The organism is Kribbella sp. NPDC051620 (assembly GCF_044453825.1).
GTDB lineage: Bacteria > Actinomycetota > Actinomycetes > Propionibacteriales > Kribbellaceae > Kribbella.
The window spans coordinates 1,602,170-1,652,800 of sequence record NZ_JBITDB010000001.1 but is presented as its reverse complement, the minus strand read 5'-3'; the positions used below and the strand labels follow the sequence as shown (position 1 = coordinate 1,652,800).

At 68.4% G+C, this 50,631-nt stretch carries 47 protein-coding genes and 1 pseudogene (1 of these 48 running past the window's edge); 25 read left to right on the top strand and 23 right to left on the bottom strand.

Annotated elements, in window-relative coordinates; all coding sequences use genetic code 11:
- Nucleotides 1-365: 365 nt before the first annotated feature.
- Both ACIA12_RS07285 and ACIA12_RS07280 read right to left on the bottom strand, forming a co-directional pair.
- Nucleotides 366-1,049 (bottom strand): class I SAM-dependent methyltransferase, encoded by a 684-nt coding sequence (locus ACIA12_RS07285; RefSeq protein WP_396366004.1) that lies wholly within the window; start codon nt 1,047-1,049, stop codon nt 366-368.
- Nucleotides 1,039-2,586, bottom strand: coding sequence for an ATP-dependent DNA ligase (locus ACIA12_RS07280; RefSeq protein WP_396366003.1), 1,548 nt, complete (start codon nt 2,584-2,586; stop codon nt 1,039-1,041). The genes ACIA12_RS07285 and ACIA12_RS07280 overlap by 11 nt, the downstream gene beginning before the upstream one ends.
- 170 nt (nt 2,587-2,756) lie before the next feature.
- Here ACIA12_RS07280 and ACIA12_RS07275 point away from each other — a divergent pair, with 170 nt between their 5' ends.
- Nucleotides 2,757-3,650 (top strand): hypothetical protein, encoded by an 894-nt coding sequence (locus ACIA12_RS07275; RefSeq protein WP_396366001.1) that lies wholly within the window; start codon nt 2,757-2,759, stop codon nt 3,648-3,650.
- Between the two features lie 3 nt (nt 3,651-3,653).
- On the opposite strand, the gene ACIA12_RS07270 is transcribed toward ACIA12_RS07275, so the two are convergent.
- The 3 genes from ACIA12_RS07270 to ACIA12_RS07260 form a co-directional block, all read right to left on the bottom strand.
- A complete protein-coding gene (locus ACIA12_RS07270) occupies nt 3,654-4,622 on the bottom strand; it encodes a Dyp-type peroxidase (protein WP_396366000.1) in 969 nt (322 codons plus the stop codon).
- A gap of 99 nt (nt 4,623-4,721) precedes the next feature.
- Nucleotides 4,722-6,128 (bottom strand): pyridoxal phosphate-dependent decarboxylase family protein, encoded by a 1,407-nt coding sequence (locus ACIA12_RS07265; RefSeq protein WP_396365998.1) that lies wholly within the window; start codon nt 6,126-6,128, stop codon nt 4,722-4,724.
- Complete coding sequence (locus ACIA12_RS07260) at nt 6,125-7,444, bottom strand: MFS transporter (protein WP_396365997.1); 1,320 nt, start codon at nt 7,442-7,444, stop codon at nt 6,125-6,127. Before ACIA12_RS07260 ends, ACIA12_RS07265 begins: the two co-directional genes overlap by 4 nt.
- Before the next feature lie 834 nt (nt 7,445-8,278).
- Between ACIA12_RS07260 and ACIA12_RS07255 the strand changes: the two genes are divergently transcribed.
- Together ACIA12_RS07255 and ACIA12_RS07250 are read left to right on the top strand one after the other, a co-directional pair.
- Nucleotides 8,279-9,235 carry a type II CAAX prenyl endopeptidase Rce1 family protein gene (locus tag ACIA12_RS07255; protein ID WP_396365995.1) on the top strand — a complete coding sequence of 319 codons (957 nt, stop codon included), beginning with the start codon at nt 8,279-8,281 and terminating at the stop codon, nt 9,233-9,235.
- Between the two features lie 42 nt (nt 9,236-9,277).
- Nucleotides 9,278-9,997 (top strand): HAD family hydrolase, encoded by a 720-nt coding sequence (locus ACIA12_RS07250; RefSeq protein WP_396365993.1) that lies wholly within the window; start codon nt 9,278-9,280, stop codon nt 9,995-9,997.
- Nucleotides 9,998-10,094: 97 nt separating this feature from the next.
- On the opposite strand, the gene ACIA12_RS07245 is transcribed toward ACIA12_RS07250, so the two are convergent.
- From ACIA12_RS07245 to ACIA12_RS07230, 4 genes are all read right to left on the bottom strand, one after another.
- Complete coding sequence (locus ACIA12_RS07245; protein ID WP_343978973.1) at nt 10,095-11,054, bottom strand: sigma-70 family RNA polymerase sigma factor; 960 nt, start codon at nt 11,052-11,054, stop codon at nt 10,095-10,097.
- A 264-nt stretch (nt 11,055-11,318) separates the two neighbouring features.
- Nucleotides 11,319-13,391: a S9 family peptidase gene (locus tag ACIA12_RS07240; protein WP_396365992.1), complete on the bottom strand. Its 2,073-nt coding sequence runs from the start codon at nt 13,389-13,391 to the stop codon at nt 11,319-11,321.
- A gap of 14 nt (nt 13,392-13,405) precedes the next feature.
- Nucleotides 13,406-14,209 (bottom strand): exodeoxyribonuclease III, encoded by an 804-nt coding sequence (gene xth, locus ACIA12_RS07235; RefSeq protein ID WP_396365990.1) that lies wholly within the window; start codon nt 14,207-14,209, stop codon nt 13,406-13,408.
- A 20-nt stretch (nt 14,210-14,229) separates the two neighbouring features.
- Nucleotides 14,230-14,697, bottom strand: coding sequence for a DUF2269 family protein (locus tag ACIA12_RS07230; RefSeq protein ID WP_396365988.1), 468 nt, complete (start codon nt 14,695-14,697; stop codon nt 14,230-14,232).
- A gap of 62 nt (nt 14,698-14,759) precedes the next feature.
- On the opposite strand from ACIA12_RS07230, the gene ACIA12_RS07225 reads away from it, so the two are divergent.
- Complete coding sequence (locus ACIA12_RS07225; protein ID WP_396365987.1) at nt 14,760-15,197, top strand: MarR family winged helix-turn-helix transcriptional regulator; 438 nt, start codon at nt 14,760-14,762, stop codon at nt 15,195-15,197.
- On the opposite strand, the gene ACIA12_RS07220 is transcribed toward ACIA12_RS07225, so the two are convergent.
- Nucleotides 15,187-15,777, bottom strand: coding sequence for a TetR/AcrR family transcriptional regulator (locus ACIA12_RS07220; RefSeq protein ID WP_396365986.1), 591 nt, complete (start codon nt 15,775-15,777; stop codon nt 15,187-15,189). The two genes, ACIA12_RS07225 and ACIA12_RS07220, sit on opposite strands and share 11 nt — an antisense overlap.
- A 70-nt stretch (nt 15,778-15,847) precedes the next feature.
- Between ACIA12_RS07220 and ACIA12_RS07215 the strand changes: the two are divergent.
- From ACIA12_RS07215 to ACIA12_RS07200, 4 genes and pseudogenes are all read left to right on the top strand, one after another.
- Nucleotides 15,848-16,735: pseudogene (locus ACIA12_RS07215) on the top strand (SDR family oxidoreductase); the annotation flags it as partial.
- Nucleotides 16,732-17,886 (top strand): saccharopine dehydrogenase family protein, encoded by a 1,155-nt coding sequence (locus tag ACIA12_RS07210; RefSeq protein ID WP_396365985.1) that lies wholly within the window; start codon nt 16,732-16,734, stop codon nt 17,884-17,886. The pseudogene ACIA12_RS07215 and the gene ACIA12_RS07210, both read left to right, overlap by 4 nt.
- Before the next feature lie 4 nt (nt 17,887-17,890).
- On the top strand, nt 17,891-18,754 hold the full coding sequence (locus ACIA12_RS07205; protein WP_396365983.1) for an alpha/beta fold hydrolase: 864 nt from the start codon (nt 17,891-17,893) through the stop codon (nt 18,752-18,754).
- The gene (locus ACIA12_RS07200) at nt 18,751-19,143 is read left to right on the top strand and encodes a YccF domain-containing protein (protein ID WP_396365981.1); all 393 of its coding nucleotides are present in this window, start codon (nt 18,751-18,753) and stop codon (nt 19,141-19,143) included. Before ACIA12_RS07205 ends, ACIA12_RS07200 begins: the two co-directional genes overlap by 4 nt.
- A 2-nt stretch (nt 19,144-19,145) precedes the next feature.
- On the opposite strand, the gene ACIA12_RS07195 is transcribed toward ACIA12_RS07200, so the two are convergent.
- The gene (locus ACIA12_RS07195; RefSeq protein WP_396365979.1) at nt 19,146-20,381 is read right to left on the bottom strand and encodes an MFS transporter; all 1,236 of its coding nucleotides are present in this window, start codon (nt 20,379-20,381) and stop codon (nt 19,146-19,148) included.
- A gap of 145 nt (nt 20,382-20,526) precedes the next feature.
- Nucleotides 20,527-21,042 carry a hemerythrin domain-containing protein gene (locus ACIA12_RS07190; RefSeq protein ID WP_396365977.1) on the bottom strand — a complete coding sequence of 172 codons (516 nt, stop codon included), beginning with the start codon at nt 21,040-21,042 and terminating at the stop codon, nt 20,527-20,529.
- Between the two features lie 85 nt (nt 21,043-21,127).
- Between ACIA12_RS07190 and ddaH the strand changes: the two genes are divergently transcribed.
- Nucleotides 21,128-21,895, top strand: a complete 768-nt coding sequence (ddaH, locus tag ACIA12_RS07185) for a dimethylargininase (RefSeq protein WP_396365975.1) — start codon at nt 21,128-21,130, stop codon at nt 21,893-21,895.
- Here ddaH and ACIA12_RS07180 read toward each other — a convergent pair.
- Both ACIA12_RS07180 and ACIA12_RS07175 read right to left on the bottom strand, forming a co-directional pair.
- Entirely contained in the window at nt 21,875-22,828 is a 954-nt protein-coding gene (locus tag ACIA12_RS07180; RefSeq protein ID WP_396365974.1) for a tetratricopeptide repeat protein, read from the bottom strand. The genes ddaH and ACIA12_RS07180 overlap by 21 nt on opposite strands.
- On the bottom strand, nt 22,821-24,185 hold the full coding sequence (locus ACIA12_RS07175; RefSeq protein ID WP_396365972.1) for a DNA polymerase IV: 1,365 nt from the start codon (nt 24,183-24,185) through the stop codon (nt 22,821-22,823). Before ACIA12_RS07175 ends, ACIA12_RS07180 begins: the two co-directional genes overlap by 8 nt.
- A gap of 60 nt (nt 24,186-24,245) precedes the next feature.
- Between ACIA12_RS07175 and ACIA12_RS07170 the strand changes: the two genes are divergently transcribed.
- The 7 genes from ACIA12_RS07170 (at nt 24,246) to ACIA12_RS07140 (ending at nt 30,548) form a co-directional block, all read left to right on the top strand.
- Nucleotides 24,246-25,022, top strand: a complete 777-nt coding sequence (locus ACIA12_RS07170; RefSeq protein WP_396365971.1) for an MBL fold metallo-hydrolase — start codon at nt 24,246-24,248, stop codon at nt 25,020-25,022.
- A 28-nt stretch (nt 25,023-25,050) separates the two neighbouring features.
- Nucleotides 25,051-26,529 carry a glutamate--cysteine ligase gene (locus ACIA12_RS07165; protein ID WP_396366035.1) on the top strand — a complete coding sequence of 493 codons (1,479 nt, stop codon included), beginning with the start codon at nt 25,051-25,053 and terminating at the stop codon, nt 26,527-26,529.
- 404 nt (nt 26,530-26,933) lie between these two features.
- Complete coding sequence (locus ACIA12_RS07160; RefSeq protein ID WP_396365969.1) at nt 26,934-27,362, top strand: universal stress protein; 429 nt, start codon at nt 26,934-26,936, stop codon at nt 27,360-27,362.
- Between the two features lies 1 nt (nt 27,363).
- Nucleotides 27,364-27,981 carry an HhH-GPD-type base excision DNA repair protein gene (locus ACIA12_RS07155; protein ID WP_164596287.1) on the top strand — a complete coding sequence of 206 codons (618 nt, stop codon included), beginning with the start codon at nt 27,364-27,366 and terminating at the stop codon, nt 27,979-27,981.
- Nucleotides 27,982-28,234: 253 nt separating this feature from the next.
- Nucleotides 28,235-29,533, top strand: a complete 1,299-nt coding sequence (locus ACIA12_RS07150; protein ID WP_343979027.1) for an RNA polymerase sigma factor — start codon at nt 28,235-28,237, stop codon at nt 29,531-29,533.
- 20 nt (nt 29,534-29,553) lie between these two features.
- Entirely contained in the window at nt 29,554-29,823 is a 270-nt protein-coding gene (locus tag ACIA12_RS07145; RefSeq protein WP_396365965.1) for a DUF6412 domain-containing protein, read from the top strand.
- Nucleotides 29,824-29,870: 47 nt separating this feature from the next.
- Nucleotides 29,871-30,548: a YidC/Oxa1 family membrane protein insertase gene (locus ACIA12_RS07140; protein WP_396365963.1), complete on the top strand. Its 678-nt coding sequence runs from the start codon at nt 29,871-29,873 to the stop codon at nt 30,546-30,548.
- 10 nt (nt 30,549-30,558) lie between these two features.
- Here the strand turns inward: ACIA12_RS07140 and ACIA12_RS07135 are convergent, their stop codons facing one another.
- Entirely contained in the window at nt 30,559-31,794 is a 1,236-nt protein-coding gene (locus ACIA12_RS07135) for a YncE family protein (RefSeq protein ID WP_396365961.1), read from the bottom strand.
- 112 nt (nt 31,795-31,906) lie between these two features.
- On the opposite strand from ACIA12_RS07135, the gene ACIA12_RS07130 reads away from it, so the two are divergent.
- From ACIA12_RS07130 to ppk2, 5 genes are all read left to right on the top strand, one after another.
- Nucleotides 31,907-33,034: a PucR family transcriptional regulator gene (locus tag ACIA12_RS07130; RefSeq protein WP_396365959.1), complete on the top strand. Its 1,128-nt coding sequence runs from the start codon at nt 31,907-31,909 to the stop codon at nt 33,032-33,034.
- Between the two features lie 73 nt (nt 33,035-33,107).
- Nucleotides 33,108-34,448, top strand: coding sequence for an FAD-binding oxidoreductase (locus ACIA12_RS07125; protein WP_396365957.1), 1,341 nt, complete (start codon nt 33,108-33,110; stop codon nt 34,446-34,448).
- A gap of 21 nt (nt 34,449-34,469) precedes the next feature.
- Nucleotides 34,470-35,924 (top strand): hypothetical protein, encoded by a 1,455-nt coding sequence (locus ACIA12_RS07120; RefSeq protein WP_396365955.1) that lies wholly within the window; start codon nt 34,470-34,472, stop codon nt 35,922-35,924.
- A gap of 44 nt (nt 35,925-35,968) precedes the next feature.
- Nucleotides 35,969-36,604, top strand: coding sequence for a class I SAM-dependent methyltransferase (locus tag ACIA12_RS07115; RefSeq protein ID WP_396365954.1), 636 nt, complete (start codon nt 35,969-35,971; stop codon nt 36,602-36,604).
- A gap of 68 nt (nt 36,605-36,672) precedes the next feature.
- Nucleotides 36,673-37,581, top strand: coding sequence for a polyphosphate kinase 2 (gene ppk2, locus ACIA12_RS07110; RefSeq protein WP_396365953.1), 909 nt, complete (start codon nt 36,673-36,675; stop codon nt 37,579-37,581).
- Nucleotides 37,582-37,584: 3 nt separating this feature from the next.
- Here the strand turns inward: ppk2 and ACIA12_RS07105 are convergent, their stop codons facing one another.
- From ACIA12_RS07105 to ACIA12_RS07090, 4 genes are all read right to left on the bottom strand, one after another.
- Nucleotides 37,585-39,066: a sensor histidine kinase gene (locus ACIA12_RS07105; RefSeq protein WP_396365951.1), complete on the bottom strand. Its 1,482-nt coding sequence runs from the start codon at nt 39,064-39,066 to the stop codon at nt 37,585-37,587.
- Complete coding sequence (locus tag ACIA12_RS07100; protein ID WP_363821307.1) at nt 39,066-39,767, bottom strand: response regulator transcription factor; 702 nt, start codon at nt 39,765-39,767, stop codon at nt 39,066-39,068. Before ACIA12_RS07100 ends, ACIA12_RS07105 begins: the two co-directional genes overlap by 1 nt.
- 85 nt (nt 39,768-39,852) lie before the next feature.
- Nucleotides 39,853-40,404: a hypothetical protein gene (locus ACIA12_RS07095; RefSeq protein ID WP_396365949.1), complete on the bottom strand. Its 552-nt coding sequence runs from the start codon at nt 40,402-40,404 to the stop codon at nt 39,853-39,855.
- Between the two features lie 126 nt (nt 40,405-40,530).
- Nucleotides 40,531-41,016, bottom strand: a complete 486-nt coding sequence (locus tag ACIA12_RS07090) for a DUF456 domain-containing protein (protein ID WP_396365948.1) — start codon at nt 41,014-41,016, stop codon at nt 40,531-40,533.
- Between the two features lie 42 nt (nt 41,017-41,058).
- On the opposite strand from ACIA12_RS07090, the gene ACIA12_RS07085 reads away from it, so the two are divergent.
- Nucleotides 41,059-43,041: a glycogen debranching N-terminal domain-containing protein gene (locus tag ACIA12_RS07085; RefSeq protein ID WP_396365946.1), complete on the top strand. Its 1,983-nt coding sequence runs from the start codon at nt 41,059-41,061 to the stop codon at nt 43,039-43,041.
- Here ACIA12_RS07085 and ACIA12_RS07080 read toward each other — a convergent pair.
- Nucleotides 43,038-43,667, bottom strand: coding sequence for a LysE family translocator (locus tag ACIA12_RS07080; protein ID WP_396365944.1), 630 nt, complete (start codon nt 43,665-43,667; stop codon nt 43,038-43,040). The genes ACIA12_RS07085 and ACIA12_RS07080 overlap by 4 nt on opposite strands.
- A gap of 84 nt (nt 43,668-43,751) precedes the next feature.
- Here ACIA12_RS07080 and ACIA12_RS07075 point away from each other — a divergent pair, with 84 nt between their 5' ends.
- Nucleotides 43,752-45,005 carry a PLP-dependent aminotransferase family protein gene (locus tag ACIA12_RS07075; protein WP_396365942.1) on the top strand — a complete coding sequence of 418 codons (1,254 nt, stop codon included), beginning with the start codon at nt 43,752-43,754 and terminating at the stop codon, nt 45,003-45,005.
- A gap of 156 nt (nt 45,006-45,161) precedes the next feature.
- Here the strand turns inward: ACIA12_RS07075 and ACIA12_RS07070 are convergent, their stop codons facing one another.
- Complete coding sequence (locus tag ACIA12_RS07070; protein ID WP_328323792.1) at nt 45,162-45,413, bottom strand: hypothetical protein; 252 nt, start codon at nt 45,411-45,413, stop codon at nt 45,162-45,164.
- A gap of 445 nt (nt 45,414-45,858) precedes the next feature.
- Here ACIA12_RS07070 and ACIA12_RS07065 point away from each other — a divergent pair, with 445 nt between their 5' ends.
- Nucleotides 45,859-47,943, top strand: a complete 2,085-nt coding sequence (locus ACIA12_RS07065; protein ID WP_396365940.1) for a type IIA DNA topoisomerase subunit B — start codon at nt 45,859-45,861, stop codon at nt 47,941-47,943.
- Here the strand turns inward: ACIA12_RS07065 and ACIA12_RS07060 are convergent.
- Both ACIA12_RS07060 and ACIA12_RS07055 read right to left on the bottom strand, forming a co-directional pair.
- Nucleotides 47,940-48,926, bottom strand: a complete 987-nt coding sequence (locus ACIA12_RS07060) for an alpha/beta hydrolase (RefSeq protein WP_396365938.1) — start codon at nt 48,924-48,926, stop codon at nt 47,940-47,942. The genes ACIA12_RS07065 and ACIA12_RS07060 overlap by 4 nt on opposite strands.
- Nucleotides 48,923-49,534, bottom strand: a complete 612-nt coding sequence (locus ACIA12_RS07055) for a TetR/AcrR family transcriptional regulator (RefSeq protein WP_396365936.1) — start codon at nt 49,532-49,534, stop codon at nt 48,923-48,925. The genes ACIA12_RS07060 and ACIA12_RS07055 overlap by 4 nt, the downstream gene beginning before the upstream one ends.
- Before the next feature lie 67 nt (nt 49,535-49,601).
- On the opposite strand from ACIA12_RS07055, the gene ACIA12_RS07050 reads away from it, so the two are divergent.
- On the top strand, nt 49,602-50,631 hold the 5' portion of the coding sequence (locus ACIA12_RS07050; protein ID WP_396365935.1) for an MDR family MFS transporter. 368 nt of this gene lie beyond the right edge of the window; 1,030 of the gene's 1,398 nt are visible here — the first part of the coding sequence; the start codon lies at nt 49,602-49,604; its stop codon lies beyond the right edge, outside the window.

Genomic DNA, 50,631 nt, shown 5'->3' with positions numbered 1-50,631 from the left:
CCCTTGTATTGGGTGGGGCGAGTGCGGGCCCGGCGACGCGATCCACGGTCCCTTGTACTGGGTGGGGCGAGTGCGGGCCCGGCGACGCGATCCACGGTCCCTTGTACTGGGTGGGGCGAGTGCGGGCCCGGCGACGCGATCCACAGTCCCTTGTACTGGGTGGGGCGAGTGGGCGCGGCGATGCGATCCGCGGTCCCTTGTATTGGGTGGGGCGAGGGGGGCCCGGCGATGCGATCCGCGGTCCCTTGTATTGGGTGGGGCGAGGGGGGCCCGGCGATGCGATCCACGGTCGCTTGTGTTGGGTAGGGCGAGTAGCGACCCGGCGGGGCGAGTGTGGAGGTGGGGTAGTTGCGTTGGGCGGGGAACTAGTCGCGGAGGTATTCGGCTCGCCAGCGGTACAGGGCCGGGTCGTTGGGGCTGGGGGTGCGGTCTAGTTGGATCAGGTTTAGGTCGGGGGTGGTGAAGGCGTCGATGGCTGCTCGGGTGAGGGGCCAGGGTGGGCCGTCTACGGAGGAGTCGGGGGTGTTGTCGTCGCGGGCGGCGGCTATGACGACGAGGGTGCCGCCGGGGCGGACGAAGTCGGAGACGTGTGCGGTGGCCTTGGGTTGGAGGGGGATCGGCAGCGCTTGGACGGTGTAGATCTCGACGACCAGGTCGAAGGCGCGGTGCCATTCGGCCGGTGGGTTGAGGAGGTCGGCGACCTGGTATGTCGCCTTAGAGTCGGGGTGGTTGCGCTCGGCCGTCTCGACCGCCGAGGGGGAGATGTCGAAGGCGATGGTGTCGTAGCCCTGGTCGGCGACGAGCTCGGCATCCCAGCCGGTACCAGCGCCGACGACGAGCGCCCGCTGGCCGGCGCCACGCGGCTCAGCCGTCGCGATCCAGTCCGCCAGCAACGGGTGTGCGGCGCCGCGATCCCACGGCAGGACGGCTGTGCCTTCGGACGCAGCGGAGTACAGGCGCTCGAACCAGCCGGTCGGGTCGTCCTGCTCGAGTGCCTCGTGGGCCAGCCGGCGGGTTGCGAGGTCTGGGTCGACGGGTTCACTCGTCATCGGTGGGTCCTTCGGTGGGTTGGTGGATCGCGCGGACAGCTTGCACAGTGTCCACCTGGTCCGGGGTCTTGTCCTCGCGGTAGCGCAGCACCCGCGCGAACCGCAACGCCATCCCGCCCGGATAGCGCGTCGAGGTCTGGACGCCGTCGAACGCGATCTCCACCACGATCTCCGGCCGCAGGTAGACCGTGTAGTCGTCGCGTCGCGTCTCGATCTGCTGGAACTTCTCCGTCTGCCACCGCAGCAGTTCGTCGGTCAGCCCCTTGAACGTCTTGCCCAGCATCACGAACTCGCCGGTCTGCTCGTCGCGCGCGCCCAGATGCAGGTTCGACAACCAGCCGGTACGCCGGCCGTGCCCCCACTCCGCCGCGAGCACGACCAGGTCGAGCGTGTGGGTCTGCTTCACCTTGACCCAGCCGGACCCACGGCGACCCGCCTCGTACGGCACCGACAGCGACTTCACCATCACGCCTTCGTGCCCGCGCTTCACGGCGTCGGCGAAGAACGCCTCACCCGCCTCGGCATCCGCGGTCACGAACCGCGGGATCCGCCGCTCCTCGGGCACCACGTTGCTCAGCCACTCGTGCCGCTCGGTCGAGTCGAGCCCGAGCAGGTCATGGCCGTCGAGGTGCAGGATGTCGAAGAAGTACGGCGTGAGCGGGACCGTCTCGGGCCCGGTCGCCGCGCGCGTCGCAGTACGGGAACCGGTGACCTGGAAGGCTTCCGGCCGACCGTCCGGGCGGAGCGCGATCAGCTCGCCGTCGAGCACGATCTTGTCGGCCTTGAGGTCGAGCACCGCGCTGACCACCTCGGGCACCCGGCTGGTGATGTCGTCGAGGGTGCGGGTGTAGACCACCACGTCGGATCCGTCGCGGTGTACCTGGATCCGGATCCCGTCCAGCTTCCACTCGATCGCGGCCGGCGAACCCGTCTTCGCGAGCGCCTCCGCGATGCTCGTTGCCGACTGGGCCAGCATCGGTTGCACCCCACGCCCGACCTCGAGCCCGAATTGATCGAGCCCGGCCTCACCCTCGGTCAGCACCGCGACCGCCACCGGCGCCGCCGCACCACGCAACATGGTCGCTGCCCGGATCTTCTCCAGCGGGATCCCGGTCGCCTTGCCCACGGCATCAGCCATCACACCGTCCAGCGCACCCTGCCGCAGCTCACCGCTGACCAGCAGTCTCAGGAACCGTTGCTCGTCAGCCGTCGCCCGTCCGAACAACGCGTCGACCGCCTCCCGCCGCCTCGCCTGCGACCCAGCGCCGGCAAACTCCGACAGCTCGGCAAAGGCCTGGTCGACCTCCTCGATCGTCAGCGACGGCTCCGCGGCTGGTGCCGGCGCATCGGCGAGCGTCCGCCAGCCCACACCCGTGCGCCGTTGCCGCAGCTCACCGGACAGGTACGTCACGACGATCTCCGTCTCGACCGCCTCGGTCGCCGTGGTCAGCAGCGTGGCGATCAGATCGGCCTTCGCCCGGCGCGACCTGGTCTGACTCAGCGAGGTCGACGTGGCGACCACATCTGCGAGCAACATGCATCCAGTCTCACCCAGGCCACCGACAATTTCCGGCCACAACTTTCGCCGCGTCGCCTGCATCTACCTCTCTGTACGGGTTGACTGGCGTGTCCAGGTCTAGACCGGTTCAAGCAGGGAGAGCGACCGTGGACGGTAACGGGCAGAGGCGACTTCGGGGCGTCTCAGCTGTGCTGAGCCTGACCCTGCTGGCCGGTCTGGGCGCGACGAGCGCGGCGGGAGCGGCCACGGAGGGGTCGGCCACTCCCGCAGTCGCTTGCAGCCTGAGCCTGGGCTCGAGCGGCTCACTCGGCAAGCATGTTCGGCAGGAGATCAGGGCGACGGTGCCGCCCTCCGTCACGCCGACCTGGACCACCGAGCACGTGTACACGGCGGGCGGGCCGTGGATGAGCAGCCGGTTCCAGTACGCGCCAGGCCCGGCGTCCGGCGGCCACGCCGACGGCTGGGTGGCCGTGGGCGACGGGATGTACCGGAGTCAGTACGACACCGACGAGAACCAGCAACTCGTCGGCCGGCCGGTCTACCGGCGAATCGGCGGTGGCTGGGGCATGTTCCACACGTTCGAGGAATCGCAGTATGTCGACGACTCCTTCGATCGCACCAACGAGTACGCGCTGCGCAACGACGGCACCCTCTTCCGCTGGACCGTCGACGCGAAGGGCGCATGGCACAAGTCCGGGACGGCGCCCGGCTTCTTCGCCGTCAAGGCGATGGCGCTGATCAGCAGGACTCGCACGTACGACACCTTCCTCGCGAACACCCGGGGCGGTGCGCTGTACACGATCCACATCCCGACCAAGCTGCCGTTGAAGCCGGTGGTGAAGGTGGTCCGGAGGTCGACCTGGCAGGGCTTCGACACGCTGATCGCGCAGGGCTGCGGCAAGGGCGTTCTGCTGGTCGGCATCAACCGGGACACCCAAGTGGCCTATCTCTACGCCGTCGGCCACGCCAACGGCACTGCCACGCTGATCCAGAACCGCGGCAAGCTGCCGGGCTCCTTCGGCCCGGCGACGTACTTCCGCTGGGGCTACGTCTCGGACACAGATCAGTTCAGCGGCGAGTGACAGTCACGGCGCCGGTGGGAGGTCGTCGAGGAAGTCGGCGGTCGGGGTGAAGAAGAGCGTGCCGGTGACGGCGGTCGAGAAGTCGAGGATGCGGTCGTAGTTGCCCTCGGGCTCGCCGAGGAACATCCGGCGCAGCATCAGCTCGGTGACGCCGGGATCCTTGGCATAGCCGATGAAGTAGGTGCCGAACTGCTGCTCGCCGATCGAGCCGAACGGCATGTTGTCGCGCAGGATCTGTTGCTCGTTGCCGTCGTCGTCCTCGATCACGTTGAGCGCGATGTGCGCGTTGGTCGGCTTCTTGTCGTCGTGCAGTTCGATGTCCTCGAGTTTGGTCCGGCCGATCACCAGCTCCTGCTGCTCGACGGTCAGCGCGTTCCAGGCCTTCATATCGTGGAGGTACTTCTGCACGATCACGTAGCTGCCGCCGGCGAAGGCCGGGTCCTCGGCGCCGACCAGGACGGCCTCGTCGGCCTCGGAGCCGGTCGGGTTCTCGGTGCCGTCGACGAAGCCGAGCAGGTCGCGCATCTCGAAGTACTTGAACCCGTGTACCTCGTCGACGACCGTCGCCGCGCCGTCGAGCTCTTTCATGATCTGCTGGGCCAGCTCGAAGCACATGTCCAGCTGACCGGCACGGATGTGGAAGAGCAGATCGCCGGGCGTCGACACAGCCTTGTGCTTGCCGCCCTGCAGCTCGATGAACGGATGCAGCTTGGCCGGCCGCGCGCCGGCGAACAGGCGGCCCCACACGTCCGAGCCGATGCTGGTGACGCAGGACAGGTTGCCGGCCGGCACCCGGAAGCCGACCGCACGGGTCAGCCCGGTGACGCGCTCCAGCAGATCACGCGCCTGCTCCTCGCCGCCGGGCTCGATCCGGACCACGAGGAAGATCGCCGATCCGGTCAGCGGGGTCAGCACGGACTGCGGCAGGGCACGGGTCGACGCGGTCGGTCCAGGCGTCGGATCGGTCACCATCGAGCACATCCTCCAAAGGTCAGCAGACGGCAGCCAGCATGCAACAGTCACCGCGGCGGGCGCTCAAGTGGGGTCGCATCGGTCGGTCGGGAGGCACGGTCAGGTGGGGCGCATCAGGCGGTCGAGGTAGGCGATCAGGAGTGCCTCGCGCAGGCGTGGGGGAGCGACGTCGAGGAGGGCGTTCACCGGCGCCATCCGATCCGGCAGGTTCTCGCCCGTTCCCAGGCCGGCCAGCTCCAGCAGCCCGTCGAAGGCGGCATCGTCGAGCAGCGCTGGTTCCAGCGCTCGAGCAGCTTCCGCCAACTCGGGCGCGACCTGCACAGGACCAGCCGCTTGCGCTGCGCCGACCGACTGCTTCAGGGCGGCAAGCAGTTCACCGAGCCTCGGCGCGGTCGCAGCGCTCATCGAGAGATGCAGTGACGCCGGTTGATCGCGGAAGCTGAGCTGCGGCTGCACGAACCACCCGCGCGCGGCCATCTCGTCGGCGATCGTGAACACATCAGCCCGCTCGTCGCTTCTCAGCGCGACCAACGTCGTCTCCGGGCGAGCGAGCACACTCAGCCCATCGATCGCGCCGGCTGCTTCGGCCAGTTGGAGCGTCGCGTCGTACGACGTACGGGCAAGTCGTTGGTAGCCCTCATCGCCGATGTGCTGGACGACGGCCCACGCCGCAGCCAGGGGAGCGCCCGACTTGGTCGACTGGGTCGTCGAGTTGAGCATCGTGTAGCCCGGCCAGTCGGCGTGCGCGAAGTACTGCGGCCGCCGCAGCCCAGCCGTCCGATGCAACAGGATCGACGCGCCCTTCGGCGTGTACGCGTACTTGTGCAGATCGACCGAAATGCTCGTCACCCCCGGTACTACGAAGTCGAACGGCGCGACCTCAACCCCACCCGCCCGCAGATACGGCAACACCCAGCCACCGATACACGCATCCACATGGAACCGAATTCCCCGCGCGCTCGCCGCCGCAGCGATCTCAGGAATCGGATCGACGACCCCATGCGCATAGGACGGCGCACTCGCCACCACGAGCACGGTCGTGTCGTCGCACGCCGCCGCCATCGCCTCGGGATCCGCCTTGTACGTCAGCGGATCGACATCGACGGTGATCGCGCGAACTCCGAAGTAGTGGGCCGCCTTGTGGAACGCGGCGTGCGCAGTCGACGGCAACACCATGGTCGGTTGCGCGATCCCGGGCGCCGCGTCGCGCGCGGTCTGCACGGCGAGCAGGATCGACTCGGTGCCGCCCGACGTGACCGTCCCGACTGCTTCGTCGCCTTTCAGCAGGCGAGCGGCCCACGCGACCAGGTCGTTCTCCAGCGTCCGGAGGCTGGGGAAGACGGTCGGGTCCAGGCCGTTCGTCGCGCCGTACAGGGCGAGTGCCTGTCGGCCGATCTCGTCCGCCTCGGCCAGGCCGGAGTCGTAGACGTACGCGAGCGTGCTCCCGCCGTGCGTCGGCAGATCGCCTTGCTGCAACGCGCGCAGCCGGGCCAGTACGTCGGTCATCGGGCCTCCAGGACTTCTTCGGCGGTCAGCCGGTAGCGCTTCAGGGCAAAGAAGCTGACGGCGATCAGCAAAGCAGGGACCACCGACATTCCGATCACGATCGCCGTCAGCGCCGAACCGGGCTGGATGGCGTCGCGGTTGGTCGAGGAGACGTAGCCGCCGGCGGCCAGCACCAACGCGTACAGACCGGGGCCGAGCGCCAGGCCGAGCGTCTCGCCTGCTGTCCAGATGCCGGTGAAGACGCCGGCTCGGCGGAGACCGCTGCGCGCCGCGTCGACAGCGGCCACGTCGGGCAGCATGGCGAACGGGAACACCTGTACGCCGGTGAAGCCGACCCCGACGATCGCGATGGCGAGATAAACGCACCAGGTGGGGACGTGCTGAGCGGGGATGACGGCGATCGCGCCCAGGCCGAGGACGGCGGAGGCGAGCAGGAAACCGGTCTTCTTGCCGAATTTGTTGCCTATGGCAAGCCAAAGCGGGCTGACCAGGAGCGCCGGGCCGACGACGCAGACGAAGGCGATGGTCGCGGCGCCGGGGTTTCGCAGGACGTACCGGGCGAGGTAGTCGATGCCGGCCAGCATCGAGCCGATCGCCAGCGCCTGCAGGACGAGGGTGGTGAGCAGCCGGCGGAAGTCGGCGGCCTGCGCGACGACGCGGAGTTGCTCGCGCAGGGTGCCGGTGGTTTCGCTGACGGCGCCGGTTGGGGCGCTGCGCGTTCCGTAGTACGCGCCGAAGGTGCCGATGGCGAGGAGGAGGGCGACGGTCAGGCCCATCGCGCGGTAGCCGTCGCGGCCGCCGATCGCGTCGCGGATGGCGGGCGCGCTGCCGCCGCTGATCAGGATCGCGATCGTCAGCACGGCGACGCGCCAGCTCATCAGCCGGGTGCGTTCGGTGTAGTCGTCGGTGATCTCGGCGGGCATCGCGATGTACGGCACCTGGAAGAACGCGTACGCCGTCGCGCAGCCGACGAACGCGAGCAGCACCCAGGACGCGTCGAACACCTTCGAATCCAGATCCGGTACTGCGAACAGCAACGCGAAGCACACCGCCAACGACAGGCCGCCCCGGAGCAGGAACGGGCGACGCGGCCCTCGCGGCGACTGATGCCGGTCGGAGATCCGCCCGGCCACTGGGTTGAGCACCACGTCAAGCGCCTTGGGCAACAAGACGATCGCCCCCGCCACCACGGCTGCGATTCCCAAGGTATCCGTCAGATAAGGCAACAGCAGCAATCCCGGCACCGTCGCGAAGGACCCGGTAGCCACCGACCCCAACGCATACCCGATCCGAACCCGCACCCCCACAACACCCATGCCCCGAAGCATGCCAGCCCGAGCCCTTCGTTACCCCCGATCTCATAGAGTCTCCCCATGGATCCCCACCAGGACCCGCCGCCCGCGGACACCCCCTCGCCCACCACCCCCGACCCTGCATCTGCGGCACACCCGCAAGAGCAGCCCGAGGCATCCACCGGCGAGACAGGTTCCCAGGAGCCGACACCGCAGCAAACGCCCACGCAGCCGCCGGTACAGGACGGTGGTTGGCAGGCACCCGGACTACCACCGCAGGACTCCACGGGATCGCAGGGGCGGGGGCAGGCGCCGGTTCAGCCGGGTGGGTGGCAGCCGCCGGTTGGGTGGTCGCCGCAGCAGCCGCCGCCCTACGGTGCACCGCCGCAGGGCCAGCAGTCTCCGTACCCACCTGCACCGCCTTACCCCGGCGCACCGCAATACCCAGCCCAGCAGCCATACCCGGGTGCACCGCAACAGCCGGACCAGCAGCCATACCCGGGTGCACCGCAGTACCCAGGCCAGCAGTCATACCCGGGTGCACCGCAGCAGCCGGGTCAGCCATCGCAGTACCCCGGTGCATCGCAGTATCCGGGGGCGGCTCAGTATCCGGGGGCGCCGGGTGGGTATCCCGGGCCGGCCGCGGGCGGGACGCAGTACGGGCCAGCACCGGGGAGCCAGCCCTATCCGGGGGCTCCGCCGTACGGAGCTCCAGGGCCGGGGGCCGGGTATCCGCAGCCTGGGCAGCCTTCGCCGTATGGGCAGCCGGGGTATCAGCCGTACCCGCCGCAGCCGTACGGGCAGCCGGGGTACCAGCCGTATGGGCAGCAGCAGTTCGGGGTCAAGTCGCCTCGGGTTGTGTCGGCTCCGGTGGGGACGCCGTTTCACCGGATGGCGCGGACTCCGTTGCACCGGTGGTGGCGGCCGATCCTCGGATCGATCGTCATCGGCCTGCTGGCGATCTTCACGACCATTTTCGTTCTGGTCGTCTGGGACGGCATCTCGCCCAACGACGTGACCGACGAGGACTCCGGTGTCTTCTTCAGCAACCCCACCGAGGACATCGCCTCCAACCTGCTGCTGCTCGGCATCCTCACCCCGCTCGTCCTGCTGATCGTCCGCTGGATCCAGCGTCGTCCGGCGTTCAGCGTCGCCTCGGTGCTGCAGAAGATCCGCTGGCGCTGGCTCGCGTTGTGCTGCCTGCCCGGTCTCGCCTACCTGGTCCTCAACATCGCCCTGGCCAACGCCTTCGACGCGATCTTCCCGAACGCCGACAACGGCCCGGCGGCGGCCGACGACGGTTCTTGGGTCGGTTGGGGGCGTTTCGTCGTACCGGCGCTGGTGATCCTGTTCCTCGTACCGCTCCAGTCAGCGGCCGAGGAGTTCGTGTTCCGTGGCTGGCTGGTCCAGGCGGTCGGCGCCTACGGTCCCGACAACACCGACGGCAACCCCTTCGTCAAAAACCTCAAGCGGCTCTTCCGTTCGCCCTGGCCGGCACTCGTGGTGAGCAGCGTCGCGTTCGTCTTCGGGCACGGCTACACCGGCTGGGCGATGGCCGACATCTTCCTGTTCGCGATGACCGTCGGCTGGCTGACGATCAGGACCGGCGGACTGGAGACCGGTATCGCGCTGCACTCGATCAACAACCTCATAGCGTTCATGATCCCCGCGGCGCTCGGCCAGCTGTCCGACTGGTCCGACCAAGGTGGCGCGCACTGGTCGGTCTTCGTCCTCGACCTCCCGTGCATCGCCCTGTACGCCGCCGGCGTCCTCTGGCTCGCCAAGCGCAACAACATCGCCCGGGTCAGCCAGTAATCCGGGAGCGTTCTGTCGGTCCGCTCTGGCAAGGTGTCCGCCGTGACGAACGCGAAGAGTGAACCGATCGAGGCCGTCCTGTTCGACTGGGGCGGCACCCTCGCCACCTGGCACGACATCGACCTGTACGACGTCTGGCGGTCTGTGGCCGCCTTGATCGACGAGCCCCGCGCCGACGAGCTCGCCAAGCGGCTGCTCGACGCCGAGAACTCGATCTGGCGCCGGTCCCGCGACGAGCACCTCAGCAGCACCCTCGAGGAGGTCTGCCTGCTGGCCGACGTGGCGATGACGCCGTCGGCCCTGGCGGAGTACGAACGGCGCTGGCAACCGCACACCGAGCTGGCGCCGGACGCCGTCGGCACCCTGCGCGCGCTCCGCGACCGCGGACTCAGGATCGGCGTGCTGTCGAACACGATCTGGTCGCGGCAGCGGCACGAGGAGATCTTCGCCCGCGACGGCGTCCTCGAACTGCTCGACGGCGCCGTCTACACGAGCGAGATCCCGTACTCGAAGCCGCACCCCGAGGCGTTCCGGGCCGCCCTGCGCGCTGTGAAGGTGGATGTGCCGTCGACCGCCCTGTACGTCGGCGACCGGCTGTTCGACGACGTCTGGGGCGCGCAGAACGTCGGCATGCGGGCCGCCCACATCCCGCACAGCGCGATCCCCACCGAGCAGATCGGCCACACCGAAGGCGTCCCCGACGCCACCATCCAGAACCTCGCCGACCTCATCCCACTGATCGACACCTGGAACGCCCGCTGACAGCGACCCCACGAGCCAGCCGCCAGACATGAAGAACCCCCGAGCCGCAGTTCAGTGGCGAGCTCGGGGGTTCTCGAGGGGGAGTTGGTGGTGCGGGTCAGGCGGCCAGGGTCGGGTCCGCCAGCAGGCGCAGGCGCCCGAGGGCCTCGCGCTCGATCTGGCGGACGCGCTCGGCGGAGATGCCGTGCACCGCGCCGATGTCGGCGAGCTTGGCCTGGCGGCCGTCGTGCAGTCCGTAGCGGCGACGGATCACGTCCGCCGACCGGGGGTCGAGCTGGTCGACCAGGCTGAACAGTCCGGACCGGTCCGACGCGTCCGCGACCAGCTGGTCCGGCCCCGGCGCGGTCTCGGCCGCGATCAGGTCGCCCAGCGAGGTCTCGCCCTCGTCGTCGATCGGGTTGTCCAGGCTGATGTGGTCCCGGCCGATCCGGATCAGGTCGGTCACCCGCTCCGGGTCCAGGTCCAGCTCTTCGGCGATCTCGGCGATCTCCGGCTCACGCCCGAGCTTGCGCTCCAGCGTCCGCCGGGCCGACCCGATCTGGTTCAGCTGCTCCACCACGTGCACCGGCAGCCGGACCACCCGGGCCTGCTGCGCGATACCGCGGGTGATGGCTTGCCGCACCCACCAGGTCGCGTACGTCGAGAACTTGAATCCCTTGCGGTAGTCGAACTTCTCCACCGCGCGGATCAGGCCCGTGTTGCCTTCCTGGACCAGATCCAGGAGCGGCATCTGGGACCGTCCGTAGCGGCGGGCGATCGAGACCACCAGCCGGAGGTTCGCGGTCACGAACCGCTGCTGCGCGCGCTGGCCCTCTTCGGCCAGCCACTCGAGCTCTTCCTCCGTCGCATATTTGGGCGCTCCGCCCTTCTTGCGTCCAACCCGCCCCTCGGCCAGCAGTTGCTCCGCGAGGAGACCTGCCTCAACCGTTTCAGCGAGCTCGACTTCTTCTTCCGCGGTCAGCAAAGGAGTGCGAGCGATCTCTTCCAGGTAGAGACCGACGCTGTCCTTACCGTCGATACCGTCGTCCGTGGACCGGACACGAGCCATGCGAGCCACCGAAACTCCCTTCGTCGTTACATGGAGAGCAACGCTCGAGTGAGGTTCAAGATTCCACGATGAGTGTGTAAACACCCTGAACGTTCCCTGAGATTTCCCGGCACCTTCCGGTGAAAGTCCGCAATATCAGTCAGGTTTCGGCCCAGTACCCCCGAATGCCCGCTCCAGCAGCTATTCGGGGGACTCGCACGTGTGTCGCACGACACATTCGAACTTATGCGCTCGTGGATTTACAACGCCGGCAGGGGCGCAGGCCTTCCCGGCTCAGGCCAGGCCGAGGGTGTCCAGTTCCCAGGCGAGGGTGAAGGCGACCTCGCGCCAGGCGTCGTAGCGGCCGCTGCGCCCGCCGTGGCCGGCATCCATCTCGGTCTTCAGGAGAACGTCGACGTTGCCACTCGCCGTCGCGCGCAGCTTCGCCACCCACTTGGCCGGCTCGACGAAGAAGACGCGGGTGTCGTTCAGGCTGGTGATCGCCAGGATCCGCGGATACTGCTGCGCCGTCACGTTCTCGTACGGCGCGTACGACTTCATGTACTTGTAGACCTCGGGGTCCTCGAGCGGGTTGCCCCACTCCTCCCACTCGATCACGGTGAGCGGCAGCGACGGGTCGAGGATCGTCGTCAGCGCGTCGACGAACGGCACCTCCGCGACGATGCCACCGAAGGCCTGCGGTGCCAGGTTGGCGATCGCGCCCATCAGCAGCCCGCCGGCCGAACCGCCCTGCGCGACGATCCGCTCGGGCCTGGTCCAGCCGTCCTTGACGAGGTGTTCGGCGGCCGCGATGAAGTCGGTGAAGGTGTTGCGCTTGGTGAGCATCTTGCCGTCGTCGTACCAGTGCCGCCCGAGCTCGCCACCGCCGCGCACGTGAGCGATCGCGAACACCACGCCCCGGTCCAGCAGCGACAGCCGCGGAATCGAGAACCATGGGTCCATCGAGCTCTCGTACGACCCGTAGCCGTAGAGCACGATCGGCGCGTTCCCGTCCTTGGCCACGTCCTTGCGCGCCACCAGCGAGATCGGCACCCGGGTGCCGTCCGATGCAGTCGCCCATTCCCGGTACTGCGTATAGGCGCGCAGGTCGACCCCACCGAGCACCGGCTGCTGCTTGAGCAGCCGCCGCTCACCAGTCGCCACGTCCACGTCGAACGTCGACCCGGGCGTCACCAGTGACGTGTACCCGAACCGGTACCGGGTGTCCTGCCACTCGTCATTGCGCCCGGGCGACACCGTGTAGATCGGCTCGTCGAAGGTCAGCGCCTCCGGTGCCCCGAACGTGCCACCGGTACGCCGCATGATCGCCAGCTCGGTGAGCGCGTCGCGACGGCGGTACAGGATGACGTGGTCGGCGAAGGCGTCGACGCCGAGCAGCCGGCTCGACTCGTCGCCCTCGATCAGGGTGGTCCAGTCGCCGGGGGAGTCGAGCGGAGCGGTGGCCAGCGAGAAGTTGGACGCGTCCGCGTTGTGCACGATCAGCAATTGGTCGCCGGCGTGCTCGACGTCGTACTCGACGCCTTCCCGCCGCGGCGCGACCACGACGGGTTCGCCGGTCGGGTCGGCCGCGTCGAGCAGCCAGGCCTCGCTGGTCAGCTTGCTGCCGAGCGAGATCATGATGGCCTTCTCGTTGCGGGTCAGGTCGACGCCGACCCAGAACCGCTCGTCCGGCTCCTCCATCACGAGCACGTCCTCGGAGGCGCCGAGGGTGTGCCGCCAGACCTGGTGCGGCCGCCACGCGTCGTCGACCTTCGTGTAGAAGATCGTCGAGCCGTCCGTGGACCAGGCCGAGCCGTAGTGCACACCGGGCAGCTCGTCCGGCAGCAACTGGCCGCTGTCGAGGTCCTTGATTCGCATCGTGAAGCGCTCGTCGCCGGTCAGGTCGACCGAGTACGCGAGCAGCCGGCCGTCGGGGGAGACGTCGACCGTGCCGAGCGAGAAGAACTCCGAGTCGCCGGCCAGCTCGTTGCCGTCCAGCAGCACCTCTTCGCCGGGGATCTCGCCGTCGGTCGCGGGCGGCTCGTCGCCGGCCGCCTTGACCCGGCAGCTCAGCGCGTACTGCTTGCCCTCGATCGTGCGGGCGTAGTACCAGAAACCGCCGCTGCGGGCCGGGACGCTCAGGTCGGTCTGCAGGGTGCGGTCCGAGATCTCCGAGAAGATTGCCTCACGCAACGATTCGAGGTGCTCGGTACGGGCCTCGGTGTAGCTGTTCTCGGCCCGCAGGTAGTCCAGCACCTCGTCGTTCGTCTTGTCCCGCAGCCACTCGTAGTCGTCGACGAAAACGTCGCCGTGGTGGGTGCGTTCGATCGGCTTGCGGGCGGCTACTGGCGGCTTCAACTCGGACATGCCCGGAGACTAACTCAGATCTGGTAGCAGGCGACGACCGGTGCGTGATCGCTCCAGCGTTCGGCGTAGGTCGCGGCCCGATGGATTTCACACGACACCGCGGTGGTGGCCAGCGACGGGGAGGCGATCTGGTAGTCGATCCGCCAGCCTGCGTCGTTGTCGAAGGCTTTTCCGCGCCACGACCACCAGGAGTACGGCCCGGGTCCCTCGCCGCCGAACCGGCGGCCGAGGTCGACCCAGCCGGCCTCGAACAGACGATCCAGCCAGGCGCGCTCCTCGGGCAGGAAGCCGCTCTTCTTCCGGTTCGCCTTCCACGCCTTGAGGTCGACCTCGCGATGCGCGATGTTGAGGTCGCCGCAGACGAGCACGTGCCGCCCGTCGGCGCGCAGTACCGACAACCGCTCGGTGAAGGCGTCGAGGAAGGCGTACTTCTCCGCTTGCCGCGGCGGCGTCTCGAACTCGCCGGTGAACACATAGGTGCTGATCGCGGTCAGCGGCGAACCGTCGTCGAGCACCACATCGGCCTCGACCCAGCGCCCACTCCCGCTGAACCGCTCCGGCCCGATCTCGGCGTTGTCCTGCTTGATCGGCCGCCGGCTCGCGACGGCTACCCCGGCCCGGCCTTTGTGCCCTTCCAGCGCCGGCTCCGCGTGCGCGATCTGCCAGTCGGCGCCGAGGTGATCACGCAGTACTTCGTCCGTCGCCCGGACTTCCTGCAGCAGCAACAGATCCGGATCGGTCTCCTCGAGCCACCCGGCCATCCCTCGCCGGTACGCCGCCCTGATCCCGTTCACGTTCACCGTCGCAACCTTCAGCACCCCGGCACTTTAGCCGCTCGTCACACCCCGGTCGTCGAGCCGGGCCGGACGATCATCAGCACGGTGACGGTCGCCCACAGCAACCCGAAGATCCCCGTCGTCATCGAGAGCTTGCGAGCCCGCGGCAGCAGTGCGGCCCGCGTCTCCTGATCCTGGCCGGCCGCGGCGATCACCTCAGCCTGGACCGGCAGCACCGCGACCACGAGAACTCCGGCCGCCACCGCGGTCAGCACCATCGAGATGACCAACCACACCTCGCCCAGTACGCCGAGCCCGGCGCCGACCGCGATACCGAAGACGGGTACCGCGATCCCGCCGATCGCATAGACGGTGCTGATCCGGTGCAGGACTCCGAGTACCGCGGTCTGCGGCTGGTCGGCCGCCAGCTCGCGGCGCGCAATCGGCGGGAACATACTCGCCGCGACCGTCACCGGGCCGATGAAGATGATGGCGGCGAGCACGTGCACGCTGAGCAGGAACTTGTTCATCGCTCTCCCTGAGGATGTGAGTTTCAGGCAGACTGTAACTCACCCTGCGCGATGATGTGCAGGTGACTACTCCACCGCAGGGCGCCACCGCGAGCCCCGCGCTGCTCCTGATGATGCTCGGCCGCCAACTCCGCGACCAGGCCGAGTCCGACCTCCGCGACCACGGACTGTCGATGCGCCACTTCTCCGCGCTCGGGCACCTTGCTCACCAGCCCGGCCTGTCCTACAGCGAGCTGGCCCGTCGCGACGGCATCACCGCGCAGAGCATGCAGGCGACACTGCGCCAGTTGCAGGACCTCGGCGCCGTCGAACTGCTGACCGAGCCTGGTCGCGGCCGGACCGCGGATCTCCAGGTGACCGACGCCGGTCAGGCGTTACTCGAGAAAGGCCGCACCGTGCTGCGAGCCGCCGACCGCCGCCTGATGGATGCCATCGGCAACGAAAGCGCGGAGCAGTTGGCCCAACTGGTCCTGCAAGCCTTGGTCGGCCTCAAGAAGTAGTAGTGCCGAGGATCGCGTCGAGGGAGCGCTCGCAGAGGTGTTCCAGTTCGTCGGGAGAGATCGTGGGGGTGTCGATCCAGGTCAGCAGTGTTTGCTCGACGTAGCCCTGCCAGCCGTGGCAGGCGAGTTCGACGGACGGGGTGACCTCGATGCCGCGCTGGGCGACCGCGTTGATCACCCATTGGCTGAAGACCTGGCGGAGTTCGGAGTGCAGGGCTCGTACGGCGGGGTCGCCGGCGGCCGACATCAGCAAGGTCGCGCGGTAGAGCTGGGGAGCTTCGAGTACTGCCCGGACGAAGGCGCGGATGCCGCTGCGGAGTTGCTCGGCCGGCGGCAGGGAGAGGTCGGGGGCCGTCCGGAGCATCACCTCGGCGGCGGCCGCCTCGATCACGGCGTACTGGAACTTCTTCTTCGAGCCGAAGTAATGAAACAGCAGGGCAGGGGAGACGCCCGCCTCGGCGGCGACGAGTTCGACGCTCAGCTCGCGGTGCGGGTCAGCCTCGAGGACCCGGCGCGCGGCGTCCAGGATCTGCGTGCGGCGCTCGGCGGGCTGCAACCGGGCGGACGAGGTGTGGCTCACAGGAACCAGTGTATTGAGTAATCGGTCAACAAGCACTTACTGTTGAGTATCCACTCAACAGGCGGAGGTCACGATGGCTGGCAAGGTCGTACTCATCACCGGCGCGTCCCGCGGGATCGGAGCGGCCGTCGCGCGCCGGCTGGCGGGCGAGGGTGACCGGCTCGCGCTGGTGGGCCTGGAGCCTGACGAGCTGAAGAAGGTCGCCGAGGAGTGCGGTCCCGACGCCGGCTGGTGGGAGGCCGACGTCACCGACACGGACTCGCTGCGGACCGCGGTGGAGGCGATCGCCGAGCGCTACGGCCGGATCGACGTCGTCGTCGCCAACGCGGGGATCGCGGCGCCGGGCTTCACCCGGAGCATGGACCCGGCCGCCTGGGAGCGCGTTCTCGACGTCGACCTGTACGGCGTCTGGCGGACCGTGCACCTGACGCTGCCGCACCTCCTGGAGAGCAAGGGCTACCTGCTCCTGGTGTCGTCGCTGGCCGGCATCGTGCACATCCCCGGGCTCGCGTCGTACAACGTCTCCAAGGCCGGCGTCGAGGCGCTGGGCAACAGCCTGCGGGCGGAGCTGAGGCATCTCGGCGTGGACGTCGGCGTCGCGCACCTGACCTTCGTCGACACCGACATGGTCCGCGGCGTGGACGAACACCCGGTCTTCGGCAAGGTCCGTACCGGCGTCCCGCTGATCAGCAAGACGTACCCCCTCGAGTTCGCCGTCGACAAGTTCGCCCAGGGCATCAGGAAGCGCTCTCGGGTGATCCACGTGCCCGGCTGGATCAGCGTGCTGAAGATCTTCCGGTCGCTGCTTCCGCACGTGGTCGAGCTCGGCGCCCGGTTCAACGTCCCGAAGGCCGACCGCGCTGCCCTGGCGGACATCGAGGCCCGTGGCGCCGCAGCCTCGTCCCGCGCGTCGGGCGCGGGCGGCAAGGCCGACTCCGAGAAGGCCGCCAAACGATGACTCGCCCGTACGACGTCGTCATCTTCGGCGCGACCGGATTCACGGGAGCGCTCACCGCCCAGTACCTGGCCGAGAACGCCCCGGCCGAGCTGAAGTGGGCGCTGGCCGGCCGCAACCGCGCCAAGCTGGAGGCGGTCCGGACGAAGCTCGGCGTCGAGGTCGACCTGCTGATCGCCGACGTCGACGACGCTGCCTCACTCCGGAAGATCGCCGAGGCGGCCCGGATCGTCGTCACCACGGTCGGCCCCTACGTCCGGTACGGCGAACCGCTGGTGGCCGCGTGCGCCGAGGCGGGCACCGACTACCTCGACCTCACCGGCGAGTCCGAGTTCGTCGACCGGATGTACGTCGCCTACAACGCGAAGGCGGTCGAGACCGGCGCGCGGATCGTCCACTGCTGCGGCTTCGACTCGATCCCGTACGACCTGGGCGTCCAGTACACCGTCGAGCAGCTGCCGAAGAACGTCCCGATCAAGGTCGACGGCATGATCCGGGCCGGCGGCAAGCCGTCGGGCGGCACCCTGCACACCGCGATCACCGCGTTCTCCCGCGGCAAGCAGAACCTCGACGCGCACCGCGCCCGGCGCCGCGCCCAGCCGCGTCCCGAGGGGCGGTCGGTCAAGCTCGTGACCGGCAGGATCCACCGCAGCCAAGGCTTCTGGGCCGTCCCGCTGCCGACCGTCGACCCGCAGATCGTGGCGAACTCGGCGGTCCTGCTCGACGAGTACGGACCCGACTTCCGCTACTCGCACTACGCCGCCGTGAAACAGTTGCCGATGGTCGCCGGTGGCATCGCCGGGGTCGGCCTGCTTGCCGTCGCCGCGCAGATCCCGCCGGCCCGGAAGGCGATTCTGAGCCGGATCAAGACCGGTGAAGGACCGAGCGAGGAACGCCGCGCGAAGTCCTGGTTCAAGGCCCGCTTCATCGGTGAAGGCGGCGGCAAACGCGTCGTCACCGAGGTGTCCGGCGGTGATCCGGGTTACGGCGAGACCGCCAAGATGCTCGGTGAGTGCGCGCTCTCGCTGGCTCTCGACTCGCTCCCCGAAACGTCCGGCCAGGTGACCACGGCCTCGGCGATGGGACCGGCGCTCCGCCAGCGATTGGTTGCTGCAGGCATCAAATTCGAGATCCTGAGCGTCGAGGACTACTGAGACCATGCGGTACGTGACGAGCGCCGACGGCACCCGGATCGCCGTCTACGAGTACGGCGAACCGACGGCCCCGGTGCTGATCGCGGTCCACGGCTACCCGGACAACGCGTCGCTCTGGGAGCCGGTCGCGCGCAGGCTGGCCGAGCACTTCCGGGTGATCACGTACGACGTCCGCGGGGCGGGGGAGTCGGACCAACCGCGGCAGCGGGCGGCGTACCGGTTGGAGCGGCTCGAAGAGGACTTCACGGCGGTGCTGGACGCGGTCTCGTCCGGGCAGCCGGTGCAGTTGCTTGCGCACGACTGGGGCTCGATCCAGTCGTGGCACTTTGTCACGAGTGAGCGGTTGCAAGGACGAATCGATTCGTTCGTGTCGATCTCGGGACCGTCGCTGGATCATGTCGGGTACTTCCTGCGGAGCCGTTGGCGGTCGCGGGAAGGGCTGCGGCAGCTGATGCACTCCTGGTACGTCTTCTACTTCCAGCTTCCGTGGCTGCCCGAGCGCGGCTGGCGGAAGGGGTGGGCACATCGCGTATTCGGCCGGCTCGAGCGCACCGCTGGTGGGGCCACTCCGGCCGAGGGGGAGCGCTCGCTGGGGGACTACGTCAACGGGCTGAACCTGTATCGGGCGAACGTGCTCCAGCGGCTAGCGCGTCCACGGGAGCGGCGTACCGGCGTACCGGTGCTGGCTGTGTCGCCGGACGGGGATGCGTTCGTGACGACGCCGATGCAGACCGACGTGGCGCGGTGGGCCCCTAACCTGAGCGTCCAGGTGGTCAGGGGCGGGCACTGGTTGCCCCGGAATGATCCCGGACTGGTGGCCCGATTGACCCTGGAACACACCCGCCGGGTGGCAGGCTGGAGGGCATGAGAACGATTCTGAACCTGATCTGGCTGGTGCTGGCCGGTTTCTGGCTGGCCGTCGGCTACGTGGTGGCCGGGCTGATCTGCTGCATCCTGATCGTCACGATCCCGTTCGGCATCGCGTCGTTCCGGATCGCCGGCTACGCGCTGTGGCCGTTCGGCCGGACGGTCGTCGACAAGCGCACCGCCGGCGCCGGCTCGGTCCTCGGCAACATCATCTGGGTGATCGTCGCCGGCTGGTGGCTGGCCCTGGGCCACCTGGCCAGCGGCATCGCCCTCTGCGTCACGATCATCGGCATCCCCCTCGGCCTGGCCAACTTCAAACTCATCCCGATCTCCCTTCTCCCACTGGGCAAGGAGATCGTCCCGTCGGACCAGCCGTTCGCCACGCGCTGACGTCAGTCTGGGAGGCGGGCGTGGCGGAAGCGGCTCAGGTTCAGCCAGAGGGCTTGGGCGACCATGATGGTGACTCCTACCCAGAGGGCCAGGTGGATGCCGTAGTGGTCGGCGAGGATGCCGCCGAGTGGGGCGCCGATGACGATCATCGCGCGGTTGAGGGAGCGGGTGGTCGCGTTCATCCGGCCCAGCAGCCCGGACGGGGTGATCGACTGGCGGTAGGCCATCTCGATCGGGCCGTCGAGCCCGAGTGAGATGCCGAACAGCAACTGGCCGGCGCACAGCAGGGCGATACCGCCGAGCGAGTCACCGGCCAGCGGGACCGTGAGGTAGGCGACCGGGCTGAGCCAGCGGCACACGATGATGCCGGGTCCGACACCGAAGCGGCGTCCGTACCAGCTGGAGGCGCCGGCTCCGAGCACCGAGCCGATCCCGGTGCAGCCCAAGGTGATACCGAGTACTACGGCACCGTGGTCGAACCCGAGCACGTAGGCCAGGTAGACCGTCGTGAGCATTCCCTGGCCGATGAACCACAGGTGCGACGTCAACGTGACCGGTCCGAAGGCAGGGTTGCGGTAGACCCAGTTCAGTCCCTCGCGGATCTCCCGGCGCAGGTGCCGTGGCTGGTCCTTGCCCAGGGCAACTTCTGGCTCGAGCGTCCGGACAGTGCTGAGCAGGATGGCCGAGACGAGGTACGAGATCGCGTCCAGCAAGATGGCGAGGGGCGCTCCGATGATGCCGATCACCACGCCGGCCAACGGAGTACCGGCGCTCTGGGCGACGGCAGCGCTCTGCTCCAGGCGGGCGTAGGCAGCGGTCAGCAGCGGCTTGGGGACCAGTACGGGCGGAAACGACTGGTGCGCCGCGTCGTACACGATCGAGAGCGACCCGAACACCAACGTCACGCAGACCAGCAGCGGATAGGTCAGCGCGTCGAGCGCGGCCGCCAGCGGAAGCACCCCGAGCACAAGGGCCCGAGCGAAGTCGGACCCGATCAGCAGCGGGCGACGGCGATGCCGATCGACGTACACGCCGACGAGCAGCCCGATGAGTGGATATGGCAACCACGCGGCGGCGCGCAGGATGCCCAGCTCGGTGGTACTGACCTGCAGAGTGAGTTTCGCGATGATCGGCACGGCCAGCGCAGTGAAGGCCGACCCCGCCATCGACACCGCATCGGCAGTCCAGAAGCGCACATATCCCGGATGCTCCAGCAACGGATACCGACGGCGCCCCATCCCGCAGACCCTAGAGGACGCCCCTCGCCCCGATCCCGCCGCCTTGGGCACGGACCAGTCGCGCTGACGCCGATTCTGGCGACTGGCCCGTGCTCAAGGTCGGCAGGCTCCACCGCAGCACCCCACCCGCCAGCGGTGGGCGCTGCTAGCCCTTGGCCTTCTCGACCACCTTGCGGACGTTCTCGATCGAGCCGCAGCCGCTCTCGATCAGGCGGGCGCGTTCGGTCGCGAACGCCTCGCCCAGCTTGACCCGGTCGTCGGCGGAGACGTCGGTCCTGGCCGGGTTCAGGACATCACGCTCCTCTTCGTCGAGGTGATGCGACAACGCCTCCGAGAGCTCGTGCGTCTTCTCGCCGAACTCCTCGCTCGCGGTGTCCTCGACCTCCATCAGGGCGAGCAGCGCTTCGTTGCCCTCGTCATGTTCGTGTTCGGAGTGCTCGACCTCTTCGGAGTCGATCGCGTCCTTCCGGCGCAGCGACGGATAGACCTTCGACTCCTCGGCCTCGGCGTGCGCGATCAGCACGGTCGCCAGATCCGCCAGCACGGCGGCCCGATCGGCCTGTACGTCGCGCAGTTCGCGCAAGGCCTCCTCGAACCAGCGATGGTCGGCGAGGATGATCTCGACCACGTCGCCACCGGTCTGCTGCAGGATCTTCGGCATGCTCACGTCCTCCCAGTCCAAGCTGCTGTTTGCGCCCGGTACCCGCATCCGCCGCCATTATGCGTACCCGGGTTAGCCTGCTCGGATGGTCACCGTCCGTGCACTCGTCCGCCGCCCGAGCCCCCGCCTCGCCGAGGGCCTGCTCACCCACCTCGAACGCGTTCCTGTCGATTTCGGGCTCGCGCAACGCCAGTGGCAGCAGTACGTCGATGCGCTGACGGCCGCCGGCTGGAGCACCGTCGAGGTGCCGCCGGCCGACGACTGTCCGGACGGTGTGTTCGTCGAGGACACGATGGTTGTCTTCGGCAACCTCGCGGTGATCGCCCGGGCCGGGGCGGACGAGCGCCGTCCCGAAGCAGCCGAGGCTGAGCGGGCCGTGGCCGCGCAGGGCTACGAGATCGCGCACGTCACCGATCCCGGCACCTTCGACGGCGGCGACATCCTCAAGGTCGGGTCAACCGTGTACGTCGGTCTGGGCGGCCGTACCAACCAGGCCGGCATCGACCAGCTGCGTCAGCACCTCGAGCCGCTTGGTGCCGAGGTGGTCGCGGTACCGGTCCAGAAGGTGCTCCACCTGAAGTCGGCGGTGACCGCCCTGCCCGACGGCACGGTGATCGGCTACGAACCGCTGACCGACGACCCGGCCGCCTTTCCGAAGTTCCTCGCCGTACCCGAGGAAGGCGGCGCCCACGTCGTACTGCTGGGGGAGGACCGGCTCCTGATGGCCGCCTCCGCCCCCAAGACCGCCGAACTGTTCCGCGAGCGCGGCTACACCCCGGTCGTCGTCGACATCAGCGAGTTCGAGAAACTCGAAGGCTGCGTGACGTGTCTGTCAGTCCGCCTTCGGGGCTAGCGTCCTGAGTCGGGCAGCCGCTGACAGCTCGCGGTCCTTCCGCTTGCCGCGGAGGTCGGCCGCCTCGCAAGCCTCCAGCAGGAAGGCGCGGTAGACCTCGGTGTCCGGGTGATCGTCGCCGAGGCCTTCGATGCTGTCGGCAAGCGTCATCTCCAGCACCTGGACCGCCGGGCCGAGCTGGTCGGCGAACATCGTCGCCCGGCCGAGCGCCGCGCGGGTCCGCAGTACCTTCGCGTTCTGCCGGCCGAGGGTCTTCTCGTCCTGCTCGACCAATTCGCCCAGCAGCTTCATCTCAGCCCGCGGCCCGCCGACCATCAGCTGGGCGCCGGTCTCGCCTTCGACGGCGATCCGGGTCAGCTTGTGCTCGGCCCCGAAGACGCGGATCAGCTGTGGCGTGATCAGCTCGAACCAGCCGATCGCCGAGGCGTAGTCACCGGTCGCCAGGAGTGCCTGCGCAACCCGGAGCCGCACTTGCAGGGTCGCCGGATCGTCCGCGCGCAGCACCTTCTCGCAAGCGGCCAGCGAGGTCTCGTACAACGGCAACGCCCCCGCCGAGTCGCGAGCGGCCCAGTGCGCCTCGGCCTGCTCGTAGGTCGCGTCGACCAGCTCGGGGTGATCCTTGAACTCCGAGGGCGGTGGTTCCTCCGAGAACGCCGGAACCGCGGCCGGCCCGTCGAGCAGGCGGCGGCCGACGAAGCTGCGGCCGCCGGTCCTGATGATCCGGAACCGGCCGCGGTACGCGACCGGGATCAGCAGGAAGGTCGAGTAGAGCGTCCGCACCGACGAACCACAGTCCGGGCAGACGTCTCGATGGCCGTAGAAGCGGCTGCCCATGCCACTGAGCCGGGTCGCCGCATCCGGCGCTCGCCAGGCTGTCGACGACGCGGTGCAGGCTCGGCAGAACGGGTACACCCCGCCGCGGACGTCAGTCATTCAGCCCATCTTGGCCGGTTTCGTCCGGTTTGTCGTCCTCGACGCCTGAAAGGGCACGTTTCGTCAGCTCCGGATCGTCGACGGCGAAGGTCCGGACCGGCCCGGCCGGCGTCAGCGCGGTCTCGAACCGGACCGTCACCCGTCCCCGTCCCGAACCCCAGACCCAGCCCTCGCCGTACTCCGTGTGCACGACGTCCTGACCCGGGTAGTACCCGGCCGACATCCGGTCCCGCGGCCGCTCGGGCAACTCGACCACCTCGATCGGTACGTCCGCCTCGTGCTCGCTGTCGGTGAACAGGTCGTCCTGGATCCAGTCCGCCAGCGAGGACACCCCGACGCCGAGCAACCGGATCCCACCCGAGATGTCGCTGTCCTCGAGCAACCGCCGCGCCATCCGGGCGATCACTCGCGGATCGTCGGTCGGCCCGGCCAGCGTGGACGAGCGGGTGTGCGTCGTGAAGTCGCGCATCCGCGTCTTCACCGTGACCGTCCGGCCGGACAGCTGTGCCTTCTGCAGCCGCTCGGAGACCCGGTGCGCCATCCGGTCACCGATGGCCGCCAGCAACGACCGGTCGATGATGTCGGTCTCGAAGGTGTCCTCGACGCTGATCGACTTGGTCTCCCGATCGCTCACCACCGGCCGGTCGTCCGACGCGGTCGCCAGCCGGTACAGGCTCGACCCGTGCGCCGAGCCGACCTGCCGGATCAGCTCGTCGGCGTCCAGTTGCTGCAGATCGCCGACCGTCCGGACTCCCGCCATGCTGAGCCGTTGCGCCGTCGCCGGCCCGACGCCGGGGATCACCGTCACCTGCATCGGCGCGAGGAACTCGGCCTCCGTGCCGGCCGGCACCACGACCACCCCGTCGGGCTTGTCGAGATCGCTGGCGATCTTCGCGATCAGCTTGGAAGTACCGGCCCCGACCGACGCGGTCAGCCCGCCGCTGGCCTGTTTGATCGCCGCCTTCAGGTCGTTCGCGATCGCCTCGACGTCGTCGACCGTCAGGTTGTTCAGCCCGGCCGCCGCCAGGTCGACGAACGCCTCGTCCAGCGACAGCGGCTCGACCAGCGGCGACAACGCGCGCATCTGCGCCATCACCGCCTGGCTGACCACCCGATAGACCTCGAACCGCGGCCCGAGGTACGCCGCGTGCGGGCACCGCGAGCGCGCCTCCGCGGTCGACATCGCCGACCGTACGCCGTATTTCCGCGCCTCGTACGACGCCGTCGAGACGACTCCGCGCAGGCCGACGCCACCGACGACGACGGGCTTGCCGCGCAGGGAGGGCTTGTCCCGCTGCTCGACCGCCGCGAAGAACGCATCCAGGTCGACGTGCAGGACGGACGGATCGGTACGCACGAACCCCAGTCTCCCCGGCACCACCGACAATTCGGCCCACCGCCCTGGCACGATCGGCTCATGACGACCTTCCCCGCCTGGGACGACGGTACGACCAAGACGACACCCGATCACCAGATCCACTGGTACGACGACCGGACGGCGATCATCCGGCAGGCCCTCCACACGAACTTCGAAGGCCCGTTCATCTACCTGCTGCTCGGCTCCGAGCGAGCCCTGCTGCTCGACACCGGCACCGGCCACATCGACTTGCGCGCGATCGTCGACGGGCTGCTGGCCGGTCGCGAGCTGGAGCTGGTGGTCGCGCACACGCACGGGCATGGCGACCACGTCGGCGGCGACGACCAGTTCGACAGCGTCGTCGGCAAGTCGGCGGAAGAGGTCGCCGAGTACTTCGGTATCACCGCCTGGCCGGAGCAGATCGTGGAGTTCGACCTCGGCGACCGGGTGCTGGACATCGTCCCGATCCCCGGCCACCACCCGTCGCACGTCGCGTACTACGACCGCTCGACCCGGCTGCTGTTCACCGGTGACTCGCTGTACCCGGGCCGGCTGTACGTCTTCGACTGGCCGGCCTTCCGGGCCAGCGTCGCGCGGCTGGCCGGGTTCGTTGCCGCGGGCAATCCGGTCGACCGGGTGCTCGGCGCCCACATCGAGATGACCCGGGAGGCGGGTGTGGACTTCGAGATGGGTTCGGATCAGCATCCAGGGGAACATGAGCTTCAGCTCGATCCCGCCGTGCTGACCGAGCTGGCCGACGTACTGGCCGCAGCGGGGGATACGCCACACCGGATCGTGAGAGACCGGTTCATCGTCCACCCGATTCGGGCAGACTGAAGGCTTGGAACCTGACAGGGAGGCGCTGATGGGCGAGGAAGTCGACCGGGTCGAGTTCACCCGGGCGGATCGGACCGCGTTCCGCAATCAGGTCCATCGCAACCTGGACGCGTTCGCGCGGATGCTGCGCGAGTCGCGGTTCGAGGCGGAGAAGCCGATGACCGGGATCGAGATCGAGCTGAACCTGGTCGACGAGAACTGCGATCCGGCGTTCAAGAACAGCGAGGTGCTGAGCGCGATCGAGGACGACGCGTTCCAGACCGAGCTCGGCCAGTTCAACATCGAGATCAACGTGCCGCCGGGCAAGATCGACGGCAACGGCCTGGTCCGGATGGAGGAGTCGATCCGCGACAGCCTGAACGCGGCCGAGGAGAAGGCGCAGCGGACCGGCTCGTCGATGGTGGTGGTCGGGATCCTGCCGACGCTGCTGACCGAGCACATCCACCGCGAGGCGCTCAGCACCAATCCGCGGTACGCGCTGCTGAACGACCAGATCTTCCAGGCCCGCGGCGAGGACGTGCAGATCGCCATCGACGGGATCGAGCGGCTGCAGGTGACCGCCGACAGCATCGTGCCCGAGGCGGCCTGTACATCGACGCAGTTCCACCTGCAGGTCACGCCCGAGGCGTTCCCGCGGTACTGGAACGCGGCCCAGGCGATCTCCGGCGTGCAGCTCGCGATCGGTGCCAACTCACCGTTCCTGTTCGGCAAGGAGTTGATGCGAGAGACCCGGATCGCCTTGTTCGAGCAGGCCGCGGACACCCGCACGCACGAGCTGAAGACGCAGGGCGTCCGGCCACGGGTCTGGTTCGGCGAACGCTGGATCACCTCGATCTTCGATCTGTTCGAGGAGAACTCCCGGTACTACCCGGCGCTGCTCCCGGTGACCTCGGACGAGGATCCGATCGCCGTGCTGGATCGCGGTGACACGCCGGCTCTTTCGGAGCTTCGGCTGCACAACGGGACGATCTACCGCTGGAACCGCCCGGTGTACGACGTTGTCCGGGAGAAGCCCCACCTGCGGGTGGAGAACCGGGTGCTGCCGGCCGGCCCGACGGTCGTCGACACGATGGCCAACGGCGCCTTCTACTTCGGTCTGGTCCGGGCACTGGCCGACGACGAGCGGCCGATCTGGTCGCAGATGTCGTTCAGCGCCGCCGAGGAGAACTTCCACGAGGCGGCCCGGCAGGGCATCGACGCGGAGGTGTTCTGGCCGGGCGTCGGTACCGCCCGGGCGACCGAGCTGGTGCTGCGGCGGCTGTTGCCGTTGGCATCGCGCGGGCTGGACTCCTGGGGTGTCGACGCCGCCGTCCGGGACCGGCTGCTGGGCATCATCGAGCAGCGCTGCCTGACCAACCGCAACGGCGCCTCCTGGCAGGCCGACGAGTTCCACCGCCTGTATACAAAGGGCTCTCATGGTCGCAAGGACGCTCTGCGCGGCATGCTGCGCCGCTACCGCGACCACATGCACGAGAACCTGCCGGTTCACGAATGGCCGATCGACTGAGCGGGTTAACCGCGTAAGTCAGCGCAAGACAACGAAGGACACAGGTGGAACCGGGGTCAGCCCGGTGGAACCGGTACGCCCTTGCCGAAGGCAACGGCGTACCGGTCGCTGTCCGTCAGTGGAGAGAGGGGGCTGGCGCGCCGGGTCGCAACCCTGCAAAGGTGTGCGCCACGAAGGTTAGACCGCGACAGGGCGGGTAGGACACGTGAACCGTTGGGGGACGGTGTCCGGCAGCCGGCCCGGTACTGGTCCGGTCGCGGTCGTGTTGCGTGCGCAACTGCGAATGCGTCACGGTCGCGACACAGATCGTGCATTTCCACAGATGCCGGAGCGGGTTCAGGGCAGTATCGTTCGGAACGGGTCGACCGTTTCAGGTGATGGACACCCGGAGGTGAGGCAAGTCGATGACGACCATCGTCGTGGGTTATGTGCCGAAGGCCGAAGGGCGCGCGGCGCTCCGGCGGGCGGCAGAGGAGGCGGAGCTGCGCGACGCCAAGCTGGTGGTGGTGAACTCGCACCGGGGTGGACGCAGCTTCGACAGCGACGAGGCCGCGGCCAGTGATGCCGCGTTGACGGAGGTACGGGAGCAACTCGACTCGACCGGCGTGCCCTACGAGGTGCGGCAGCTGGTGCGTGGACTCGATCCGGCGGAGGACCTGGTGGCCGTCGCCGAGCAGGTGCACGCGGAGTTCATCGTGATCGGCCTGCGGCGCCGGTCCCCGGTCGGAAAGCTCATTCTCGGCAGCAACGCCCAGCGGGTGCTGCTGGAGGCTCCGTGTCCGGTGCTGGCCGTCAAGGCCGACATCGAGCTGTCCGAATCAGGGGAGGACTGAGGTGACTTCGACACGCAGCAAGAAGCTGTGCCTCGCACAGCAGCCCGACGCCGACGAGATGCTGAGCAGAGACGCGTTCGCGCTGCTGGTCGGCATGTTGCTCGACCAGCAGATCCCGATGGAGCGTGCCTTCGCCGGTCCGGTTGCGATCGCGCAACGAATGGACGGCCCGTTCGATCCGTCCACGGTGGCCTCCTACGACCCCGACGGTTTCGTCGAGGTGGTGGCGGGCCCGCCGGCCGTGCACCGGTTCCCGACCGCGATGGCAGCCCGGATCCAGACGCTGGCCAAGCATCTGGACGAGGAGTACGGCGGCAACGCCTCGGCCGTCTGGGCCGATGTGAAGAGTGGCGACGACCTGCTGGCCAGGCTGTCGGCCCTGCCGGGCTTCGGCGCGCAGAAGGCGAAGATCTTCGTCGCGCTGCTCGGCAAGCAACTGAAGGTCCGCCCGCGCGGCTGGCGTGAGGCGTCCGAGCCGTACGGCGAGGACGGCGCGTACAAGTCGGTCGCGGACGTGATCGACGTGGCGTCGCTGGTCAAGGTGCGGCAGTTCAAGCAGGAGCAGCAGGTGGAGAAGCGGGTCGTGGCCAGACCGCTGCGGCAGACCAGGAACAGTTGAACGCTGGACTTGGTGCCCTGACCGGGCGGTGGGGTGGGCAGAATTTGTACAGCCGGTACCAGTGCGGAGGGTGGACTGGTACCGGTTGGGCGCGCCGTTGAGGGGGTCGTGGGAGGCCCGGACTTGGTGGCCGGATTACAATGAAGTGTTGCTGCCGCCTGACCAGCGCGGGGCCACCGACTCGCAGTACCCGTAACACCGTATGAGCAGTATCAGAACCCTGCAGACTGAATCGTCAGACGAGAGGTAATTCGTGTCGTCCAGCTCGTCCGAGAATCTCCCCGACGAGTCCACTCGGGCGGTGGCCGCCACCGCCCGCAGTACGACTCAACGGACCACGGCCAGTGTGAAGAAGACTGCCGCTCCCGCCAAGAAGGCTGCTGTGTCCCCCAAGGAGGACGGTATTCCCGCGAAGAAGGCCGCCGCGAAGAAGGCGCCGGCGAAGAAGGCCGTGTCCGAGGCGGGTCTCGCGATCGACCCGAAGACCGGTAAGCCGCGCGCGCTGGACGAGGTCGACGAGTCCGACTTCTCCGCCGACGCCGTCAAGCCGCTGGAGAAGGAGCTCACCGAGGACCAGGGCTTCATCGTCTCCGAGGCCGACGAGACCGACGAGCCCGAGCAGCAGGTGATGGTCGCGGGCGCCACGGCGGACCCGGTCAAGGACTACCTGAAGCAGATCGGCAAGGTCCCGCTGCTGAACGCCGAGCAGGAGGTCGAGCTCGCCAAGCGGATCGAGGCCGGCCTGTTCGCCGAGGAGCAGATCGGCGACGCCGAGACCAAGCTCAAGGAGAAGGTCAAGGACGAGTACGAGTGGATCTCGGAGGACGGCCGGCGCGCCAAGAACCACCTCCTCGAGGCCAACCTGCGGCTCGTCGTCTCGCTGGCCAAGCGCTACACCGGCCGCGGCATGCTGTTCCTGGACCTGATCCAGGAGGGCAACCTCGGTCTGATCCGCGCGGTCGAGAAGTTCGACTACACCAAGGGCTACAAGTTCTCGACGTACGCGACCTGGTGGATCCGGCAGGCGATCACCCGGGCGATGGCCGACCAGGCCCGGACGATCCGTATTCCGGTGCACATGGTCGAGGTGATCAACAAGCTGGCCCGCGTCCAGCGCCAGATGCTGCAGGACCTGGGCCGCGAGCCCACTCCGGAAGAGCTCGCCAAGGAGCTCGACATGACCCCGGAGAAGGTCATCGAGGTGCAGAAGTACGGTCGTGAGCCGATCTCGCTGCACACCCCGCTGGGTGAGGACGGCGACTCGGAGTTCGGCGACCTGATCGAGGACTCCGAGGCGATCGTGCCGGCCGAGGCCGTCTCGTTCACCCTGCTCCAGGAGCAGTTGCACGCGGTGCTGGACACGCTGTCCGAGCGCGAGGCCGGCGTCGTCTCGATGCGCTTCGGCCTGACCGACGGCCAGCCGAAGACCCTGGACGAGATCGGCAAGGTCTACGGCGTCACCCGTGAGCGGATCCGGCAGATCGAGTCGAAGACGATGTCGAAGCTGCGGCACCCGTCGCGCTCCCAGGTGCTCCGCGACTACCTGGACTGAGCAAGTGTCATGATGGATTCATGATCGAGAGGGCACTCGCCGGCGTCTGGATGCTGGCGATGCCCGCCCTCGGTCAGGATTCCGGCTTACTGGCCGTCGCCGTGTTCACGGCGGCGGCCGTTTTGCTTGCCGTCGTCCAGCTCTCCAGTACTGCGGCCCAGCGCCCGCTCTCGTCACCGCTGCCCGCGCGGGCGAGTGCCACCCGCGCGAACTCCCGCCGCACCGCGTACCTCCTGCTCCGCGACCCCGACGCCGCCGGCAGGCCCCGCCCACGAGCCCCGGGAAGGTAGCCGAGTTCTCTCGCTACCCATCCCTTTCTCACTCGTGGAGTCTTGCTGTGCCTTCCTTCCTGGAGGCACCGGTCGCCGGTGCCTATCACTTGCTCACGTCCCTCGTCGACGCCATCCAGCCGCTCGCGGGCGGCTACGCGGCCGTCGTCGCCATCGTCGTCTGCACGCTCGCCGTACGATCCCTGCTCATCCCGCTCAGCCTGCGCGCGCATCGAGGCGTGCGCGCTCGCGCTGTCCTGATGCCTGAGCTCAAGAAGCTGACCGACAAACACCGTGGCAACCCCGAACGGCTCCAGCGCGAGGTCGCCAAGCTGCAGGCGGACTCTGGTAACACCCTCTTCGCCGGCTTCCTCCCGACGCTCGCTCAGTTGCCGTTCTTCTGGCTGATGTACACGCTGTTCTCCCGCGCCGTCGTCGGCGGAGAATCGAACCAGCTGATCAGCGGCAACCTGCTGGGCGCCCCGCTTGGGCTCCACTGGCCCATTGTCACCGGAACGCCCGCCTTCCTCGTACTAGCTGTCCTGCTGGCGATCGTCGCCTGGTTCTCCGCCCGCCTCGCCGTGCGCCAGCTCGACGACACAGCGCCGACGTTGTCACGCCGACTTGCCCAGCTACTGCCCTTCGGCACGCTGCTCACAGTCGCCTTCGTCCCGTTGGCAGCCGGCATCTACTTGCTCACGACTACTACCTGGACCGTTGTGGAACGCACGGTCCTGCAGCGCTGACAGCCGTTGGTCAGCTCGAGGTGCCGGTCCAGTTGGTGGGGACCTTGCCGAGGCGGACGCGTTGCGGGTGGTCGCCGACCAGGACCGAGGCGATCTTCTGACCGGTGCTGAAGCTGATCGAGGTGACCCGGTCCGAGCCGCTCTCGGAGATCACACACGCTGACCCGTCACCGGTCACCGTCGCCCAGTACGGCTTGGCAGCCGTGACCAGTGGGCCTTCCTGCAACGTGGCGCGGTCGACGATGGTGGCGTAGTCGTCCATCGTGCCGGCCACGCAGAGCTTCTGGCCGTCCGGGCTCATCGACAGTCCGTGGTGGCGGGAGTCGTTCACCCACTTCGTCCGGTCCTCGGTGGTGGCGGGGTTCTTCGGCAGGGTCTTGATCCGGGTGATCTTGTCGGTGGCCACGTCGTACTCGATCAGGCCGTTGAAGAACGACACCTGGAAGTAGAGCTTCGACTCGTCCGGGGTGAACGCGACAGGCCGGACGGAATCGGACAGGTCCTTGCGGCCGGCCGCGTCCAGCCGGGGCCGCATGTCGATCTCCTTGACCTTCTGGAAGGTGGTGGTGTCGACGATGGTGAGCTTGCGGTCGCCCTTGGTCCAGTCCAGCCAGGGTTCGTCGAGGGCGGTGTTGACCTCGCCGATGGAGCTGGTCCACAGGTACCGGCCGCCGTTGGTGAAGGTGTTCTCGTGCGGCTTGTCGCCGGTGGTGTACGAGCCGAGTTGCTGCCCGGTGCGGATGTCGAGCACATGCACGGTGTTCGAGGTCGAGGCCGAGACGGCCACTCGTTCGCCGTCGGGGGAGACGGCCATGTGGTCGGCGCGATACCCGGACACGGGGAAGCGCCAGCCGACCTGGCCGGTACTGAGGCTGACCGACACCACGTCGGCGAAGCTCGGGCGCGACACCACCACCGAGTTGCCGTCCGGGGTCGTGTACAGGTCGTCGACGTACTGGTCGTGTCCCTCGCCGACCGAGGCACGGATGCCGAGGAAGTAACCCAGCCGGATCGGGTCCGCATAGATCTCGGCCAGGCGCTGGTCCTTGTCCGGGATCAGGTTGATCCGGCCGGACTTGGTCAGGTCGGCGGTCGGCGCGACCACGTCGGCCGTGCCTTCCCAGTTGTTGCCGACGAACAAGACGGGCTTGGTTTCGGCGGCCGTCGAGGCGGCGGCCGGCGGAAGCATGGTGGTGGCGAGGGCGGCGACGGTGAGCCACAGGGCGGTCCGGCGAGGCTTCGGCATGGCACCAGGTAACCAACGAGTAGCGTTGGGTTGCTAGGCCGCAGCCGCCAACGGGGACGGGCGTGATTGTGGCTCGTCGACAAACCGGGCCGATCGACAGTGAGGGGTCGCGATGGCCATCGATCAGCAGGGGCGCGCGTTGTTCACGGAGATCGTCCGGACGATGGCGACCGATGCCGAGGTGATCGAGGCGGTGGTCGAGGCCGCCAGACGTGATTCGCCCGCGGTGGCCGGGCTGCCGATCGCCGAGAACCGCCGGCACATCGCGCTGATGGTCACCGCTGGGTTGACCGCGTTCGCCGATCGGGACAGCCCGCGGTCCGAGGATTTCGCCGCTGCTGTCCAGTTGGGTGCCGATCGGGCGGCCCAGGGCATCGGCCTGACCGAGCTGCTCCGCGGCGTGCACGCGGGACGGAGCCGGGCGATCGCGCTCACCATGGAGCGGAGCCGGGCGTCAGGTGTTCCGGCCGGACTGCTGGTCGACGTGATGCTCGACTTCGAGCGGTACGCCGGTGAGCTGGAACGGCACGTCGTCAGCGGGTACCACGCCGCCGAACTGCGACTGTCGCGCACGCCCCGCATTCAGTTGCTGCGCCGACTCTTCCTCGAAGACGTGCCGTTGGAAGAACTGGGACGTGCCGGGCTGTCACTCGATCGGGTCTACCGCTGCGTGGTGTCCGACGTCGCCGATCCCGGCCAGGCGCAAGCAGTCGAGCGTCGCCTCGCCTGCCCGGATGGCCTTTTCGGACTCGTCGAGGGCAAGCTGGCCGGGCTCGTGACGCGCAGTCCGTCAGCCGACCAGGTCACTGCCCGAGAGCTGGTGGTCGTCGCGCCCCCGACGCCGTTGAGGGAGATCCCGAAGGTGTACTCGACCGCTCGGGCTGCTCTTGTCGCGGCAGGCGATCGCCGGGGTCTGCACAACCTGTCGGACCTGGCGGTCGAGACCGCGCTGGCGACCCAACCGGTCCTGGCCACGATCCTTGCGCAGGAGCTGCTGGGCGTACTCGATCCGGCGGACCGCTACCACCGCCAGCTGGTCAGCACCGCCCTCGCCTATCTCGACACGGGCAGACGCCTCGACCAGACTGCCGCCGCCCTGCATCTCCACCCCAACACGGTCCGCTACCGCCTCAGCCGCCTGACCGCCCTCACAGGCTGGTCCGCGGACGGATCACATCCCGGCCCGCTGCAGGCAGCCCGCGACTGGTGGGCACTCAGGACCTGGCTCACCACCTCGTAGCCCGTCGTCACATCTGCCCGGCCTGCATCGTCAGTGGGGTGTGAATGGGTCTCTAGATGTGAGGAAGGACGTCATGAGTTCAGCGCTGGAAGCACTCCGTCAGGACTTTGGTGGGGACATCGTCGAGCCGGGCGGGGCGGAGTACGAGGCGGTCAGTGGGTCGTTGCTGGTGCCGGGCAGTCCGGCGTACGTGCTGCGGCCGGTGACTGTCGCGGATGTGCAGGCGGCGGTCAGGTTCGCTGTCGACGCGGGACTGAAGTTGTCGGTGCGCGGTGGTGGACATGGGTTCGCCGGCTTCGGGACCAACGACGGCGGCGTGGTGATCGAGCTGAGCCGGCTGGCGAGCGTCGAGGTCGTCGACAAGGAACGGCACCTGGTACGAATCGGAGGCGGGGCCGTCTGGGGTCAGGTCGCGGCCGCGCTGGCGCCGCATGACCTGGCGATCTCGTCGGGCGACACGAGGAGCGTCGGCGTCGGCGGGCTGACCTTGAGCGGCGGCATCGGCTGGAAGGTCCGCAAGTACGGGCTGGCGTTGGACAGCCTTGTTGCCGTGGAGCTGGTGACTGCCGACGCCGAGGTGGTGCGGGCCAGTGCCGAGGAGAACCAGGAGCTGTTCTGGGCGGTCCGTGGTGGCGGTGGCAACTTCGGGGTCGTGACCTCCTTCGAGTTCACGGCGCAGCCGACCACCGACGTCTTCTTCGGTAAGATCTCCTTCCCTGCAACGGAGTTGACGACGGTTCTGCAGGGCTGGGCCGAGTACCTGCGGACGGCGCCCGAGGAACTGACCAGCATCGTGGACTTCGCCAATCCGTTCCTCGGCGGACCGAACGCGCCGGTCGAGGTCAGCGTCGCCTACGACGGTGACGACCCGGAACTGGCCGCGCGGGCGATCGACCCGATCCGCCGGCTCGGCACGGTGCTCAGCGACGAGGTGACGCTGAAGCCCTACGCGGAGGTCCTGGTGGATGGCATGACTCCGCCGCCAGGCATCCAGATCGTGACTCGCAGCGGCTTCGTGGACACCGCTTCGGTGCCCGAGGTGCTCGGGATCCTGGCCGAGGCGGCGGCGATGGAACTGTCGCCGATCATGTCGGTTCGCAGCGTCGGCGGTGCGGTCGCGCGGGTCGCCGACGATGCCACCGCCTACGCGCATCGCCAAGCGGAGTTGATGTTCGCGACCACCGTGCTGGGGCCCAAGCCGGCGATCGACGCGGCCGGTCCGGGGCTGGCCGCGATCTGGGCGAGGCTCGCGCCGCACGTCAGCGGCGCCTACGCCAACTTCCTCAGTTCCGCGACCGAGGAAGCCGTCGGGACGGTGTATCCGGCCGCTACCCGCGAGCGGCTCGCGGCGGTCAAAGCGCAGTACGACGCCGGCAACCTGTTCGCCGGCAACCACAACATCCAGCCCGGGTGATTTCGCCTGTACGTTGCTGGGGTGGCTGTACCTGGTGTGGATGGGGAGATCGTCGAGCTGCTGCTCGGCCTGGCGAAGGACGAGCTGGGGGCGGACCTCGACAACTGGCAGCCCGGCCAGCTGACGACCGTCCTGTACGACCTGCTCCCGTACTCCGGTGGCGTCCGGCCCGGCTGGGTCGACGAACTGCGGACCGCGTTCCCGGAGTTCGTCACCATCCTCCGCCAGACCGGGCGCCTCGAGCTTGCCGATCTGCTCGAGGGCGAGGCCGAGGCCGCACTCAACGATCCTGGCCTCGGCCGGACCGATCCGGTGAACTGGTGCCGGTACCGCCGCCAGCAGAGCGCATTGGCGGGCCTAGCCGAGCCCCGGGCCGAGCTGCCACTGGAGCCGCTCGCCGGATCGCCGACGCCGGTCACGCCGATGCCCAGTCGACTAGCTGCCGCCGCTGCGGGCTCGGAGTTGCTCGGTGATCTGTACGACTTCGCACTGGACGTCTATCGGACCAAGCAGGAGCAGCCCGACCACAGGTTGTGGCGTCTCGCGGTGCTGGCCGGGTGGATCTGCCCGAGTCCGGTCAGCCCGCAGTACGGGCCGTCGATGCATGCCTGGGCGCCGGATGATCCCGAGGTGACTCCGGCGCGGCCGCTGGTCGCGTGGCTGGAGACCTGTCGGGTGGTGCTCAGTGAGTCGCCTGAGCTGATCGACGTACTCCTGACAGCCTTCCGCGATGGCACGACTGCTGCTCCGGACGGGGCTGAGCAGCTCGAGCGGCTGGGTGCCGTCACGCTCGCGGACGGGCGGCTGGGGTTGACGCAGCTCGGAGTACGGGGGTTGTTCACGCGGGGGAGATGGGCGGATCCGGAGTACTGGTTGCTCGATCCCGGGCAGTGGTGGGCGAATCTGCGGTCGGAGGATCTGATCGCGTTCATGACGGCGGCGTCGAAGCTGTGTGTGGTGGATCAGGCGTGGAGTGTGCAGCGGTGGTTCGAGCAGGCTGATCCGCTGGAGTTCGCGTACCAGTTGGTGCGGCTGGGCAGTCAGGTGCATGGAGCGGTGCTGAACACGGTCTTCGGGTACCTGCTGCGGATCGGGCTCGAAGCGGCGCCGGCGGTCGAGGAGTGGCTGGTGACCGAGGAACTGTCGGGGCTGGGCTGGATCTGGTTCGACGCGATCGGCGCGCCGATGGCCGGGATCCCCACCGAGCACGGGAAGTACCTGGCGACGACCGAGATGGTGCGCTCGCTGGACGACCTGACCGCCCTGCTCGACCGGTACGCCGAGTATCCGCCCGAGCCGCCGTTGCCGGGTACGACGATCGACGAGCTGATGTTCAGCGTCCCGCTGCGGATCAGGACGGCGCGGGTCAACGCGCTCCTGCAGCGGGTGCTCAACCAGGAGTTGGCGCAAGAGCCGGGGGACCGCGACGAGCTGCTCGGGATCATCGCGGAGGCCCGGCAAATGTTGCTGGAATAGCAATTTTCTTTGTCGGATCGGACCGGAGCGCAGATGCTGGAGACATGACTGTGGATGACAGAACCGCCGAAGAGTACTGGAACGACCGCTACCGCGAGAGCACGCGGATCTGGAGCGGCAATCCCAACGTGGAGCTGGTGAACGAGGTCTCCGGGCTGACGCCGGGGACCGCTCTCGACCTCGGCTGCGGTGAGGGCGGGGACGCGATCTGGCTGGCCAAGCAGGGCTGGCGAGTGACTGCCGTGGACGTCTCGCCCGTGGCCCTGGAGCGGGCGGCTCAGCACGCGGCAGAAGCCGGCGTGGGGGAGCAGATCGAGTGGCAGCAGCATGAGCTCGGCAAGTCGTTCCCGGACGGGACCTTCGATCTGGTGTCGGCGCAGTTCCTGCACTCGACGGTCGAGCTGCCCCGCGAGGAGATCCTGCGGACGGCGGCCGAGGCCGTGGCGCCGGGTGGCGTCCTGCTGATCGAGGGGCACCTCGACTGGCCCGACTCGCTCCGGCACACGGACCACCCGGAGGTGCATTTCCCGACGCCGGACGAGGTGATCGCAGATCTGCACCTGGACGACGGTCGCTGGGAGATCCTGGTCAGCCGCGCCCATGACCGTGAGCAGGTCGTCGACGGCGAGACGCTGACCCGTCGCGACAGCACGGTGAAGGCGCGCCGGCTGCCCAGCTGAGCACGTGTTCACCGGGCGGACAGTCCATGTTCACCGTCGGCGCGCCTGGTACGGCGAATCTGGGGGCTATGAGCACCCCTGATCTGGTCCAGGAGTTCGGGTTCCGTGTACTCGACGAAGAGGACGACGACCCGGTCCTGCTGCGCGCCGACGGTACGCCGGTCGACACCTGGCGGGAGGGCTACCCGTACGGCGAACGCCTGGCCCGTGAGGTCTACGACCGGGACAAGCGGCTGCTGCAGATCGAGCTGCTCAAACTCCAGTACTGGGTGAAGCGGTCGAAGCAGAAGCTCGTGATCATCTTCGAAGGCCGGGACGCGGCCGGCAAGGGCGGCACGATCAAGCGGTTCATGGAGCACCTCAACCCGCGCGGCGCCCGGATCGTCGCTCTCGAGAAGCCGACCGACCGCGAGCAGACGCAGTGGTACTTCCAGCGGTACGTCGAACACCTGCCGGCGGCCGGCGAGATGGTGCTGTTCGACCGCTCCTGGTACAACCGGGCGTGCGTCGAGCGGGTGATGGGGTTCTGCAGCGACGCGCAGTACGAGGAGTTCATGCGGCAGGCGCCGGAGTTCGAGCGGATGCTCGTCCGCTCGGACACCCATCTGGTAAAGCTGTGGTTCTCGGTGTCGCAGGCCGAGCAGCAGACCCGCTTCATGATCCGGCAGATCGACCCGGTCCGGCAGTGGAAGCTGTCGCCGACGGACCTGGCGTCGCTGGACAAGTGGGGCGACTACACCGAGGCGAAGGAGGCGATGTTCCACTACACGGACACGCCGCACGCGCCGTGGACCGTGGTGAAGAGCAACGACAAGAAGCGCGCCCGGCTCGAGGCGATGCGGCACGTGCTGAGCCTGTACGAGTACGACAACAAGGACCACGAGCTGGTCGCCCAGGCCGACCCCAAGATCCTCGGCCCGGCCGCCCAGGTCTTCGAACACGGCGAGTCGACCACCCGCCAGTTCCCCCAGCTGTAGTTCTCAGGCGATGACGGGAAGGTGGACCGTGAAGGTGGCGCCGTGGGGGACGGTGTCGGTGACGGTGACCTTGCCGCCGTGCGCGGCTACCAGGGCGGCGACGATGGAGAGGCCGAGGCCTGAGCCGCCGGTTGAGCGGGTTCGGGCCGAGTCGGCTCGGTAGAAGCGCTCGAAGACCTTGACCTTCTGCTCCTCGCTCAGACCGGGGCCGGTGTCGGCGACCTCCACGATCGCCTCGCCGTCGCGGGTGCCGACCGAGATGGTGATCGGTGCGTCGACCGGCGTGTGATGCAGCGCGTTGCTGACGAGATTGCCCAGTACCTGCCTGAGGCGCGCCTCGTCGCCACTGACGACCGGTGCGCCGGAGTTCGGCAGGATCTGCAGCTTCATCTCGCGACCCGGCTGAACAGCCTGTACGTCGTGCACCGAGTCGCCCGCCAGCGTCAGGAGATCCACTGGCTGGTGCTGCAGCGGTCGCTGCTGGTCGAGTCGCGCAAGCAGGAGCAGGTCGTCGACGAGCAGCCCCATCCGCTTGGTCTCGTCCTCGATCCGCTTCATCGTCGCCGGATCAGCCGCGGCACCCTTCTGCCGGGTCAACTCGGCGAATCCCCGGATCGAGGTCAACGGCGTCCGCAGCTCATGACTCGCGTCGGCGATGAACCGCCGCATCCGCTCCTCCGACTGCCGAGCATTCTCCTCAGAACGCCGCGCAGCATCCTCCGATCGCCGCGCCGCAAACTCCGACGCGGTCCGCTGCGCAAACGCCCCCTCGATCTGCCCGAGCATCTGATTCAACGCCAACGACAACCGCCCCACCTCAGTCCGCGGATCCCGCTGAGGCACCCGCCGACTCAAATCCCCACCAGCAATAGCCACCGCGGTGTGCTCCACATCCTCCAACCCCCGAAGACTCCGCCGCACCACATACGTCCCAACCCCAGCCAGCAACACCAGCAGGATCACCCCAGCAGCGATTTGTACTCCCACCAGCTTCTGGATGGTCTGATCCATGTCGGCGAGGTTCTGCGCGATGATGACCGAGCCCTCGACCTGGGTGGTCGGCACCACCAGCACTCGCCAGGTGGAGCCGCCCGACACCGCATTGACGGTGAACGGTTCGGTGAGGTTGGCGACCTGCTCAGTGGTCAGCTTGGGCAGCTTGGGCTCCGGGTCCGCCGACTCACCACGCTCGATCTGCCCGATGAAGGCGCCGGCCGGATCGAAGTACTGCACCAGGAACGGGCTTGGCGGTGGCTTGAAACGGTCGCCTGGCCGGCCAGGGTTGATCAGCCCGGGCGGCCGCCGCGCCTGTTGTGGGGCGAACTTCTCCAGTTGCGAGTCGACGCGGTCGATCAGATAGCCGCGCATGATCGTCGTGGCCAGCAGTCCCGAAGCCAGCAGCGCGCCGGTCACCAGCGTGATGAGGACCAGGACGATCGTGACCCGCAGGGGGTAGCGGTCGGTTATCCGGCGGTGGGCCTGCATCAGTTCGGGCCTCGGGGGGTGCGGAGGACGTAGCCTACGCCGCGGACTGTGTGGAGGAGTTTCTGGTCGCCGGTGTCGACCTTGCGGCGGAGGTAGGACATGTAGGACTCGACGACTCCGGCGTCGCCGGCGAAGTCGTAGTTCCAGACGGCGGAGAGGATCTGGCCCTTCGACATCACCCGCTCGGCGTTCTCGAGCAGGCAGCGCAGGAGCTTGAACTCGGTGAGGGACAGTTGGACCGCCTCGCCTGCCTTGAAGACTTCGTAGCTGTCCTCGTTGAGCTCGAGGTCCGCGTACCGGAGTACCGCCGGCTCTGTCGCCGTCTGCTCGCGATGGCCCGAGCGGCGCAGCAGGGCGCGGACCCGGGCGACGAGCTCGTCCAGGCTGAACGGCTTGGTCACGTAGTCGTCGCCGCCGGTGTGCAGGCCGAGGACCTTGTCCTCGACAGCGTCGCGCGCGGTGAGGAACAGCACCGGTACGTGCCGGTCCTCACCGCGCAGCCGGCGGACCACCTCGAAGCCGTCCAGGCCGGGCATCATCACGTCCAGCACGACGAGGTCGGGTTCGACCTCGCGGGCCTTGCGCAACGCCTCGGCGCCGTGCGTCGCCGTGGTCACGTCGTACCCGGCGAAGCGCAGGCTCGCGGACAGCAGCTCGACGATGTTCGGTTCGTCGTCGACGACCAGCAGGTGCGGGCTCATGGTCCCAGTCTTACGCCCGCACCCTGTCCAACCCTGGGAGATTCCTGGCAATCGGCTGTGAGCGTCCGCCTGGCTCAGCCCTGAATCAGCGCGGCCCGCGCTGGCCGAAGCCGAACTTCTTGTGCGACGCGTCCCGCTGGGTGCCGTCGGACACGCTGGTGGCCGTCGACTTGCCGTCGGCCACGATCGCCGAGACGTGGACCGTGTTGCCGGTCTTGATGCTGGTGATCCCGTCCCGGGTCGCGTTGACGAGGGTGTCGGCGGTGACCACGTACTCCTTGCTGTAGCCGTCAGCGCTCTTCACCGTGATCGAGTCCTTGCTGACCGCGCTGACGGTGCCGGTCTGGGTCGCGACGGTCTGGTAGCCGCCGCCGTCCTTCTCGACCGTGAACTCGCCGTGGAGCGCCTTCCCGAACCCGAACTCGCCGTGCCGGCCAGGTCCGCCCGGGCCACCAGGTCCCTCGGGCTTGGCCGGGTTCGCCGAGTCGGGCGCGGACGGGGACGTGGACGGGCTAGGGGTCGGATCGGCGTTGGTCGCCGCCCAGGCGACTCCACCGGCCCCGGTGGTGACCACGACTGCCGCCACGGTCCCGACCAAACGCCAGCGGTTGTCGGTGAGCTTCTGAATCGACGCCATGCTTTGCTGCCTCCCGGTACTGCGTACCAAGCGGGTCACCTGGTACTGGTCATCCCACGATCCGCCGCGGACCTGAGACGAACCTGCGGTGAAGCTGGCAAGACCCTGGCAACCCGGGGCCGGAGATCAGACCAGGAACAGCACCGCGACGAGCCAGACGGCCGCGGCCAGCGATGTACCGACGAACTCGATCAGGATCGAGAGACCGGTGGCTCGCAGAGCGTGTTTGGTCGAGATCCACGCCTGGTCGTGGCTGCCGAGGCGCTGCCGCTCGGACAGGTACACCCCGACCGGGAAGCCCACGAACATGCCGATCACCGGGATCACGAAGAACCCGACGATCCCGAGCACCACGCCGATGAGCATCGATCGCCGCGGTACGCCGGACTCGCGCAGCCGCCGCTCCGGCACGATGTACTTGACCACCTGGCTGGCCCCGATCAGCACCACCGCGGCGGCCAGCACGATCCAGCCGGTGGCGCTCTGCACCTCCAGCGCCCAGACCAGGATCGCGGCGAGGCTGAGGATGGCGCCGGGCAGCACCGGGATCACGATGCCGAGAATGCCGGCGAAGATCACCACGCCGACCAGGAACGTCGCAACGCTGTTCACGGCCCCCACTCTGCCGTAGTCCGGCGGTCTTAGGGTGGACCCATGCCTGACCCTCACGATCTCGTCACCACGCTCGCCGCGCCCTGGGTGGTGCTGTCACCGCGATCGGGCCAGCTGACCGGTACCGGAGCCGAAGGCGTGTACGCCCGCGACCGCCGGATCCTGTCGCGGCTGGAGGTGACCGTCGACGGCCGCCTTCCGAAGCCGGTGCAGGTGGACGAGCCGGCCACCGGCACCACCCGGTACGGCGCTGTGCTGGACGGTCTGGGCGACCCGGGCCACGACCCCACCGTGTCGCTGCTGCGTACTCGCCAGGTCGACGGCACCGGCCTCACCGAGCGCATCACGGTCGTGAACCGCTCACACGAGACCGTCGACTGCGAGCTGGTCGTTGCCTTGGGCACCGACCTGGCGGGTACGGCGGCAGTCCGCAGTGAGGCCGCCGCGGATCTCCCGCTGATCGACCCGATCGCCGACGGCGCCGGCCTGCGGTGGGAGGACGGATCGGGCATCCGGGTCAGCGCCACCTTCGACCCGGCCCCAGACCTCAACCAGAGCTGGAGGTTGAAGGTTGACCCCGGCCAGTCGACAAGCGTCACGCTCAGGTTGACCGCGAGCTTCCCGGTCGGCGATGGATTCAGCATCGAGCCACCTGGCACCCGGCCTGCGTACGGCGCTGTCGAGATCGACTGCGACGACCAGCGCATCACCCGCTGGGTCCGCCGTTCACTGGACGACGTCGCCGGCCTTCAACTGTCGGCCGACGGGGGAGAGCGTTATCTCGGCGCGGGCCCGCCGTGGTACCTGACGCTCTTCGGTCGCGACTCACTCATCTCCGCCGGCATGCTGATCCCGGTCGATCCGCAACTCGCCGCCGGTACCTTGCGAGCGCTGGCTGCCCACCAAGGCACTCGCGTCGATCCCACCGCGGCAGAACAACCCGGCAAGATCCCGCACGAGTTGCGCTCCGAAGTCGCCGACCACGGTGGCGGCCTCGTCCTGCCCGCCGCGTACTACGGGACGCACGACGCAACCCAGCTCTGGATCACCACGCTGCACAAAGCCTGGCGTTGGGGGATGCCCGCGGACGAAGTACAGGCGTTGCTACCGAATCTGCAGAGAGCGCTCGCCTGGATCCGCGACTACGCCGACCCCGATGGCGACGGCTTCCTCGAGTACATCGACGAGACCGGCCACGGCCTGGCCAACCAGGGCTGGAAGGACTCCCGCGACTCGGTCCAATGGCCCGACGGCACCCTGGCCACGGCGCCGATCGCGCTCTGCGAAGTACAGGGCTATGTCTATGCCGCCGCGATCGCCGGCGCCGAGATCCTCGACGCCTTTGACCTCGAGGGCGGACCTGAATGGCGGGAGTGGGCCGCAGCCCTCAGAGAGCGCTTCCGCGCGAACTTCTGGGTGGACGGCTATCCGGCGATCGCACTGGACGCAGGGAAGCGCCCGGTCGCCGGCCCCGCTTCCAACATGGGCCACCTCCTCGGCACGGGTCTCCTCGACGGGGACGAGGAGCTGGCCGTCGCCGAACACCTGGCGGCCTCCGACCTGAACAGCGGCTTCGGGTTGAGAACGTTGTCCAGGGCAATGACTTACTTCAACCCGCTCGGCTATCACACCGGCAGCGTCTGGCCCCACGACACCGCCATGGCAGTCCAGGGCCTGTACGCCGCCGGCCATCCCGCCACCGCGACGTCGTACGTCCAAGGCCTGCTCACCGCCGCCGAATCGTTCGACTACCGATTGCCTGAGCTGTACGGCGGTGAAGGCACCGACCACGAACTCACCCCGACGCCGTACCCGCTCTCATGCCGTCCCCAAGCCTGGGCTGCGGCCTCCGCGATCGCCGTCGTGGTCGCAGCGCTGGGCATCGACCCCAACGTCCCCGCGGGCACTCTCGACCTGTCACCCGCCACGATCCTGCCGTGGCGGCGTCTGAAGCTCAACGGAATTCGCGTCGGCGATCACGGCCTGTCCATCCAGCTCAATGACGGCGTGCTGACGGTCACCTAACGCAGAGCGCCCAAGGCGGCGACTACAGCGATCGTCAGATAGATGCCGGCGACAACGTACTTGCGCAGGCCTGCGAAGCGCCCGCCGGTCCGCATCCGGCGGCCGATGACGTCGGCTCCGAGGGCGTAACAAAGATCGAGGGCCAGGCCGATGACGAGGACGGTGAGGCCGAGCAGCAGCATCTCGTCGCGCACTTGTCCGGTACCGGCGCCGCGGCTGGTGAACTGGGGGAGGAAGGCAAGGAAGAACAACGCGGCCTTCGGATTCAGCAGATTGACGAGCACCCCGTCGCGGAAGACCCGGCCGAGCGTGGTGATCTTGATGCCACCGACGCCTTGTGATCCGGACGAGCTCAGGGTTCGCACGCCGAGAAACGCCAAGTAGCCGGCGCCCGCCAGCGAGATGACGGTGAAGACCAGCGGCGATGCCTGCACCACGGCGGCCAGGCCGAGCGCGGCGAGCAGGATGTAGACGATCGAGCCGGTCTCGATCGCGAACGCCGAGACCACTCCCGCACGGCGGCCCTGGGTCAGGCTGCGCAGCGAGATGTAGATGTTGTTCGGTCCCGGCATCCCGACCAGGACGACCGTCGCTCCGACGAACCCGAGCGCCTGCCCGATCCCCATCCACAACCTCCACTCTCGAATTGGACTGCCTGCGACTAGCCTGACGAGATCGGCAGCAGTCCACCCGAGCCAATAGGGAGAGAAGTGGACCGTTCTGGAGATCCAGCCGCTCTCGCCTCGCTGATCGGGCATCACCTGACCGAGCACTCGGGTGGGCTCTACCGGCGCCTGGCCGATGCGATCGGTGCGTTGATCGGGTCCGCCGAGTTGCCGGTGGGTGCGCGGCTTCCGGCCGAGCGTCCACTGGCGGAGGCGTTGGCGGTCAGTCGGTCGACGGTCGTCGCGGCGTACGACGAACTGCGCGCGCGTGGACTGGTCGAGAGCCGCCGAGGCAGCGGTACGACGGTCGCGCCGGCCGCCTCCAAGGGCAGGTCCCGCGCCGACAAGCGGATGCCCACCGGGTACGGCGAGTCGCTCTTCCACCGGATCGCGCACGGCCCGAGTGAAGTGATCGCGATGACGTACGCCGTCGACCCCGGCATCCCCGAACTGGCGGCCGAGGTGGAAGACCTCGCGCGCACCGAGCTCCCGTTGCTCTTGCAAGGAGTCGGCTACCACCCGCGCGGTCTGCAAGTACTACGTGAGCGCATCGCGGACCACTTCGCGGAGTCAGGTCTGCCGACCACTCCCGACGAGATCGTGGTGACGAGTGGAGCGCATCAGGCGATCGCCTTGGTCACCCAGATGTATCTGCGAACGGGCGCCGCCGTCGTCATCGAGCAGCCGAGCTGGCCGGGCTGCTTCGACCTGTTCGCGGCCGCGGGCGGTCGGGTGGTCGGCGTACCGCTGGACGATGCCGGCGTACGGCCCGATCTGCTGGCGGCGGCGTTCTCCGAACATCAGCCGGCGATGTTGTTCGTGATGCCGACCTTCCACAACCCGACCGGTCGATTGATGTCATCGGCCCGGCGTCGCCAGGTCGCCGAGCTGGCGGCCCGGCATGGCGTGGTAGTTGTCGAGGCCCGCCGAACGTCTGGCCAGACACAAAGCGCTTGCCGATCTCGGCAGTCCGGTGATCGAACAGGCGCTGACCGCGCGATTGTTGCCCAGACTCACCGAACTCACCGCGGCCCGGGCGGCAATGGCGACGACGCGAAAGCGGCTGATGAGTCAGTTGCTGACAAAACGCCCACCGGAATGGCAATGGGAAGAACCCGTCGGCGGGTCCGCATTGTGGATCAGGTTGCCGGATACCGACGCGCGGATCTTTGCCCAGGTCGCGCTGAGGCACGGGGTCGAGGTGGTGGCGGGCCGGGCGATGGATCCGACGGGGGAGCACGACGACCACCTGCGGGTGCCGTTCAGCTACTCCGCCGAGGTGATGGCGGAGGCAGTTGATCGGCTGACCTCGGCTTGGCGCGAGCTCAGGCGTCACGGGCCGGCTGACGTAGTACCGGAGGTTGTTTGAGATGACGGATGGCGGCCACCCTGTCCGGGTGACCGCCATCGAAGATCAGTCGTTGGGAGCGCCCTCGTTGGCGCCGCGAGGCCGGGTTACCGGTCGCCCTCCGCAGGGACCGACTCGGCGGGCTTGGCGTCTTCGAGCTTGCCCGTCTCGTCGTGGATGGTGATCGCGATGTTGCGCAGCTTGTCCGCGTGCTCACGTCCGTGGTGGGCGCAGAAAAGTAGCTCCCCACCGGAGGTCAGGGTCACGCGAACGTAGGCCTGCGCGCCGCAGCGGTCACAACGGTCCGCAGCCGACAGGGTCGAACTCGGGGCGAGTGCTGTAGTCACTTGAGGCCTCATCTCATCTAGTTCCGTACTCACCAGATAGCAACATCCTGACATGCGGTTCGCTTCCCGGTAGGGCCAGCGTGTCCGAATGTGAGACGAACCACCTGTTCCCTTATGACGCATATTGACGGGGAATCGTTTCGGATTCGGGTGATCTGCTGTTTCCAACGGGTGTCGGGCGTGTCTTCTTTCACTGTGCGCTACAACCTCGTCACTGCGTGCGCATGAGCGGAGTGTCGTAAAACACGTCGATCGAGTCCGGATCGATATCTGCTGTCACACCTTTCTGTGCCCACCGTATCTGGTGCTGGGTCAGTACCCACGCCGCTTGCCCGATACACCGGCCGCCACAAGGTGGCCCTCCCGGATTTTGGGGGCGCGGCTGCGTAGGCTGTTCCCGTGCGACGGCTCCCGGGCCGCGCCCGCTGTTCTGCTTGTGAACCAGAGAAGGAGCCCTGTGGCCGCCCCGACACCTCGCAGTACCGAGCTCGACCCGACGTACAACGCCCGCAACCTGCTGGTGCTCGAAGGCCTGGAGGCGGTCCGCAAACGGCCGGGGATGTACATCGGCTCGACCGACAGTCGCGGCCTGATGCACTGCCTGTGGGAGATCATCGACAACGCCGTCGACGAGGCGCTGGCCGGTCACGGCGAGCGGATCGACGTCGTGCTGCACAACGACGGCTCGGTCGAGGTCCGCGACAAGGCCCGCGGCATCCCGGTCGACATCGAGCCGAAGACGCAGCTCAGCGGCGTCGAGGTGGTCTTCACCAAGCTGCACGCCGGCGGCAAGTTCGGCGGCGGGTCGTACAACGCCTCCGGTGGTCTGCACGGGGTCGGCGCCTCCGTCGTGAACGCGCTGTCCGCGCGGCTCGACGTCGAGGTCGACCGCGGTGGGGTGACCTGGACGACCTCGTTCCGGCGCGGCGTCGCCGGCGAGTTCGACGGCGAGGGCGCGAACGCGGGCTTCACCCCGGCGGTCGGCCTGCGCAAGAAGGGCCGCGCCAAGCGGGGTTCGGTCGGCACCCGGATCCGGTACTGGGCGGACCGGCAGATCTTCACCAAGGACGCGACCTTCAACTACGACGAGCTGGTCACCCGGGCGCGGCAGACGTCGTTCCTGGTGCCGGGGCTCGAGCTGGTCGTCCGCGACGAGCGCACCGACGAGCCGACCGAGGAGTCGTTCAAGCACGAGGGCGGGATCAGCGAGTTCTGCGAGTTCCTGGCCACCGACCAGCCGGTCACCGAGGTGGTCCGGCTGACCGGTACCGGCCACTTCACCGAGACCGTGCCGATGCTCGACGACGCCGGCCACATGACGCCGACCGACGTCGAGCGCGACCTCGAGGTCGACATCGCGGTCCGCTGGGGCGACGGCTACGAGACCGAGCTGCGGTCGTTCGTGAACATCGTGGCGACGCCGAAGGGCGGCACCCACGTGGCCGGCTTCGAGCGGGCGCTGCCGAAGGTCTTCACCAAGGCGCTGACCGGCACCCGGCTGCTGAAGAGCGGCGAGGAGCTGATCAAGGACGACGTGCTCGAGGGCATGACGTCGGTGGTCACCGTCCGACTGTCCGAGCCGCAGTTCGACGGCCAGACCAAGGAAGTACTCGGTACTCCGGCCGCTTCGCGGATCGTCGCGAACGTGGTGCAGAAGGAGCTGGAGGCGTTCCTCGGGTCGACCAAGGGCGCGGCGAAGGCGCAGGCCCGCGCGGTGATGGAGAAGGTCGTCGCGGCCTCCCGGACCCGGGTCGCGGCCCGCCAGCACCGCGAGCTGCAGCGGCGCAAGACGGCGCTGGAGTCGTCGGCACTGCCCGCCAAGCTGGCCGACTGCCGCAGCAACGACGTGGACCGGTCCGAGCTGTTCATCGTCGAGGGTGATTCAGCGCTCGGGACGGCGAAGCTGGCCCGGAGCTCGGAGTTCCAGGCGCTGCTGCCGATCCGGGGCAAGATCCTGAACGTGCAGAAGGCGTCGGTCGGCGACATGCTGAAGAACACCGAGTGCGCCTCGATCATCCAGGTGGTCGGCGCCGGCTCGGGCCGCACCTTCGACCTGGAGCAGGCGCGCTACGGCAAGATCATCTTCATGGCCGACGCCGACTCCGACGGCGCGCACATCCGCTGCCTGCTGGCCACGCTGTTCTTCCGCTACATGCGCCCGCTGGTCGACGCGGGCCGGGTCTACACCGCCGTACCGCCGCTGCACCGCTTCGAGCTGACCAACCCGAAGAAGGGGCAGGACAAGTACATCTACACGTACTCCGACGCGGAGTACCAGCGGAAGTCGGCCGAGCTGATGAAGAAGGGCGTCAAGTGGAAAGAGCCCCCGCAGCGCTACAAGGGTCTCGGTGAGATGGACGCCGACCAGCTCGCGGAAACCACCATGGACCCCCGCCACCGCACCCTGCGCCGCATCACCGTAGACGACGGCGAAGCAGCAGCCGGAGTCTTCGACCTCCTGATGGGCAACGACGTAGCCCCCCGCAAGGAGTTCATCGTCCAGGGCGCCTACGAACTGGACGAAAACCGCATCGACGCCTAGGCGTTTTCTTCGGAGTGCTGTGCGGCGTCTAGCCAGGTGGTGACGGCGCCGTACGCCGCTGCTCTGGCCTCGGCCTGGCTGAGGAAGACGTCGTGGCGGGTGTTGGGGATGACGACGACTGTTGTCTGGGGGCCTAGGTGGGGGGCCCAGCGGGCGATCTGTTTGACGTCCAGGACCAGGTCGGCCTGGTCCGAGGCTTCGGTGTACGACTTGGCGAAGTGGGTCTTGTCGGAGTGGAGGACCAGGGTGGGCACTCCGGAGTCGAGGCCTTGGTGGACTTTGCGGTGGCCTCGGCGTACGGCGTTGAGCCAGCCGACCGTGACGGGGAAACCGAGCAGCGGTTTGAGGACGGTGTCGAAGTCCCACTCGCCGGTGCCGGAGACGTGGATGGAGTTTCCGTAGACGCCGCCGACGGGAGCCGGCAGTACCCGCTTCGGGATGACGCGCGCGAGCGGAACGAGAGCCCAGGTGATCGGGCCGCGGAGCATGGCACTGCCTTGCTGGTCGAGCCAAGGGCTGTTGAGTACCACTGAGTCGACGGGGGCCGGTCGGCCGTTGCGGCGTCGGCGGTCCAGCCAGAGCGGGACGATCAGTCCACCGGTCGAGTGGGCGACGACGGTGATCGGCAGCCCGGGATGCTCCTTGGTGACGAGCTCGATGCTTTGGTCGAGCTCAGCGTCGTACAGGGCGAGGTCGGAGACGTAGTGGGCGATCTGTCCGGGGCGGCGCGCCCGGCCGCACTTGCGGAGGTCGAGGGCGTAGAAGGCCGCGCCCCGATCGGTGAAGAAGTCGGCCAGCTCGGTCTGGAAGAAGTAGTCGGCGAAGCCGTGGACGTAGAGCACCACGCGGTTGGGGTCGGCTGTCGCGGTCCGTCGGATTAGGGTCGCTTCGACCTCGCCCTCGCCGTCCGGGTCCACCCCGAGGGCGATGGTGTGCTGCTGGTAGTCGTCGCCGAGAACATCAGGCTTCCAGGTGGGAGTCATCGGGATCTTTCTCGCTCGAGGGACCGGACGAGGGGAAGGAAGATCTCGTCCACGATCTCCACGATCACATCGTCCGGGACCGGTTTGAGGGTCATCAGGGATTCGTGGCGGTAGAGATCGAAGGGTAGGGATCGGATCCGGGGAGTGAGGCGGGAGGGGTCCAGTTCGCCACGCGCGGCGGCGCGGTCCAGGATCACGTCGGTGCCGGTCGCCCTGTGCTGGAAGGCGTTCTCGCGCAGATCGGCGGGGCTGGTGCCGGTCTCCTGGAAGTACGGGCCGAGGTAGTACGTGAGCAGCACCGTGAAGCCTGCCCGGTGCTGGTTGGCGAAATGCATCAGCTCGATCAGGTCGGTGCGCAGCGAACCGGTGTCGGGCGGGAGCGGGAGGTCGCGCAGCATCCGGTGGTCGACAGCGGCGCGGACCAGTTCGGCCTTCGTCGGCCAGCGGCGGTAGATGACCGGCCGGCTGGTGCCCGCCCGGTGCGCCACGGCGTCGATGGTCAGCGCGGCGTACCCGGTCTCGAGGAGCTCGTCCCAGGCCGCGGCCAGCAGGGCGTCCTCGAGTTCGGGGCCGCGGCGTCGGCGGACGGGCTCGCTCTCAAGATCCACTTGCGTATCTTATCCGATCGCCCTACCGTTGCGATAAGAAACACCCGCGTATCTAATGGGAGTCCCAGTGTCCGAACAGGTCGCCACCACCACCGGCATCGATCCACAGCTCAAGAAGCTGGCGATCGCCATCGTCACGGGCGTGATGGCGGTCATCCTCGACACGACGATCGTCAGCGTCGGGCTGCACGATCTCGGTACCGCGCTCGGCGCGTCGGTGTCGACCCTGCAGTGGGTCAGTACGGCGTACCTGATCGCGATGTTCGTCACGATGCCGATCACCGGCTGGGCGCAAAGCCGCCTGGGCAGCAAACGGCTGTGGCTGATCGCGCTGGGCGTCTTCACCTTCGGCTCGCTGCTGTGCGCGCTGGCCTGGGACGCGCCGAGCCTGATCGCGTTCCGGGCCCTGCAAGGCATCGGCGGCGGCGTGATGCTGCCGCTGATGACCACGATCCTGATGCAGGCGGCGAAGGGCCGGAACCTCGGGCGCTTGATGGCAGCCGTCAGCCTGCCCGCCGCGGTCGGCCCGATCCTCGGCCCGGTGGTCGGCGGCATCATCCTCCACTACGTCAGCTGGCACTGGATGTTCCTGGTCAACCTCCCGCTAGGCATCGCCGGTCTGTTGCTCGCCGTGCGGCTGTTCCCCGCGGGTGAACCGGGTCGGCGAGTGCGGTTGGACGTCGTCGGGTTGTTGCTGGTCTCGCCCGGCGTGGTCGGCGTGATCTATGGCCTCAGCAGGGTCGGCAAGAGCGGTGGCTTCGGCCATTCCGAAGTACTGGTGCCGATGGTCGGCGGGCTTGTTCTGCTGGGGGCGTTCTGGTGGTGGGCGGTACGGCGTGGCGAGCAGGCTCTCATCGACCTGCAACTCTTCCGCCATCGCGCGCTCGCCGTCTCGACCGCCCTGCTGTTCCTGACCGGCATCGCCCTGTACGGCGCGATGCTGCTCCTCCCGCTGTATTGGCAACAGATCCGCGGCGAGGACGCGTTGGGGGCCGGCCTTCTCCTGGTGCCGCAGGGGATCGGCGCGCTGGCCTCCCGCTCGATGGCCGGCCGGCTGACCGACAAGATCGGCGGTCGCTGGGTCGCGGTCACCGGGT

What these genes read in the sequence shown, in the direction of transcription:
- ACIA12_RS07285 (WP_396366004.1), bottom strand. Translation starts at nt 1,049, where the DNA reads ATGACGAGTGAACCCGTCGACCCAGACCTCGCAACCCGCCGGCTGGCC.
- ACIA12_RS07280 (WP_396366003.1), bottom strand. Translation starts at nt 2,586, where the DNA reads ATGTTGCTCGCAGATGTGGTCGCCACGTCGACCTCGCTGAGTCAGACC.
- ACIA12_RS07270 (WP_396366000.1), bottom strand. Translation starts at nt 4,622, where the DNA reads ATGGTGACCGATCCGACGCCTGGACCGACCGCGTCGACCCGTGCCCTG.
- ACIA12_RS07265 (WP_396365998.1), bottom strand. Translation starts at nt 6,128, where the DNA reads ATGACCGACGTACTGGCCCGGCTGCGCGCGTTGCAGCAAGGCGATCTG.
- ACIA12_RS07260 (WP_396365997.1), bottom strand. Translation starts at nt 7,444, where the DNA reads ATGGGTGTTGTGGGGGTGCGGGTTCGGATCGGGTATGCGTTGGGGTCG.
- ACIA12_RS07240 (WP_396365992.1), bottom strand. Translation starts at nt 13,391, where the DNA reads ATGTCCGAGTTGAAGCCGCCAGTAGCCGCCCGCAAGCCGATCGAACGC.
- ACIA12_RS07230 (WP_396365988.1), bottom strand. Translation starts at nt 14,697, where the DNA reads ATGAACAAGTTCCTGCTCAGCGTGCACGTGCTCGCCGCCATCATCTTC.
- ACIA12_RS07210 (WP_396365985.1), top strand. Translation starts at nt 16,732, where the DNA reads ATGACTCGCCCGTACGACGTCGTCATCTTCGGCGCGACCGGATTCACG.
- ACIA12_RS07205 (WP_396365983.1), top strand. Translation starts at nt 17,891, where the DNA reads ATGCGGTACGTGACGAGCGCCGACGGCACCCGGATCGCCGTCTACGAG.
- ACIA12_RS07200 (WP_396365981.1), top strand. Translation starts at nt 18,751, where the DNA reads ATGAGAACGATTCTGAACCTGATCTGGCTGGTGCTGGCCGGTTTCTGG.
- ACIA12_RS07195 (WP_396365979.1), bottom strand. Translation starts at nt 20,381, where the DNA reads ATGGGGCGCCGTCGGTATCCGTTGCTGGAGCATCCGGGATATGTGCGC.
- ACIA12_RS07190 (WP_396365977.1), bottom strand. Translation starts at nt 21,042, where the DNA reads ATGCCGAAGATCCTGCAGCAGACCGGTGGCGACGTGGTCGAGATCATC.
- ddaH (WP_396365975.1), top strand. Translation starts at nt 21,128, where the DNA reads ATGGTCACCGTCCGTGCACTCGTCCGCCGCCCGAGCCCCCGCCTCGCC.
- ACIA12_RS07180 (WP_396365974.1), bottom strand. Translation starts at nt 22,828, where the DNA reads ATGACTGACGTCCGCGGCGGGGTGTACCCGTTCTGCCGAGCCTGCACC.
- ACIA12_RS07170 (WP_396365971.1), top strand. Translation starts at nt 24,246, where the DNA reads ATGACGACCTTCCCCGCCTGGGACGACGGTACGACCAAGACGACACCC.
- ACIA12_RS07165 (WP_396366035.1), top strand. Translation starts at nt 25,051, where the DNA reads ATGGGCGAGGAAGTCGACCGGGTCGAGTTCACCCGGGCGGATCGGACC.
- ACIA12_RS07160 (WP_396365969.1), top strand. Translation starts at nt 26,934, where the DNA reads ATGACGACCATCGTCGTGGGTTATGTGCCGAAGGCCGAAGGGCGCGCG.
- ACIA12_RS07145 (WP_396365965.1), top strand. Translation starts at nt 29,554, where the DNA reads ATGATCGAGAGGGCACTCGCCGGCGTCTGGATGCTGGCGATGCCCGCC.
- ACIA12_RS07135 (WP_396365961.1), bottom strand. Translation starts at nt 31,794, where the DNA reads ATGCCGAAGCCTCGCCGGACCGCCCTGTGGCTCACCGTCGCCGCCCTC.
- ACIA12_RS07130 (WP_396365959.1), top strand. Translation starts at nt 31,907, where the DNA reads ATGGCCATCGATCAGCAGGGGCGCGCGTTGTTCACGGAGATCGTCCGG.
- ACIA12_RS07125 (WP_396365957.1), top strand. Translation starts at nt 33,108, where the DNA reads ATGAGTTCAGCGCTGGAAGCACTCCGTCAGGACTTTGGTGGGGACATC.
- ACIA12_RS07115 (WP_396365954.1), top strand. Translation starts at nt 35,969, where the DNA reads ATGACTGTGGATGACAGAACCGCCGAAGAGTACTGGAACGACCGCTAC.
- ppk2 (WP_396365953.1), top strand. Translation starts at nt 36,673, where the DNA reads ATGAGCACCCCTGATCTGGTCCAGGAGTTCGGGTTCCGTGTACTCGAC.
- ACIA12_RS07105 (WP_396365951.1), bottom strand. Translation starts at nt 39,066, where the DNA reads ATGCAGGCCCACCGCCGGATAACCGACCGCTACCCCCTGCGGGTCACG.
- ACIA12_RS07100 (WP_363821307.1), bottom strand. Translation starts at nt 39,767, where the DNA reads ATGAGCCCGCACCTGCTGGTCGTCGACGACGAACCGAACATCGTCGAG.
- ACIA12_RS07095 (WP_396365949.1), bottom strand. Translation starts at nt 40,404, where the DNA reads ATGGCGTCGATTCAGAAGCTCACCGACAACCGCTGGCGTTTGGTCGGG.
- ACIA12_RS07085 (WP_396365946.1), top strand. Translation starts at nt 41,059, where the DNA reads ATGCCTGACCCTCACGATCTCGTCACCACGCTCGCCGCGCCCTGGGTG.
- ACIA12_RS07080 (WP_396365944.1), bottom strand. Translation starts at nt 43,667, where the DNA reads ATGGGGATCGGGCAGGCGCTCGGGTTCGTCGGAGCGACGGTCGTCCTG.
- ACIA12_RS07070 (WP_328323792.1), bottom strand. Translation starts at nt 45,413, where the DNA reads ATGAGGCCTCAAGTGACTACAGCACTCGCCCCGAGTTCGACCCTGTCG.
- ACIA12_RS07060 (WP_396365938.1), bottom strand. Translation starts at nt 48,926, where the DNA reads ATGACTCCCACCTGGAAGCCTGATGTTCTCGGCGACGACTACCAGCAG.